This window comes from Spirillospora sp. NPDC000708, assembly GCF_040299565.1.
Taxonomy (GTDB): Bacteria; Actinomycetota; Actinomycetes; order Streptosporangiales; family Streptosporangiaceae; genus Spirillospora.
In genome coordinates, this window is sequence record NZ_JBEPCJ010000081.1 from 1 (window position 1) to 50,121 (window position 50,121).

The window sequence follows — 50,121 nt, forward strand, 5'->3', positions numbered from 1 at the left end:
CGGACGCCCGCGGGGTTCGTTCCGCGCATGTGGCGGTTCAGGGCACCGGCGCCGGGTCGGGTCCTCGCCCGTTCCCGATGATCCAGCCCATGCCGAAGGCGGAGAGCAGCCCGTTGCCGGACAGGTAGCCGTCGGAGTGCGGTCCGGCGAGGCCGCAGGCGGCGCCACCGCCCGCGAACAGGCCGGGGATCGGCTCGCCGGCCCCGTCCAGGACGCGGCCGGACGGGTCGATGACCAGGCCGCCCTGGGTGGTGAGCAGGCCGTGGGTGACCCAGGCGAGATGGTAGGGGGCGGTGAGCCCGCGGCGGTCGGGCAGCGGGGCCAGTGCGTGTTCGGTCTCCGCGGGCGTCCGCCCCAGGCAGGCGGCGAGGTCGTCGAGGGTGGCGCAGTCGCGGACGGCGCCGGCGGCGAGGCTCTCGCGCATCATCTCCGACTCGCGGGTGGCGGCCATGGCGGTGGCGTCCCAGATCATGGCGGCGCGCTCGCCGGGCTGCCGCTGCAGGACGCCCGCCATGGACGAGTAGCCCTTCGACTCCTCGTCCACGAAGCGCTCGCCGTCGGCGTTGACCAGGACGGCGCCGTTGAACGGCAGGGCCGGGGACACGCGGGTGCCGTGGTCCACGACGACGAGGCCTGAGCGCAGGCCGGCGCCCATGTTGCGCACCTGGGCGCCGAGGCGCCCCGCCCAGGCGAGCGCGTCGCCGGTCGAGGTGGAGACACCTCCGTAGAAGGGCGTGCCGAGGTGGGGCAGGTACCGCTTGACCAGGGTCTGGTCGGCGGCGAAGCCGTCGGTGGCGAGGACGACGGCGCCGGCCCGCACGCGCTGCAGCGAGCCGTTCTGCGCGATGACGACACCGGTGACCCCGCCGTCGTCCGAGACGAGGTCGACGGCGGGCGCCTCGTCGACGAAGGCGGCGTTGTCATGGGCTTCGAGGAGGGCGCGCAGGTGCCGCATGAGTCGGGCGCCGCCGAGGCGGCCGGTGTCGGTGTGCAGGCGCAGGGCGGTCATCCCGGCGCGGGGCATGTCGGTGCCGAGCTCGATCGGGTAGCCGGTGTCGGCGATCCACTCCACGATCCGCGGGGCGGCAGCGCAGAGCGCCTCCACCACCGGGCGCCATTCCTCGTCGCCGCTGGCGCGCAGGATGTCGTCGGCGTGCCGCCGCGGCGAGTCGTCGATGCCCGCGGCCGCCTGGAAGCGGGTGCCTCCGGCGGCGAGGGAGCCGGACGAGATCGCCGCGTTGCATCCCTCGCGCGCGGACTTCTCGAAGACGGCGACGACGCGGCCGGGGTCGCGGGCCGCCCGGAGCGCGGTCATCACGCCGCAGGCCCCGCCGCCGACCACGGCCACGTCGACCTCGGTGTCCCAGGTCATGACAGCGTCCCGCGCGTGCCGTAGAAGTCCCGCGCGGCGTCGATCAGCGGGCGGGGCGGGCGCGCCCCGTAGAAGCCGGTCCGTGCCGGGGCGAGGCCGGTGGCCCGGTACTGCGCGGCGCGCAGCTCCGCGACGCGGACGCAGGTGCCGAGGGAGTCGAGCACCGGCACGTCGTCGACGCGGGACACGCCCTGGTCGGCGAGGAACACGTTGAGCGGCCCCTCGCCGGGGACGATGACGTTCGCGCCGTCCGCGATCGCCTCGCGCGCGGCGCGGGTGAACGCGTCTAGCAGCGGTTCCGGGTCGCCGTACGCCCCCATGACGTCGGCGAACTCCGCCTCGACTTGGACGATGGGCCCGACGAGCCGGTCCAGCCTGTAGTCGCGCATGTTGCGGCGGAGCTGCGGTTCGAGGGCGGCGATGAAGTTGACGATTCCCACCCGGTCGCCCAGTGTCCCCGCCATGAGCACCGAGGTCTGCCCGAACGCGATGACGGGGATGTCGACGATCGTCCGGACCTCCTCGTATGCGGTGTCGGGGATGGTCGCGATCAGGAACGCGTCGTAGCCCTCGTCCTGAGCGCGCAGCGCCGCGTGCGCGAACTGCTCCTTGTGCAGCCCGGCGAGGTAGGCGTAGCCGATGTGCGTCCCGGGATAGTCGGACGGGTAGGTGCCGGGCCTCATCCCGTGGAAGTCGATCTCGGTCCCCGGGGCCGCCTGCGACCGCAGGTGGCGGGCGAGCGCGTCGCGGTAGTGCGGGACGTCGTCGAGGACGGTGAAGGACTGGTGCCAGATCCGCACGCTCACACCCCCGCCGCGGCGTGGGCGGCGGCGTTCGCGCCGGCGATCCGGCCGAACGTCGCGCCGCGCAGCACCGACGTGGAGCCGGTGTAGTTGGAGTAGTAGAGCCCGGTCAGCTCCCCCGCCGCGTACAGGCCGGTCATGGGGCGGCCGTCGCGGTCGACGACCTCGGCGGCGGAGGTCGTCTTGAGGCCGCCGAAGCTGAAGACGTTCGCCGCCATGACCGGGTACGCGGCGAACGGCCCCTGCTCGACGGGCCGGCTCCAGTTCGACTTCGGGACGTCCAGCCCGGTGGTCGCGAGGCCGTCGGGCGCGCTGTGGTCGAAGCCGTCCGAGGGAGGGCAGGCCGCGTTGTACGCCTCGACGGTCCGCTCGACGGTCGCGGCGGGTAGGCCGAGCGCCCGCGCCAGGTCGCCGATGGTCGGCGCGGTGACGGGTGGGACGTCGGTGCGGACGCCCGCCATCAGGTTCGGCACCGCCAGCCCCCGCTGGTCGAGGATCACCCAGGCGATCCCGTCGGTCTGGGCCTGGATGGCGCGGGTGGTCCGCTCGTACCAGGCGTCGACGGTGCCGCGCGCCTCGTCCACGAACCGCAGCCCTTCCTTGTTGACGAGGACGCCGTAGGGGAAGCAGAAGATCGCGGCCTCCGGCTCGCCGCTGCGCGGGTCGATCGGCTCGGCGTGGAAGAGGGCGAAGTTCCCGGCGGTGGCGGCGCCGAGCGCGAGCGCCATCTCCAGCCCCTCGCCCTTGTTGTAGTTGCCGCCCTTGGCGACGGGACGGCAGGTCAGCGCCTTGTCGCCGTGGTAGCGGGCCATCAGCTCGAAGTTGCCCTGGTAGCCGCCGCTGGCGAGGACGACCGCGCCCTCGAACACGGCGGGGCCGGCCGGGGTGTGCGCGAGCACGCCGGTGACGCCGCGGCCGGAGGAGGCGAGCCGCCGGGCCGTGGTCGCGAAGTGGAACTCCACGCCGAGCCCGCGCGCGGCCTTGCCTATCGTCTCGACGATGGCGAGGCCGCCGCCGACCGGCGCCATCCGGGTCGTCGAGCGGGTGAGGAACGGGGTCGGCACGAAGTCGAACCGGACGCCGTGGCCGGACATCCAGCGCAGCGTCGGCGGCGCGTTCTCGGCCAGCACGGCGACGTAGTCCGGGTCGACGGTGTGGGTGGCGCGGTACAGCGCGCCCTGCCGCCGGGGCGGGAGCGCCGCGTCGTTGACGATGGACGGGTCGGGGTGGCCCATGAAGTCGTCGACGAGGGCGTCCTCGAAGCCGTCGGCGACCTCGTCGAGCGACTTCATCCGCAGGAACGCCTCGGTGTAGCGGGTGTTGCCGCCGGTCTCGGCCTCCGGGGACCGCTCCAGCAGCGCGACGCGGGCGCCGTTCTCGGCGGCGGAGACCGCGGCCGACAGGCCCGCGACCCCGCCGCCGACCACGACGACGTCGTAGCGGTGGTTCTGTTCGGTCATGGCGTGGCGTCCCCTCAGAAGGCGAGCTCGGCGGAGCCGATCACGGAGCCGAACAGCGGCAGCATGTTCGTCACGGAGAACTCGTGGAAGTCGGGCCGGAAGGAGGCGCACATGTCCTCGACGACGGTCACCTGGAGGCCGGAGTCGGAGGCGTGCCGGGCGGCGGACTCGACGACCAGATTGGTGGCGACGCCGCCGAGGACGACCTCGGTGACGCCTTCGGCGGCCAGGACGTCCCGCAGCGCGGTACCGACGAACGGGTCGACGCAGCCCTTGTCGACGACGGGCTCCCCGTCGGCGGGCGCCAGCGCCTTGACGATCTGCGCCTCCGGCGAGTCCGCGAGCATCGCGCGCTGCTCCTCGTAGGGGTCGAAGCGCGGCAGCCGGTTGGTGCGGAGCCGGTAGGAGGGGTCGAACGCGAGCCGGACGTGCACGACGAGCGTCCCGGCCGCGCGGGCGGCGGCCAGCACCCGCTCGGCCGTGCCGAGGACGCCGCGCTCGGCGATCTGCGCGGCGAGCGGGGGCATCCGCAGGTGCGGCCCCTCCTCGCAGAGCGCGACCTGGTAGTCGAGCATGAGCAGGGCCTTCGTGGCGGTGGTCATCAGGGGTCTCCTTGGAGGGATCGGGCTACCAGGCGGACCAGCCGCCGTCGACGTACACGACCTGGCCGGTCATGTACGAGGCGGCGGGGCTCGCGAGCAGGAGCAGGGGGCCGGCGAAGTCGGTGGCGGGGTCGCCGAGGCGGCCGAGCATGGTGCGCTCGCCGAACCACGCCAGCCGGTCGGGGTCGGCGCCGAGCGCGGCGGTCATCTGGGTGGGGTAGAAGACGCCGGGGGCCAGGCAGTTGACGTTGACGCCGTGCGGGCCGAGTTCGGCGGCCAGCGCCCGCGTCACGTTCACGACGCCGGCCTTGGACGAGTAGTACGCCGACTCGGGGACGGGTCCGACGCGCTCGGCGTAGACGGTGGTGAGGTTGACGATGCGGCCGCCGCTCCCCTGCCGGGTGAGGGCCTTGCCGGCCTCGCGTCCGACCAGCCACGTGCCGGTCAGGTTGACCCGGACGACCCGCTCGAACTCCTCGACCGTGGTCTCGTCGTACGGCTTGCGCAGCATGACGCCCGCGGCGTTGACGACGATGTCGAGCCGCCCGTGCGCGGCGATCACGTTCTCGAAGAGGGCGGCGACGGACGCCTCGTCGGTGACGTCGACCTCATGCGCGCTCGTCCCGAGGTCGCGTGCCGTGGCGGCGAGGTCGGCGTCGCGCGCCGGCAGGTCGGCGACGGCGGTCCGCGCTCCCGCGTCCGCGAGCGCGTGCGCCGCGCGCTCACCGAGGCCGCCGGAGGCCACGCCGACGACCAGGGCGACCTGGCCGGTCAGATCGAAGGCGGACGTCACCATTGGAGCTCGCTCTCCTCGCCGGCCGCGTTCCGGCTGGCGATCCGACCGAAGACGCCGGACTTGCCGATGGAGGTGCCGGTCATGTAGCCGGCACCGTGGAATCCGCCGGTGATCTCGCCGGCGGCGTAGAGGCGCCCGATCGGCTCGCCCCACCAGTCGAGGACCCGCATCCGGGTGTCGACGGTGAGGCCGCAGTACGTCGCGAGCACGACGGTGCCGGAGGGGTGGGCGTAGAAGGGCGGCTGGTCGATCGGCGTCCGCTCCCCCACGCCGCCGGACAGGTGGACGCGCCCGAACGCGTCGTCCCGCCCGGACGCGATCGCGGCGTTGTAGTCCGCGACGGTGCGCCGCAAGGAGCCTTCGGGGAGGCCGATCTCGGCCTCCAGGCCCGCGATCGTGTCGGCCCTGAGCAGCATCCCGGCCCGCTCGCGTCCCGCGAACTCGTAGATCGGGACCTCGTCGTTGGCGAGGGCCATCGTCCGGGCGTCGAAGACCTGCCAGGTGGTCACGCCGGGCTGGGCGAGCGCGGCGTCGCCGATCTCCTTGTAGTTCCGCGACTCGTCCACGAAGCGGCGGCCTTCGCGGTTGACCGCGATCGCGCCCTTGTAGACGGCGAGGATGCCGGTGCCGTCCTCGTCGGGGTGCTCGACGTGGAAGTGCCCGTAGGTGCCCTTGATGTAGGGGGTGTCGCGGACGCCGGCGCCGAGCGCCATGGCCATCTTGAGGCCGTCGCCCTGGTTGCCCGCGCCGCCCTGGCGGAGCGCGTGCTCCATCTGCGGCGCGAAGGTGGCGAGCAGGTCCGGGTTCATCGAGAACCCGCCGGTGGCGAGGACGACCGCGTCGGCCGCCACCTCGCGGCCGTCGGCGAGCCGGACGCCGGTCACGCGGGCGCCGTCGTGCAGCAGCCGGTGGGCGGGCGCGTCGAGCATGACGCGCGCGCCGAGGTCGCCGGCCGCCTTGAGCAGCAGTTCCAGCATGCGGGTGGTGTCGGCGGGGTGGCTGCGCGGCACCGACTGGCCCGAGGCGGCGTGGATCTCCCCGTACCGGACGCCGTGGTCCTTCAGCCACCGGTACGTCTCCAGCTGGTGCTCGCAGTACAGGTCGACGAGCGCCGGGTCGTTGCGGTCCTTCCCGACGTCGAGGAGGTCCTTGCGGAGCAGGTCGGCGGAGTCGGCGATGCCCTGCTCGGCCTGCTCGTCGGTGCCGGCGAACGCGGACAGGCCCGCCGACTTCACGGTGGAGCCGCCGATGCCGCCGGTCTTCTCCAGCAGCAGCGCGTACCGTCCCGCCTCGGCCGCGGCGAGCAGCGCGGCGCAGCCGGCGAGTCCCGCGCCGAGGACGAGGACGCCGACGCGCTCGGGCAGCGCGGTCTCGACCGGCAGGCCGGGGACGGAGCTCACGAGCCGCTCCCGTACTCCCGGTCCAGCGCGCTCTCGGCGGCGCTGAAGCGCGGCAGGTTGAACAGGCTCTGCCGCTGCTCCCATCCGGCCATCCGCCCGGCGCGGGACGCGGTCTCGCCGTGCTCCTTCAGGTGCGCCAGCGCCTCCTGCCCGGCGAGGTGCATCGAGCGCATCAGGTAGTTGGCGAACAGCACGACGCCGAAGCCCAGTTCGGCGTACTCCGCCACGCCGAGCTGCGGGGTCCTGCCGCCCTCGACCACGTTGACGATCAGCGGGACGCCCGCCAGCTCGCGCCCGACCAGGGCGAGCTCGTCGACCGTCCGGGGCGCCTCGACGAACAGCACGTCGGCGCCGGCGTCGGCGTAGGCGCGGCCGCGCTCGATGGCCTCGTCGATCCCGTGCACGGACCGGGCGTCCGTGCGCGCGATGATCACGAGCGCGTCGTCGGTGCGCGCTTCGCACGCCGCCGCGATCTTGGTCTGCATGTGCCCGGACGGGATCAGCGCGTGCGAGTCGAAGTGGCCGCACCGCTTGGGCATCTCCTGGTCCTCCAGCTGGAGGCCCGCCACCCCGGCGCGCTCCAGCAGCCGGACGGTGCGCATCGCCGCGAGCGGGCCGCCGTACCCGGTGTCGGCGTCGCAGACGAGCGGGACGCGGGTCGCCTCGGTGAGCCGTCCGGCGTGGTCGGCGACCTCGGTCTGGGAGATCAGCCCGATGTCGGGCAGGCCGAAGCCGGCGTTCGCGAGCCCGGCGCCGGTGGCGTAGACGGCGGCGAAGCCGGCGTCCTCGACGAGCCGGGCGCCGAGGGCGTCGGTCGCGCCGGGCAGCACCAGCGGCTCGATCCCCGTGCCCGGCCCGTCCGCCTCCGGCCGGGGCACGGCCGCGGCGAGCGCGGCGCGCAGCGCGACCCGCTTGTCACGGGCGCTCGGTCCGGGGCCGACCCCGGTCAGCGACGCGAGCAACCCCGGCTCCCAGGGTGGGGTGTGCGGCACGGCAGCTCCTCCATGGAGTGATTACTACAGACCTTTACCGTGACACCAGTCACCAGCCGAGCGCAACCCCGGCCGGACCGGCCGAAGGTTCGCCCCGCCCCTCCCCCGGCCTGATCGCATCCGATTTCAGCAGCCCACACGCTCAACCGGCCGGCGGCATCGAACGACGGGGAGCTGTGCGCGCGGTCACAGAATCTTGCCGCCCCCTCTTGCCTTCCCCGGAGCGCTCGCTCTACGGTCCATGTAGTGACTGTTACAGAGATGCCGGTCACGCTCTCCCGCCCTCCCCACACCGAAGGAACGTCACCGATGACCGTCCTGGACGAGATCCGCCGGCTGGAGCCGGAGCTCCGCGCCGAGGAGGACCTCTCGGCCGAGCAGCGCGCGCTGACCGGCCGGGCCTTCACGTACATGCGCGAGACCGGGCTGATGCGCGGCCTCCAGCCGAAGCGCTGGGGCGGCGCCGAGCTCTCGCTGCGCGAGCACCTCGCGAGCGTCTACGAACTCGGCCGGATCGCGCCGTCCGCCGGCTGGGTGGCCGGGGTCATGGGGTCGCACCCCTGGCAGCTGGCCCTCTTCCCCGAGGAGACGCAGGCCGAGATCTGGGAGTCCGACCCGGACTGGAACGCCTCGTCCTCCTACGCGCCGACCGGGAGGATCGAGCCGGTCGACGGCGGGTACCGGGTGCACGGCCGCTGGTCGTTCTCCTCCGGCTGCGACCACGCCCAGGGCGTGATCCTCGGCGGGTTCGCCGGAAAGGTCGAGGTCGCGCCGGGCGTCGAGGTCCCGAACTACGGGTCCGCGCTGCTGTACCGCGACCAGTACTCCATCGACGACACCTGGCACGTCCGCGGCTCGCGCGGCACCGGCAGCAAGGACATCGTCGTCGCCGACGCCTTCATCCCCGAGCGCCGCTTCCTGTCCAGCCCGCTCTACGAGTACAACCCCGACCGTCCCGCGCCGGGCATGGAGACCAACCCGAGCGCCCTCTACAAGGTGCCGTGGGCGGTCATGTTCAACCTGGTGCTGGTCGCGCCGATGCTCGGGCTCGCCCGCCGCGTCCTCGACGACTGGACGGCCGACACCCGCGTCCGCAAGGCGAACTGGGGCGGCACCTACGCCGACGACCCGCTGATGCAGATGCACCTGGCCGAGGCCGAATGGGTGCACGACGCGGCCGTCATGAAGATGTACGACGCGATCGACACGATCACCGAGGCCGCCGAGGCCGGCGCGTTCCTGGACAAGCGGCAGCGCGCCCGGCTCCGGTGGAACGTCACCAAGGGCTGCCAGGAGACCGGCTTCGCGATCAACAAGCTGATGCGGGTCGCCTCGGGCCGCACCGTCTTCGTCGACCACCCGCTGCACCGCCTCTACCAGGACGTCATCGCCGAACTCGGCCACGCGTTCCTCGTCTCCGACGGCGTCGGCCAGTACTACGGCGCCGCGCTCCTCGACTCGTCCGCCCCGGAGGTCATGCTGTGATTTCGCAACTCGCCTATCTCGGGATCGCGTCGCCGAAGGCCGAGGAGTGGCGCGACTACGCCACCCGGCTGCTCGGCGCGGTCATCGCCGGCGACGGTCCCGACGGCGCGGTCCGCGTCAAGGTCGACGACAAGGGCTACCGGATCGCCGTCCACCCGGCGGAGCAGGACGAGCTCCGCTACATCGGCTGGGACTGCGGCAACGAGACCGAGCTGCGCGCCTACGTCGCCGAGCTGCGCGGCAAGGGCGTCGAACTGCACGCCGGGACCGCCGAGGAGCTCAAGGAGCGCCAGGTCAGCGAGCTGCACTGGTTCGCCGACCCGTTCGGCAACCGGCACGAGCTGGTGTGGGGGCAGTACTCGCACCCGAACTCGTTCTTCCCCGGACGCCCCATGCGCGGCCGGTTCGTCACCGGCGACCTCGGCCTCGGCCACGTCGTGCTGATCGTGCCGGACCTGGAGCGGGCCGACGCGTTCTACGCCGAGACGCTCGGCTTCCGGCTGTCGGACCGGGTGAAGAGCGACATCTTCAACCTGCGCTTCTACCACTGCAACGGCCGCCACCACTCCCTCGCGGTCGCCGAGATCCCCGGCATGACGGGGATCAACCACCTGATGCTGGAGGTCGAGTCGTTCGACGACCTCGGCACCGCGATCGACCTGTTCACCGCCGACCCGGAGCGGGAGATCCTGCTGTCGCTCGGCCGGCACACCAACGACCTGATGACCTCCATCTACGTGCAGACCCCGTCGTCGATGCAGATCGAGTACGGGCACGGCGGGATCACCGTCGACGACCTGACGTGGGTCGCGGGCAACCACGACCTGCCGTCGATCTGGGGCCACCACCGCTCCCAGGCGTACATCGACGGGCCGCCCGGCATCTTCCGCACCGTCGCCGGCGGGGAGGCGGGCGAATGACCGCCGCGATCCGCACCGAGGACGTCGCGATCGGCGGCGGCCGCCACCTGCGCGTCAACCAGACCGGCACGCCGGGCGCGCCCGCCCTGCTCTTCCTGCACGGGTCCGGGCCGGGCGTGACCGCCGCGTCCAACTGGCGGGAGGTCATCGAGGGGCTCGGCGACACCTACCACTGCGTCGCCCCCGACATCCTGGGCTTCGGCGACTCCAGCCATCCGGACCCGCAGCCGCAGGGGTTCACGGCGCAGGCCGAGGTCCGCATCGAGGCGCTGCTGGAACTCGTGGACGCGCTGGGCCTGGAGAAGGTCGTCCTCGTCGGCAACTCGATGGGCGGGATGTACTCGCTGCGCATCGCCCAGCTCCGGCCGGACCTCGTTTCCGGGCTCGTGCTGATGGGCTCGGGCGGCATGCCGGGCCTGGAGCCCACGCCCGAGCTGATCAAGCTCATCACCTACTTCGACGATCCCACCGTCGAGGCGATGGCGGACCTGCTCATCCAGTTCGTGCACGACAAGAGCGCCTTCGGCGACACGGTCGAGGCGGTCGCGGCGGAGCGGATGCCGATCGTGCGGCGGCCCTGGATCGAGGCCGGGCACCGGGCCATGTTCGGGCCGGAGATGCTCGCCTTCGAGCCGGACGACCTCGCGAAGATCGACGTCCCGGCCCTGGTGGTGCACGGCCGCCAGGACGTCATCGTGCCGCTCGAATGCGGCCGCTACCTCGCCGAGCACCTGCCTCAGGCGGACCTCTACGTGATCAACAAGTGCGGCCACTGGACGCAGATCGAGCAGGCCGCGCGCTTCCAGGCGATCGTGCGGGCCTTCGTCGGGAACGGGACGGAATGACCATGAGCATGATCGAGAAGGCGCGGGCCGCCGCGCCCGCGCTCGCCGCGGCCGACGCGGCGAGCGTGGAGCAGGGGCGGCTCACCGAGGAGGCCGTCGCGGCGCTGGAGTCGACGGGCGTGCTGCGCGCGCTGCAGCCGGCCCGCTGGGGCGGCGGCGAGGCCCACCTCGCCGAGTACGCCGACACGGTGATCGAGATCGGCCGCGCGTCGGCGTCCGCGGGCTGGGTGGCGTCCGTCGTCGGCGTCCACCCGTGGCAGATCGCCCTGTTCCCCGAGGAGACGCAGAAGGAGGTCTGGGGCGACGACCCGGGCCGCAGGATCGCCTCGTCGTACACGCCGACCGGCAGGATCGAGAAGGTCCCCGGCGGCTACCGGGTGTCGGGGCGGTGGAGCTTCTCCTCCGGCAGCGGGATCTGCTCCGGCGTCATCCTCGGCGGCATCGCCGGGCGCCGCGAGGTGAACGGCACCGAGTACCCCGACTTCACCTCCGTGATCCTCGACGAGGCCGACTACCGGATCGAGGAGACCTGGAACGTCGCGGGCCTGCGCGGCACCGGCTCCAACGACATCGTCGTGGACGGCGTGTTCGTGCCCGAGCACCGCGGCCAGTCGCACGTGTACTACACGCACGGCCTCGGCACCCCGCTGCCCGGCCAGGAGCTCAACGACGGGCCGCTGTACCGGACGCCGTGGGCGGTCACGTTCAACCTGATCATCGCCGCCGGAGCGCTCGGCGCCTGCCTCGGCTTCTACGACCAGTGGGTCACCGAGACCCGCGCCCGCCGCACCAACTACGGCCAGTTGCTCCGCGAGGAGCCCGTCGTGCAGGACCATCTCGCCGAGGCGGCCTGGCAGCTCGACGCCGCCGTCCTGAAGGTCAGGCGGACGGCCTCCGAGCTGATGGAGCACGCGGAGCGCGGCGAGATCCCGTCGCCGGAACAGCGCGCCTTCTGGCGCTGGGACGTCGCCCGGTCGGCGAACGCGGCGGTCGACACCGTCCAGGCGCTGATGCGGGTCTCGTCGGGCCGCTCCGCCTTCGTCGACCACCCGCTGCAGACGAGGTTCCAGGACGCCATCGCGGCCGGGAGCCACGCCTTCCTCTTCGGCGACCCGCTCGCCAAGGCGTGGGGCGGCCGGCACCTCGGCGCCGAGAGGCTCGCGGAGGTGCACCTGTGATCACCTCGTCCGACGTCGCGGTCGAGGTCCGCGGCGGCGAGCTGACGTTCCGGCTGCACGAGGCGGGCGAGCGGGGCTCGGAGGCCGTGCTGTTCCTGCACGGCTCCGGGCCGGGCGCGACCGGGCTGTCCAACTGGGAGCGGATCATCACCGATCTCGGGCCCCGGTTCTGGTGCCTGGCGCCCGACCAGATCGGGTTCGGGGACTCCTCGCACCCCGTCGACGCGCCGCGCGGCATGGGCCCGTTCAACGAGCTGCGGGCCGAGGCGCTGCTCGCGCTGGTGGACGGGCTCGGCCTGGAGAAGGTCCACCTGGTCGGCAACTCGATGGGCGGCCAGCTCGCGCTGCTGATGACGCTGGCCCGGCCCGATCTGATCGGCAAGGTCCTGCTGATGGGCAGCGGCGGCGCACCGGACATGCCGGTCAGCCCCGGCCTCGCGCACCTGCGCGAGTTCTACGCGAGCCCGAGCGCCGAGTCCCTCAAGGGGCTGCTCAGCGAGTTCGTGTACGACCTCGACCCCCTGCGCGCCACCGTCGACCGGGTCGTGGCCGAGCGGATGGCCTACGTGAACCGCGAGGACGTCCGCCGCTCCCACGAGGCGTCGTTCGACCCGAACGGCGCCCGGCGCTTCTTCACGCGCGAGGAACTCGCGACCATCACCCACGAGGTGCTCTGCGTCCACGGCCGCGACGACCGGATCATCCCGGTCGCCGCGAGCGAGTACTTCGCCGCCGCGATCCCGAACGCGGACCTGTACGTCCTCGGGCGGTGCGGCCACTGGACGCAGATCGAGCACCCCGAGACCTTCGAGCGGCTCCTGACGGGCCTCATCGACGGCCACCTGTAAGGAAGACATGCGCATCGCCAACCACGCGGGCCGGGCCGTACTGGTCGTCTCCGACGGCAAGGCCGCGGACATCGCGACCGCCTCGGACGGCCGCTTCGGCCCCGACCCGCAGAGCGTCTACGACCACTGGGACGCCTTCACCGCATGGGCGGCCACCGCCGCCCCCGTGCCCGACGTCGAGATCGACGCGGCCCGGCTGGGCTCGCCGTCGCCCGCGCCGTCCCAGGTCGTCGCGATCGGGCTGAACTACGCCGACCACGCCGCGGAGACCGGCTTCGAGCCGCCGAAGGACCTGCCGCCGGTCTTCACCAAGTTCGCCTCGTCCATCACCGGCCCCTACGGCGAGATCGCCCTGCCCGACGGCGGCCACACCGACTGGGAGGTCGAGGTCGTCGCGGTCATCGGCCGGACGGCCCACCGCGTCACGGCCGAAGCGGCCTGGGACCACGTGGCCGGCCTCTCGGTCGGGCAGGACCTCTCGGAACGGATCCTCCAGTTCACCGGCGAGGCCCCGCAGTTCGGCTTCGCCAAGTCCTACCCGGGGTTCGCGCCGATCGGCCCCTGGCTCGTCACCCTCGACGAGCTCCCCGACCGCGACGACCTCGCGCTCGGCTGCGCGATCGACGGCGAGACGGTGCAGGACGGCCGCACGTCCAGGCTGATCTTCTCGATCCCCCGCACGATCGCGAAGCTGTCGCAGGTCATCACCCTGCGCCCCGGCGACGTGATCTTCACCGGCACCCCGGACGGCGTCGGCCTCGGCAGGAGCCCCCAGCGCTTCCTTCGCCCCGGCGAGACGCTGCGCACCTGGGTGGAGGGCATCGGCGAGATGGAGCACACCTTCCGCTGAACCGGCCCCACCGGAGCCCGGGCCCCACAAAGGCCGGGGCTCCCTTCCCGACCCGAGGTCCCTCAGGAAGGGCGCCGGGCGGGCGGGAAGATCGCGGTGACGGCGCGGATGACGACGGCGCGGCGCACGGCCGGCGCCGTGTCCGCGGCGGCGCGGCGGGCGACGGCGGCCATCTCGGCCTGGTCGAGCCAGGTGTGCGCGATCTGGGAGACCAGGGCCAGGACGTCGACGGGATCCCACGCGGGGTCGAGGTCGCCCGCCTCCTGGGCGCGGCGGACGGTCTCGATCTTGGCGAGGATCGCGTCGCGGTACGGGCCGCGGTCGCCGTCGGGTGCGACGGCCGGTTCCAGGCGGCCCCAGGCGACGAACCGGTACCGGTCGGGATTCGCGGTGAAGTAGTCGAACAGCTGCCCGGCGTAGGCGGGCAGATCGGCGGGGTCCAGATGGACGGCACCGGCCGCCGCCGCGAGTTCGGCGGCGGCGACGTGTTCGTACAGTTTCTCCTTGCTGCGGAAGTAGGCGTAGACGCGTTCCTTGCTGGTCCGGGCGGCCTTGGCGATCCGGTCGACCCGGGCGCCGGCGATTCCGTGCCGGGCGAACTCGTCGCGGGCGGCGGCGGCGATCCGGTCCCGGGTGGAGTCGGCGCGGGCGGGCTCGGTGCTGGCCATGGCCCCACCCTAGCCAACCGAACCGTTCGGTTTGACGCGCTCGCGGAGGTGGGTACGGTGGAGCCGGACCATACCGAACGGTTTGGTTCGTTCCTTGCGATTCCTTCACGGAGGGTTGGTCATGCAGCAGCGCACTCTGGGGCGCCAGGGCCTGGTCACCTCGGCCATCGGCTACGGCACGATGGGGCTGACGATGGCCTACGGCCCCGGCGACGAGCGGGAGGGCATCGCCGCCATCCGCCGCGCCTTCGACCTGGGCGTCACGTTCTTCGACACCGCCGAGCTCTACGGCCTCGGCACCGGCTCCAACGAGATCCTCGTCGGCAGGGCGCTCAAGAGCGTCCGCGACGAGGTGGTCATCGCCACCAAGTTCGGCTTCGACCTGACCAACGGGTTCACGCGCGCCCTCAACAGCCGCCCCGACAACATCCGCAAGGTCGCCGACAACAGCCTGCGCTACCTGGGCGTCGACCACCTCGACGTGCTCTACCAGCACCGCGTCGACCCCGACGTGCCGATCGAGGACGTCGCCGGCACGGTCAAGGAACTGATCGACGCGGGCAAGGTGAAGTACTTCGGCCTGTCGGAGGCCGGCCCGCAGACCATCCGCAAGGCCCACGCCGTCCAGCCCGTCTCGGTGCTGCAGACCGAGTACTCGCTGTTCGAACGCGACGTGGAGCAGCTGTTCCCGGTGCTGCGCGAACTCGGCATCGGGTTCGTCGCCTACTCACCGCTGGGCCGCGGCTTCATCACCGGCACCGCCAAGCCCGCCGGGTCCTACGACGCCACCGACATGCGCAACCACGATCCCCGCTGGCAGCCCGGCAACTTCGAAAAGAACCTGAAGGCCGTTCAGCAGCTCACCGAACTCGCCGCCACCAAGAACGCGACCGTCTCGCAGCTGGCGCTGGCCTGGATCCTGGCGCAGGGCGACGACATCGTCCCGATCCCGGGCACCCGCAGCCCCCAGCGAGTCGAGGAGAACACCACCGCCGCCGACCTCGCCCTCACTGGCGACGACCTGGACGCCATCGCCCAGATCCTGCCGACCGGCGGCTTCGGCGCCCGCTACGCCGAGAACGCCCTTCCCACCTGGATCTGACCGCCCGTGCTCCCCATTGAGTCGTGGCGTGGCGCCCTTATGAGAATAAGGACACCACGCCACACCTCAACGGCTCGTTGGCCGGAGAGTGTCAGTGCTTCAGCGCCGCCATCAGGGTGGCGAACTCGTCGCGGCGTACGACGAGCTTGGGGCCGTCCGGGTCCTTCGAGTCGCGGACGGCGACGACACCGGCCAAGTCCGCGACCTCGACGCACTCGCCCCCGGTGCCGCCGCTGCGACTGCTCTTACGCCAAGTGGCCGTAGTCAGGTCCATCCGTCCTTCACCATCCTTAGAACCAGGTCGACAGACCAGCCAGCGAGAGTGTCAGTGCTTCAAGGCCGCCATCAGGGTGGCGAACTGCTCGCGGCCCACGACGAGCTTGGGGCCGTCCGGGTCCTTCGAGTCACGGACGGCGACGACACCGGCAGCGGACGCCAGTTCGACGCACTCCCCGCCGTTCGAAGCGCTGCGTGACGCCTTGCGCCAGCGAAGATCGTTCAAGTCCATCTGTCCTTCACCGTTCTTGAAATCAAGTCGGCCGACTGGCCGACGGGTAGTGCAAGAGAGCGTATCTCCCTGAGCGCACGACGCACCTCGATGATGTCCTCGATCTCGCCCATCGTGAAACCGCGCGCCACGGTCTCCACATACGCCACCTCGGTTAGGTCTTCCAACGTCGCGCATGTGAACGACCCGACGTTGCCGATGTGCTCGCCGTGGGACGGGACCACCTGCACCGTGATCCGGTCGGACGGCGGGTTCAGCAGGTTTTCCAGCTGGTCTCTCATCACCTCCGGCCCGCCGACCTCGCGATACAGGACGCCTTCGTCCAGCAAGAAGGTGCAGTCCGGCGGGTCCTCTCGGGCGAGGATCTCCTGCCGCTTGAGACGGGCCTCGATCGCTTCGGCATTACCGTGCAGCAACGCGGCCACGTACGCGGGTGTCTGCAACAAGCCGTGGACGAGCATGGTCTGCCAGCTCTCCAGCGCTCCCGCCGATTCCTCGATGCTCACCCAGTCGAACCACACGGGAAAGGCCGCGTCCTTCACCAGATCTTCCCAGAGCGCGACCAATTCGCCGTTCGCCTTGAGAACCTCGTCCATCTCCTTGGCGAATTCCAGCGTGCAGCGGGTTCGGCCCGTCTCGATCGCGCCGATGTACTGGGGGGTGACGCCTTGACCGCCGCGCGCTCGCGCGGCGAGGTTCTCCTGACTCCACCCCATCGCCTCCCGGAACCGCCGGAACCGCCGCCCGAACGGCAGGAGGGACGGGCTGACCTTGCCCTTGTTGCGCCGTGGCGTCATGCCGTCATCGTCCCTCAAGCAAGCCCAACCGGGGAGCAAGTCCGGCGAACTTGCCAGCGGAACTTGTCCAGCTTCACCTGCGCTTCGTGACGCTCCGCGAGCGCATGGTGGCTAACTGGGCGGTGACCAGTGGCCAACGTTCCAAGGGTGTACCGATGACTTCACCAGCGGCATCCGAGCCCCCCACGCTCGTTCTCGACTCGACCGATGCGGCGCCTCGGCTCGCGCGCGAGTTCCTTGCCAAGCAGTTCGCGGACTGGGGCATCGCGGACGACTACCTGGGCCGGTTGATCGTCTGCGAGCTGGTCACCAACGCCTACAGGCACGGTGAGGGGCCGATCGTCGTCCGTCTCCGGCGCGACGAGCACGACGGGCGGCCCGTGATCGAGGTGTGGGACGCGGGTGAGGGCCGTCCGGTCGTCCGGCCGGAGGACCACGCGGCGGTCTCGGGCCGGGGGCTCCGCCTCGTCGCCGAGTTCGTCCAGGACCGCTGGGGCGTCCGCCCGCTCGTCGAGGGCGGTAAGGCCGTCTGGGCGAAGCTGCCGACGCCTTGAAGCGTCATTCGTTCGCCTTGAGGAGGTCGAGGTCGCGGAGGCTTTCGGCGGACTCCACGATCGTCGTCTCGGCCGGACGCGGCCGCCAGCCGAGTTCCGTCCGGGCCCGGTCGTTGCGGATGATCGGCCGCGGCGGCCCGTCACCCGGCTCCTCCTCCGTGGGCACCCGTGCGGCGAGCGGGCCGAGCCGCCGGCGCAGGACGGCGGCGATGTCCAGGAGGCTGAGCGCCGGGCCGTCGCCGACGGCCAGGAAGCGACGGCCCGCGGCGCCGGGCGCCGCCATCGCGCGGATGTGCAGGTCGGCCACATCGCGGACGTCGACGATGCCGAAGCGCAGCCGCGGCGCGCGTTTCATCGCGCCGTCGAGCATGGCCTTGATCAGCTGGATCGAGGAGCCCGGGACGGATGTGAGGGCGGGCCCGAAGATGCCGGTCGGGTTCACGGCGACCAGTTCGGTGCCGCCGTCCCCGTCGCCCATCAGGTCCCACGCAGCGCGCTCGGCGATCGTCTTGGAGCGCGGGTAGGGCGCCAGCCCCGGCGTGCCGGGATCGGTCCAGTCGTCCTCGGTGTACTCGGCGCCCGGCTTCGGCGTATACCCCACCGCGGCGAAGGACGAGGTCAGCACCACGCGGCGGGCGCCCGCCGCGCGCGCGGCGCGCAGCACCCGCAGCGTGCCCTCGCGGGCGGGGACGATCAGCTCGTCCGGGTCGTCGGGCCGGGCGGCCGGGATCGGCGAGGCGACGTGGTGGACCTCGGCGCAGCCGGCCACCGCGGCGGCCCAGCCGTCGTCGGCCGTCAGGTCCGCCGCGACGACCTCCAGGCCGGAGTCGTCCGCGCCGCCGCGTCGCACGGCCGCGCGCACGTCGGCCTCGCGGGCCGTCGAGCGCACCGTGGCGCGCACCTCCCTGCCGTCCCGCAGCAGCGCGGCGACAAGGTGCGTGCCGAGGTAGCCCGACCCGCCGGTGACCAGGACCCGGCTCATCGCAGGAGCTCCAGCCGGTCGACCGACTCCACGAGGCGCCGCGTCACCTCGGCCTCTTCGGCGGCGTCACCGCGGTCGCGGGCGTCCCACAGCGCCGCCTTGTCGCGCAGGTAGCCGAGCCGCGCCCGCCGGGCGGCGATCTCCGCCTCGACGCGCTCGGCGTGCCGCAGCAGCAGGTCGCGCTGCTCCCCCGCCGCGGCCCGGCCGCGGGCACGGTTGGCCTGGTAGGCGCGCATGTCGTCGATCCCCACCCCGGCGGCGCGGAGGCAGGCCAGCGCCTCCAGCACGTCGAGGTCCTCGACGCCGTAGCGGCGGTGCCCGCTGCTCTCGTCCCGCCGGATCGGCCCGACGAGCCCGACGTCCTCGTAATAGCGCAGCGTCGGCTCGCTGAGCCCCGTGCGCCGGGAGACGTCCTGGATGGTGAAGGTGCTCATGTCCAGCAGGACAGCACACCTCAAGCGCTTGAGGTCAAAGCTGGCCGAAGGTCCAGCCGATCGCCTGCCGCTGGAGTTCCTCCATGACGACGGAATCGCCGGACGACGCGGTGGCGGGCTGCTGCGGGACGGCGCTCGCATACGACACCGTCGGGTCGGTGGGGTCGGCCGGGTGAGCGAGCGCGCCGCCGAACCTCAGATCTCCGGCGAACCACAGCACGCCGTAGCCGTCGGTCATGGCATTCCAGATGGCGCGCTGGAGCCGGGTCTTCATCACCCCCGCCACGTTCTGGTCCGGGTCCAGAAGGAACACGTGAACCAGCGTCGAGGGGTTCACATAGTCGCGGACGAGTTCCACGCGGCAGGGCCAGACCTGCCAGGGCTGCTCGGCCAGGACCCTTCTGAGGCGGTGTGCCTCCGGTCCCGTCAGACCCTCGCCACCGGGGCCGCGCACCCGCTCCTGGCTCCTCGCCGCCAGCCATATGACCAGCAAGGCCGCCTCCCCGGCGAGCACCCCGCCCACGAGGCCGGCGAAGGACAGTTCGTCCCTGAGCGCGATGATCATGCCCACGGCCATCGCCGCGCCGCACACCGAGACGCCGATGAAGAGCACCCGGTCCAGGCGTGCGGCCTTGTCGAGCTGGCCGAGGACGGACGGGGTGGCGGTCGCCGCCGGCTCGGGAGAGACCGCGTAGCCGAACCGCCTGGCGAGCATTCCCACCTCCGATGACCAGCGGCTTCCGAGATGCTTCTGATCATCATCCACGCACCGTGCGCACCCCAACAAGCGAGGCAGGATGACAGGAACCGGTCACCGGGGAGGGAACCTTTCCGGCGTCCCCGGTCGGGGCGGTCAGGATCGGGGCGGTCAGAAGAGGTCCCAGAAGTCGGTGCGGCCGCGCAGCTCGTCCGCGGTCTCTTCGAGGATCACGCTGCCGGAGCGCATCGCGTAGGCGCGGTCGGCGATCTTCAGGGCCTGCTTGACGTTCTGTTCGAGGAGCAGGACGCCGATCCCCTCGTCGTCGGCGAGGGAGCGCAGGCGGCCGAAGATGGTCTCGACGACCGAGGGCGCGAGGCCGAGGGACGGTTCGTCCAGCAGCAGCAGGCGGGGCCGGGCCATCAGCGCCATGCCCAGGCTGACCATCCGCTGCTGCCCGCCCGACATCGAGCCGGCCGGCTGCCTCCAGCGCTCGCCGAGGATCGGGAAGAGCTCCTTCACCGTCGCGAGGCGCTGCGCGGTGCTGGAGCCGGACGGGGCGTTGGCGGCGCCCAGCAGGAGGTTGTCGTGCACCGACAGGTCGGGGAACACGAACCGCTCGGACGGGATCATGGCGACGCCCGCCGCGACGGCCTTGCGGACGGGCCGGCGGGTGGTGTCGCGCCCGGCGATCCGGACGGTGCCGGCGCGCGGGCGGACGGCCCCGAGCACCGCCCGGATCGTGGTCGTCTTGCCCGCGCCGTTGTGGCCCATCAGGGTCACGATCTCGCCCGCCTCGACGCGGAGGCCGACGCCGTGGAGCACCTCCTTGCGGCCATAGCCGGCGACCAGGCCGCTCACGTCGAGCAGCGGCGCGCTGTTCTGGGACATCGGGTCCTCCTCGTCACTGGGCGCCGAAGTACGCCTCGGCGAGGCGGGCGGAACCGGTCAGCTCGTCGAGCGTGCCGGACGCGGTGATCTCGCCGAGTTCCATGAAGCAGGTGTGGTCGGCGAGCCGGCGGACGACGTCGAGGTTGTGCTCGACCAGGCAGACGGTCCGGCCCTCGTCCCGGACCGCCGCGACCATGGCGAGCATGGTCTCCACCCAGGCCGCGTCGACGCCGGAGGCCGGTTCGTCGAGCAGCAGCACCTCGGCCCGGGTCGCCAGCGCCCGCGCCAGCGAGACCAGCTTCGACTGGCCGTAGGACAGCGCGTCGGCCGGTGCCGCGGCCTGGTCCGCCATGCCGACGAACTCCAGCCACCGCATCGCCTCCGCGGCGGCCTCCCGGTCCGCGCGGGAGACGGCCCGGCCGGGCGCGAACAGCCGGCCGAGCCGCTCGCCCGGCTGGCCGGGGACGGCGAGCATGACGTTCTCCAGGCACGTCAGCCGGTTGAGCAGCCGCACGTCCTGGAAGGTGCGCGCCAGCCCGGCGCGGACGATCAGGTCCGGGCGCATCCCGACCAGCTCGGCGCCGTTCAGCGTCACCGAGCCGGTGTCGGGGACGACGGTGCCGGTGAGCAGGTTGAACGCGGTGGTCTTGCCGGCGCCGTTCGGGCCGACGAGCGCCGTGACGGTGCCGCGGCGCAGTTCGAGGTCGATGTTCTTGGCGGCGGTGATGCCGCCGAAGCGCTTGGACAGCCCCTCGGCGCGGAGCACGACGTCGGCCTCGGCGTAGGGCGTCCGGTCGGCGGGCGCGGGACGCGGCGAGGTCCGCGCCCGCGGCTCGAAACCGGACGAGGCGCGCACTGCGGGCGCGGCGGGCGCGTCGGGTATCGCGATCTTCCGGGGGCGCTCACGGAACAGGCCCTGCGGCCGGACGAGCATGACGAGCAGCAGCAGGGCGCCGTACAGCACCACCTGCACGAGCGCGGCCTGGGTGCTCTGCACGGCGAGGACCTGGCGGAGCACCGGCTCGATCATCGTGAGGACGACGCCGGCCGCGATCGAGCCGGCGAGGTTGGCGTTGCCGCCGACGATGACCATCGCGAACACCGCCATGGCGAGCGGGAACCCGTACGCCGACGGGGTCGCCTGGCCGAGCCAGCCGGAGTAGAGGCCGCCGACCAGCCCGGTCAGCCCGCTGGTGATCGCGAAGATGCCGATCTTGTAGCCGAAGGTGTTCTTGCCGAGCGCGCGGGTCGCCACGGCGTCCTCGCGGATGCCCTTGAGCACCTGCCCGTAGGGGGACTCGCCGAGGCGGCGGCAGACGGCGAAGACGAGGGCGAGCACCACCGCCGACGGGACCAGCCAGTCGGCCGGGGTGTCCAGCTCCATCCCGAACAGCCGCAGGCCGTCGACGCCGGTGATGCCCGTGACGCCGCCGAGGGCGTCGAAGGTGGCGAGGACGCCGATGATCCCGAGCGAGAACGCCAGCGTCATCAGGATGAGGAACTCCTCGGCGAGCCCGAGCGCGATCAGCCCGATCAGCACCCCGAGGACGGTGGTGACCAGCACGGCGACGGCGAGGGAGGCGAGGTAGGGCCAGCCGTGCTGGCCGGCGAGGAAGCAGACGGCGTAGCCGCCGACGCCCGCGAAGGCCGCGTGCGCGACGGAGACCTGCCCGGCGTAGCCGACGAGGAGGTTGACGCCGACGGCGAGGGCCGCGAGCAGCAGCGCCTGGTCCAGATAGTTGATCCACATGGCGTCAGACCTTCTCCAGCGGCACGGGACGGGCGGGGCGCGGGCGCGGCAGGCGGTCCTTCACCGCCAGGAACGCGAGGTAGGCGGTGAGGACGATGAAGACGGCGGTCTGCGTCCACTGCAGCGGCAGCCAGTTCGACGCCCACTGCTCCAGCAGGCCGAGCCCGATCCCGACGGGCAGCGCGCGCAGCGGCGACGAGCGGGTGCCCGCGAGGAAGGCCACCACGAACCCGTAGATGACCGTCGAGTCGCCCATGGTCGGCTGGACCGTGTAGAGCAGGCCGTACCAGAGCGCGCAGGCGCCGGAGATGAGACCGGCGACGGCGAAGCAGGCGAGGTTGACGCGGCGGACCCCGATCCCCAGCACGGCGGCGAGGCCCGGGTTGCTGCGGACGGCCTTGATCGAGCGGCCGATCGGCGTGCACGCCAGGAACGCGGTGAGGGCGAGGACGAGGACGAGGCAGGTGGCCGCCTGGTCGACGTCGAAGTTGGAGATCCGCGCCGAGCCGAGGTGGTGCTGCACCTGGTCCGGTCCGTAGAACGGCAGGCTGCTGGTGCCGAACTTGAGCTGGAGCAGGGCGATGCCCGCGGTGCTGACGCCGATCGAGGTCACCAGCACGGCGAGCATGGCGCGGTCGGCGGCGCGTCGGGCGACGGGCTCGTAGACGCCGAGTTCCAGCAGCATGCTGGCGGCGACCGCGACGGCGAGGCCGGCGAGCGCCGACGGCCAGAACGGCGCGCCGAGACCGTCCATCACCCAGTAGGCGGCGTAGGGGGCGGCGGTGTAGGTGAGCGCGTAGGCGAAGTGGAAGCGGTTGGTGACCCCGATGACGAGCGCCAGCCCGGCGCCGAGCGCGGCGTAGAGGGCGCCCCGCACGAGGCCGTTGACGGTCAGCTGCCAGAGTTCGCCGTCCAGCAGGTCGTGCATGGATCCTCCCGGATCGAGGGTCCCGGTGGACGGCCGCTGCGGGCCGTCCCCCGGGAGGCGAAGCGGGTCAGCCCGCGAGCCGGAAGCCCCGGCCGTCGACGTCGTAGGTGGCGAGCGCCTTGACCTTGCCGTCCTTGTACTCGAAGACGCCCATGGGGCGGCTCGCGACGCCGTGCGTCTTCAGGTCGATCTCCAGGGTGCCGACGGTGGCGGCGTCGCCGCCGTAGACCGAGGCGAACCGCGGGTCCTTCTCCAGCGCGGCCTTCAGCTGGGCGCTGTCGCCGGGGTCGCCGCCGGCCGCCTTCACGCGGCGGATGAGGTCCCAGACCATCAGCGTCTCCTCGTAGGCGTTGGCGGCGTAGAAGTCGGCCGGCTGCCCGTACGCCTTCTTGTAGGCGTCGGCGAAGAGCCTGGCCAGCGGGTTCGTCGGGGCGGACGGGTCGAAGTAGTCCATCGCGAACTTGAGGCCGTCGGAGTCGAGGACGCCCTTGGACGCCTTGACGGCCTCCTGCGTGAACTCGATGCCGAGGAGTTCGCTCTTGATGCCGGCGGCCTTGGCCTGGGCGGCGAACGCGCCGGGCGAGGCGCCGCTGAAGGCGACCCAGAGCAGGTCCGGCGGGTTCTTCTTGATCTTGGCGATCATGCTCGCGAAGTCCTGGGAGCTCGGCGCGGCGGTCTCCCACAGGCCGTTGAAGGTCAGGCCCGCGGCGGCGAACTTCCCGGTCATGTCGGCCTTGATGGCGGCGTTCGCGGCGCCGAGGTCCACGCCGGCGAGGCCGACCGTCCGGCCCTGCGGGTGGGTGCGCTTGAACCACTCCAGCGCGCCGGGGACGGCGTCGGAGGGCGCGACCTCGCGGGTGCCGTAGAAGTACTTCGTGCCCCGGGTGAAGACCTGGGCGCCGCCGACGCCGTCGAGGCTGAGGATCTTGTTCTTGTCGGTGTCGGCGAGCATCGCGCCGAGGCCGTCGCCCATCGAGGTGATCTTGGCCGGGACGCCCTCGGAGGCGAGTTCGGACGCGGCCTGCTTGGCGGCGACGGGGTCGGGGCCCTTGATGTCCTTGACGCTCGGGTGGATCGCGGGCCCGCCGGCCGCCTTGATCTGCTTCACCGCCAGCTCGATGGCGTTGCGCATCGACTGGCCGTTGCCGGCGGACGGGCCGGAGAGCGTGAGGGCGGCGCCGAGCTTGAAGGTGACGTCGCCGCCGAGCGCGGCGCCGTCCTGGAGCTTCAGGACCTTGACGAGGTCGGCGGCCTGGGTCTTGGCGTCCGCGGCGCTGACGCCGGTGTCGCCGGAGCCGCAGGCGGTCAGGCTCGCGGCCGCCGCCAGCGTCGCCATGAGGGGGGCGATCAGCCGCCGGCGGCGGCGATCGCTGCGAAGGGTGGGCATGGGTGTTCTCCGTTTCGCCGGCCAACGCCGGTGGCGTCGCCAGGAAGCCATACGCGCCACAATGGATCCGTATTGACCGCTACACGGACTGGAGCGATCACTACAGGGACGCGGTGTGACCGTACCCATGATGTGATGGTCGACACAACCCCCCGCCGGGGCGGAGTTCTCCGAGGTCCAGAGGAGCAGAGTGCAGATGCGGAAGACGGCACGGCGCCATCAGCAAGGCGAGGAGTCGAGGCTGCGGATCCTCGAGGCGACCCTCGCCATCGCCGCCGAGCGCGGCTACGACGGCACCTCGATCGCCTTGGTGACGGAGGCCACCGGGCTGCCGCCGAGCTCCGTCTACTGGCATTTCCGCAACAAGGACCAGCTGCTCGCCGAGACCCTGGAGTTCAGCTACCGGCGCTGGCGGGAGACCGCGCCGACCTGGCAGGAGCGGGTCGAGATCGGCGACCCCGCCGAGGAGGTCCGCGACCGGCTGCAGCGCGCCTCGCGCGCCATCGTCGACCGGCCCGAGTTCTGGCGGCTGGGCCTCATGCTCGGGCTGGCGAACCGGCCCAAGGAGCCCGCCGCGCGGCGCCGCTACATCGAGGTCCGGACCGAGACCCGCGCCGCCATCCGGGCCTGGTGGGAGCAGGTGCTCGCCGCCGGCGACCCGGAGCGCGGGCGGGAGGTCGCCGACCGGATGGCCCGCTTCCACCTCGCCGTCATGGACGGGCTGTACCTCGGCGTCCGCTCCGACCGGGGCTGGGACCTGGAACGCCTGGTCGACCTGATCGCCGACGGCGTCTACGCCCAGGCCGGCGCCTGGCTCGGCGAGGCGGCGTGAGCACCGTGCCGCCCCCCTCCCCCCGGCCCGGCGACGACCGGGAGATGTCCCGCGTCCGCATCCTGACGGCGGCCGCCGAGATCGCCGCCGAGAACGGCTACGAGGGCACCACGATCTCGAAGGTCACCAAGCGGTCCGGCCTGCCGGCCAGCTCCGTCTACTGGTTCTTCCGGGACAAGGACCACCTGCTCGCCGAGGTCGTCCGGCACAGCTTCGAGCAGTGGATCGCCGCCGAGCCGCGCTGGGAGCGCGATCCGCGCGACGAGCGGACGCTGGCGGAGGGGCTGCGCGACATCCTGTCCCGCTCGACGCGCGGCCTGCCCGGCGCGCCGGACTTCCTGCGCATCGGGCACATGCTGCTGCTGGAGTCCCGCGAGGTCGAGGCGGAGGCCCGCCAGTACTTCCTGGCCGCCCGGGACGCGGTGGCCAGCAGCATCGCGGCCTGGTTCACCTCGTATTTCAGCACCGAGCTGCGGGCCCGCCGGCCCGAGCTCGCGATGGACCTGGCCCGCGTCGTGATGGCCTCGACCGACGGGCTCTTCCTGGCCCACCAGATCGACGAGACCGCGGACGCGGACGACTTCATCACGATCATCGTGGCCGTCGTCGAGCAGGCCGTCGCGGGCGCCGGGCGGGCCTGAGCGCGGCCCCGGCGGGACGACCGGACGGCGACGCACGGTTGTCACGCCGGGGTCCGGCATGGCAATCTCTGTAGCGATCGCTACAGGGAGGAGTTCCCGCCATGCCCCTCACCGCCCACGGGACCGGCGCTCCGGTCATCGACCCCGCCCGCTTCCGCGACGTGCTCGGCCACTACCCCACCGGCGTCGTCGTGGTGACGGCCCTCGACCGGTCCGGTGCCGCCATCGGCATGACGGTCGGCTCGTTCACGTCCGTCTCGCTCGACCCTCCGCTGGTGGCCTTCCTGCCGGACAAGAACTCCAGCTCGTGGCGCGCGCTGCGGGAGTCGGGCGAGCGGTTCTGCGTCAACGTGCTGTCCGCCGACCAGGAGGACGTCTGCCGCGCCGTCGCCATGCGCAAGACGGACAAGTTCCACGACATCGAGTGGCGGCCGTCCCCCGCCGGCAACCCGATCATCAACGGCGCCGTCGCCTGGATCGACTGCGTCACCGAGCAGCTCCACGACGCCGGCGACCACCACATCGTCGTCGGCCGCGTCCTGCACCTGCAGGAGGGCGACGGCGAGACGCCGCTGCTGTTCCACCAGGGCGCCTACGGCACGTTCTCCCCGCACTAGCCCCCGGCCCCAGCGGCCGGCGAGACGCCGGCCGCCGCTACGACGACACCGGGCGGGACGTTCTCACCGCGCCCGGATGCCGTCGAGAACGAGCGAGACGACCGCCTCGGCCTCCGCCTCGGCCTCCGGGGAGGACCACTCCGCGGCGTGCAGCGGATCGTGGAAGCGGCTGGTCGCGTTGAGGACGGCCCGCGCGACCGCCTCCGGCTCGCCGTCCGCGAAGTCGCCACTGGCGATGCCGTCGACGACGATGGCGCGGATCTGGTCGATCAGGAACGCGACATGGCCGGACGAGACGCTGCTGTGCTCCGCCGCCAGCACCCGGAACGTGGCGAACAGCTCCGGGTCCTCCTTCGCCTTGGCCCACTTCGCGGCGAACATCGCGGTGAGCAGGCCGCGCAGCCGCTCGGGCGGGGACGACCCGGGAGTCCGGGCCGCGGCGGCGAAGTCCGCGCGCACCCGGTCGAGCCAGCGCCGGATCACGGCCTCGCGCAGGGCCGCCTTGGACGGGAAATGCCGGTAGACGCTCCCGTGGCTCACTCCCAGCAGCCGCGCGACGTCGAGCACCGTGGTCTTCTCCGGACCGTGGCGGCGCAGCACCTCTTCGGTGGCGGACACGATCGTCTCCGCGTCGAGCGGCTCTCCGCGCACCCGTCCTCCTCTTCGCACTGACGGCCATCAAACCATGCCGGAAGCCCGTCGGCATCTGGCTGACAAATATTGAAATCTGTCATTCACCACTTGTACCGTGGAGCCGCCAGCGCGCCACCACGGCCGTCCAGGGCGGCTCCGCCGGTCCTGCCGGGCGCGGTGTGCGCGATCACCGACCGACGCGATCACCGCCCGAGGAGACCTCCCATCAGCGCCCTCACCGCCGCGTTCGCCGGCCGCACCGTGTCCCGGATCGGGTACGGCGCGGCCCAGCTCGACCGCCTGCACGACCGCCCCCGCGAGGCCGCCGCGCTCCTGCGCCGCGCGATCGAGCTGGGCGCGGACCACGTGGACACCGCCACGTTCTACGGCTTCGGCTTCGCCAACGCGGTGATCCGCGAGGCCCTGCGCCCCGATGACGACGTCCTCGTCGTCACCAAGGTCGGCGCCGATCCGGACCCCGGCGGGCGGCTGCCGCTGCGGACCGCGCAGCGGCCGGAGCAGCTGCGGGCCAGCGTCGAGGACAACCTGCGCGGCCTCGGCCTCGACCGGCTGCCCGTCGTCAACCTCCGCCGCCTCGACACCGGCCCCGGCCTGCGCCCCGAAGGCGACCAGGCGGTCGACCTCGACGACCAGCTCGCGGTGATGACCGCCCTGCGCGACGAAGGCAAGATCGGAGCGATCGGGCTGAGCAGCGTCACCCTGGACGGCCTGCGCCGCGCCCTGCCCGCCGGGATCGTCTGCGTGCAGAACGCCTACAGCCTCGTCTCCCGCGATGACGAGGACATGCTGCGGCTGTGCGCCGCGGAGGGCATCGCCTGGGTGCCGTTCTTCCCGCTCGGCGGGGCCTTCCCCGGCCTGCCGAAGGTCACCGGGGAGCCGGCGGTCCGCGCCGTGGCCGAGTCGCTCGGCGTCACGCCCTCCCAGGTCGGCCTCGCCTGGCTGCTGCACCACGCCCCGAACATCCTGCTCATCCCCGGCACCGCCGACGCCGCCCATCTGGAGGCCAACCTGGCGGTCGGCGGGATCGCGTTCGACGACGACGCCCGCGCCGCCCTCGACGCCGTCGAGTCCCGCTCCAACGACGTCCCGATCGGCCGGGAGCGGGCATGAGGGCGATCGTCCACCGCGACAACGGCGGACCCGACGTCCTCCGGCTCGTCGACCGCGACCTGCCCGCGCCCGGCCCCGGCGAGGTCCGCGTCCGGATCGCCGTCTCCGGCGTCAACCCGGCCGACCTGCAGGCCCGCTCCGGCGGTCCGCTCGGGTTCCCCGAGGTCACTCCGCACCTGGACGGGGCCGGCGTGATCGACGCGGTCGGCGACGGCGTCGATCCGGACCGGGCCGGGCAGCGGGTCTGGCTGTTCCTGGCCGCCGCCGGGCGCCCCACCGGCACCGCCGCCGAGTTCACCGTCGTGCCCGCCGAGCAGGCCGTGCCGCTGCCCGACGAGGCCGGGTTCGAGGCCGGCGCCTCGCTCGGCGTCCCCGCGCTCACCGCGCACCGCGCGCTCACCGTCGCCGAGGACGGGCCGCGCCGGCTGCGGCCCGGCGCGCTCGACGGCCGGGTGGTGCTCGCCGCGGGCGGCGCCGGGGCGGTCGGGCACGCGGTGATCCAGCTCGCCCGATGGGCCGGCGCCACCGTGATCGGCACGGTCAGCGGCCCGGAGAAGGCGCGGCTGGCCACCGCCGCCGGCGCCCACCACGTGGTGAACTACCGCGAGGGCGACCCCGCGGCCGCGATCCGCGAGATCGCCCCGGACGGCGTCGACCTCGTCGCCGAGGTGGCGCTCGGCGCGAACCTCTCGCTGGACCTGGCCGTGCTCCGGACGCGCGGAACGATCTCGACCTACGCCAACGACGGCGGCAGGCCGGTCGAACTGGACGTCCTGCGGAACATGGTGCTGAACACGCGCCTCCAGTTCCTGGTGCTCTACACGGCCGGCCCGGAGGTGCGCGCCGCGGCCGCCGAGGACGTCGCCGCCGCCGTCCGCGCCGGCGCCCTCCCGGTCGGTGAGGAGCACGGCCTGCCGCTGGTCCGCTTCCCGCTCGACCGCACCGCCGACGCGCACCAGGCGCTGGAGAGCGGCGCGGTCGTCGGCAAGGTGCTGGTGGACGTCCCGTGGTGACCTCGGGCCCGCCGCCGTCCGGACCGCCTACCTGAGGACGGAGTGGTTGGCGCGCAAGACGCCGTGCGGGTCGCGGGAGCGCTTCAACTCGCGCAACCGGGCGAGGACCGGTCCGGTGAAGGCGTCGGCCGCGGTCTCCTCGGGTGTCAGCAGCGTGTACGGCTTGCGCCCGGCGACGACGGCCTCGAACCGCTCGACGAGCCGGGCCTGCTTCGCGCGGACGGCGCGCGCGAGGCCCGGGTCGGGTCCGGCGCCGACCATCTGGAGCAGGTACGGCTCGTCCAGGGTTCCGCTCGCGCCGGTGCCCGGACCGGCCAGCGCGCCGGACAGGTGCCGGATCTGGAGGGAGATCAGCGGGTCGATCGGCTCCGTGGCGAGCCCCTCGTCCAGGCCGGTCAGAAGTTCCGCCCGGGGCAGCGACGCGGACGGCGCGGTCGGCTCGGCGGCGATCCCGCCCAGGCCGGCCACCGCCACGGGCCCGCGGCCGTCGCTGATCGCACCCTCGATGCCGTCGATGCCGCGCACCAGTGCCGCGCCCTCGCGCGGGTCGCCGAGATAGGTGAGGTCCAGCGCCGCCATCGGCGGAGCGCCGGGGAACGCGAACCGGTCGAACCACACGGTCAGCTCGGGCGGGGCCTCCTGAGTGATCTTCTGGAAGGTCTCGAACACCTCGGCGGCGCGCGCGTCCGGCCAGATCACCCGTCCGCCGTACACCGACGGCGCCGGATGCAGATCGAATTCCAGCGACGTCACCAGCGCGAAGTCACCGCCGCCGCCCTTCAGCGCCCAGAACAGCTCCGGGTCGGACGCGGCGGTCACCCTCGTCCGCTCCCCGTCCGCGTCGACGGCGTCGAACGCGCGCACGCCGTCGGAGGCCCAGCCGTACCGGCGGCCGAACCAGGACAGGCCCCCGCCCAGCGTGTATCCGGCGACGTTCACCGCCGGCGAGCTGCCCGCCAGTCCCGTCAGCCCGTGGGGGCCGGCCGCCGACAGCACCCGCCCCCAGCTCACCCCGGCTCCCACCCGGGCCAGCCGCTCCTCCGCCCGGACCTGCACGCCGTCCAGGCGCCCGGTGCGCAGGAGGATCACCCCTTCCACGTCCCCCGAGGCGTCGTGGCCGCCGGCCTGCGCGGTCACCGCCAGGCCGGAGCGCCGCGCGTAGCGGACCAATGCGGCCACGTCCTCGGCGTCCTCGGCCGCCACCACGGCCGCCACCGGCTGGTCGACCGTCAGGTTCCAGGCCCTGCGCGCCGCGTCGAAGCCGTCGTCCCCGGGCTCCCAGACCCGTCCTCTGACGGCCCTCCGCAGGTCGGCGTTTGCCATCTCGCCCCCTCATCACCACGCTGGCTAACTTGACAGGATGCTAGCATCCTCGCCTCTTGAGGGGCGGCCGGAGCCGCCTTGCCGTTCCCGGAGGTACGCCGGATTCCCCTCCTGCCTACAACCGATGGTTGTGCTCGTAGGGTGTCCGGATGGATCTCGACACCGTCCGGACGTTCGTCGCCGCCGCCGACGCGGGGCAGTTCCAGGAGGCCGCCGCCGAGCTCGCGGTCACCCAGCAGGCCGTCTCCAAGCGCATCGCCTCGCTGGAGCGCTCCCTCGACGTCCGGTTGTTCACCCGCACCGCGCGCGGCGCCAAGCTCACCATCGACGGGCAGGCGTTCCTGCCCCACGCGCGGGAGCTGCTGCGCGCCGCCGACCGGGCCGTGGCGTCCGTGCGCACCGACCGCCGTCCGCTGCGCGTCGACATCCTCGCCTCGCGCGGCGCGGCCTCGGGCCTGATGCGCGCCTTCCACCGCGCGCACCCCGAGATCGAGCTCGACGTGGTGATGCTGTTCGAGATCGAGACGGCCCTGTCCGCCATCCGGTCCGGCGCGATCGACGCGTCCTTCCGCGCCGTCGGCATGCCCGGACGCCCCCTTCCCCCGGACGTCGAATCCGTCCGGGTGCTCGACGAGCCGCTCCAGCTCCTCACCGGCCCGGCGCACGCGCTGGCGTCCGCCCGGTCGGTGCCCCTCGCCGGGCTCGCCGGGCACCGCATCTGGATGCCCGGCATCGTCCCCGGAACCGAGTGGGCCGCCTACTACGAGGACCTCGTCGCCGAGTTCGGGCTCACCATCGAGGCGACCGGCCCGAACTTCGGCTCCGACGCGCTCCTCGACACCGTCGCCGACACCCCGGCCCTGGCCACGCTCATGGGCGGGCGGACCCGTCTCGTCTGGCCCGCCGACCACGGACTGCGCCGCATCCCGGTGACCGACCCGATGCCCGTCTACCCGCACTCGCTCCTGTGGCACCGCGACAACGCGCACCCCGCGCTGGCCGCTCTCCGCGCCTACCTCGCCGCCACCGCGGCCGACCATGACGCGCCGGGGACCTGGGTTCCGGGCTGGGCCGCGCTGGCGGGCGGTGCTCCTAGCCGACGGTGACGGTCAGGCGTCGCGGGTTGCCGTCGCCGGCGGCGCCGGACACGTCCGGCTGCCCGTCGGGGCAGACGTCGTCGTACGGGAAGGCGTACCCGATCGGGGTGTGGGCGTGCACGATCCGCGCCCAGTGGTCGGTGGTCGGGTCCTTGTAGTAGTCGGACTCCAGGGTGCCGTTCGGCTGGTCGGCGCTGCTCAGGATCGTGCTGCGGTTGAACGCCGCGGCGATGCGCGCGAGCAGGCCCTTCTTGATGTCGGAGTCGCTCGGGTCGTTGGCGAACGGCCCGTCGTTGCAGGTGAAGACGTCCTTGGACGCCGGGCGCGTGAACGTGCTGCCGTCGTTGAACGCGAGCACGCCATCGGTGACGCGCCCGGTGAAGACACCGCGCCCGCCTTGGAGGTCCACGTTGAGGTCGGTGCCGGCGTACTTGTCCCACACCCGGCCGACGTAGCCGTCCCAGTACGACGAGAACGCGCCGGGGTTGTTCGCCATGTAGCCCTGCGGTGCGATCACCCGCAGGACGCCGCCGCCGTCGCGGATGACGAGCCGGTCCCAGGGCTGCCCGTCCGTGTTCTTCTGCGCGACGAGGGCGTCCGCGACCGCGTCGGCCGCTCCGGCGGGCGCGGGCGCGACCGTGTGCGCGGAGTCGCCCGCGAGGTCGAGCCCGATCGGCAGCGCGGTGAGCAGGTCGACGTAGGAGATGTTCGCGAACAGCTGCGCCGGATTGAACGTGAACTCGCAGAACGACCAGGTCTTCAGGTAATTCGAGTCGGCCGGGTTGGCGAACGCCGGTTCCACGAGCGCGGGCCCGGGGTTGACGTAGAAGTCGAGCTTGTCGTTCTTCACGAAGTAGATGCGGGCGGCGTACATCTGCCCGAGGGTGAGGTCCGCGGCGCCGCCGGCGCCGACCGGGATCGAGCAGTCCACGGGCAACGGCGTCTGCGGCGCCGAGGGCGACGGAGGGTAGTACGGCGTGCTGTCGGCACGGAGCAGCATCAACCGGCCGGTGCCCTGCTCGCGGCCGGTGATGTAGGCGCTCACGGGAGCGGAGCCGTGGTTGGCGAGCGTGAGCCCGCACGTCGAGGGGGCCGCGAACGCGGGGCCGCCGAGCAGGCCGCGTCCGAACGGGACGGCGAGCGCGGCCGTTCCGGCCGCGGCGAGGAACGATCTGCGGGTGACCAACGGAAACCCTCCTGCGGGGTGGGGCCGGTTCGCCGTTGCCGTGACCAGCGCACCAGGACTTCCACCGGTTTTCTACGACAAAGTTCGCCAGGCTTCGGCGGTGCCGGTGGGCAGGGACGGACAGACTTGGGATCCGACGCGAATTGGACCTGTCCCGCCGGAAGAGCGGCCCTTAGCGTCCGCACATGCGCAGGAAACAACGTTTCGCATTGGCGGCCGTCATGGCGTTTCCCCTGGTGGGATCGCTCTCCGCCGTCTCGGCCGCCGCCGACTCGGGTGGCACCGCCACGGGGACCGTCTTCTTCCCCAACCCCGTCCAGCAGCTCGGTGACGAGTCGCTCACCGACGCCAAGGACGCCGACTACGCCGCCCTGGCACCGGCCTACCGGAACGTCACGCTCACCGACCTCGACGGGTCGGGGTCGCTGACCGGACGATACGTGGCGGTCAAGAGCGAGACCGGCAAGGCGGCCCGGATCACCGGCGGCGCCCTGCCCGCCTACCACCGCGACGTCGACCAGTTCGAGCAGGTGATGGGCTACTACTGGGTGACGACCGCGCAGCACTACCTGCAGCACCTGGGCTTCGGGTCCGCGCTGCGGCCGGTCAACCAGCGCCAGATCGAGCTGCGCATCGACCAGTACGGCGGCGACAACTCCTTCTTCAAGGGCGACAAGGCGAACATCACGCTCGGCAAGGGCGGCGTGGACGACGCCGAGGACGCCGAGGTGATCATCCACGAGTACGGCCACTCCGTGCAGGATGGGCAGGTCCCCGGGTTCGGCACCAACGCCGAGTCGGGCGCGATCGGCGAGGCGTTCGGGGACTACCTGGCCGTCGCGGTCACCAGCTGGGCGACCGGCACGCCCACCAAGACCCCCGAGGCGTGCGTCGCCGACTGGGACTCGGTGGCCTACACCTCCGGTCCCACGCACTGCCTCCGGAGGCTGGACGGCACCAAGCACTACCCCGAGGACGTCGTCGGGGAGGTCCATGCCGACGGCGAGATCTGGTCGCGGGCACTGTGGGACATCCGGCAGGCCCTCGGCAGCGCGAAGGCCGACACCCTGATCGTCGAGGCGCAGTTCGCGTTCTCGCCCGACACCTCGTTCAAGGCGGCCGCGCAGGCCACGGTCGCGGCGGCGCAGCGCCTGTACGGGCCGCAGGCCGCGCAGGCCGCGCAGTCGGCGTTCTCCGCCCGCGGCATCCTCTGACACCGCCCGCCTGGTGGAGGACCCTTCGGACCTCCACCAGGCGGGCCCGACCCCGGACCCGTGCCGCGCCGGCGGTTACGTCCGGCGAAGTTGGTGTATGAGTCCAACGCCGAGCCGTGCGAGCTCGCGAGCGGGGGACGCCATGAATCCGGGAGCGGAGACGCCGGGACCCTACGCGGCCCGGCCGCTGATCCGGCCGTGAACTCGGACGAGATCATCGAGAACGTCGGCCAGGCGGTCGACCTGGCCGGCGTCGCGCTCATCGTCTGCGGCGCGGTGGCCGCCACCGCGGCCTTCGCGTACCGGCTGGGCCGGCGCCGCGGTCCCTTCCCCGGCCTCTACCGGCTCTACCGGCAGGATCTCGGGCGGGCGATCCTGCTGGGGCTGGAGGTGCTGGTCGCCGGCGACATCATCCGCACCGTCGCCGTCTCGCCGACGCTCGGCAGCGTCGCGGTCCTCGCCGCGATCGTCGGCGTCCGGACGTTCCTGAGCTTCTCGCTGGAGGTCGAGCTGGAAGGCCGCTGGCCATGGCAGCAGGCCGGGACCAGGACGGGCCGCGGCCCCGGCTAGCACGGCGGGTCGCGGCGCGGTGGGCGCGGTCAGCGGGCGGGCGCGGCCGGCTCTCGGAGGCCGTCGAGGAGGGCGAGGAGGGTCTGCTCGGTCTCGGCTCGGGGGTGCCCGGCGGCGATCAGGAGCGCCGCCTCGATGCACGAGCTGAGGATCAGGTGGGCCAGGGTGCGGACGGGCTGGCGGCGGATGACACCGGCGTCCATGGCCAGGGCGAGGCCGGCCTCGATGAGGGAGAGGTTGTGGCGGGCCTCGATCTCGCGCCACGCCTGCCAGCCGAGGACCGCCGGGGCGTCGCGGAGCGCGATCTGGACCAGCTCGGGCTCCTCGCAGGCGTCGAGGAACCGGGCGAGGCCGCCGGTGAGCAGCTCCCAGGGGTCGTCGGTGGCGACGAAGATGCGCTCGGAGAGCTCGATCTCCATCCGGTCGAGGACCTCGGCGAACAGGGCCTTCTTGTCGCCGAAGTGGTGCTGGAGGGCGCCCCGGGTGACCCCCGCGGCCGCCACGATCTGCTCGGCGGAGACGGCCGCGTAGCCGTGCTCGGCGAACAGCTTCCTGGCGGCGGCGACGAGGGCCGCGCGGGTGGCGCGCGTGCGGTCCTCCTGGGTACGTCTCACCGCGTCATTATCGCGAACTCCCTGACCTTGCCGGCGAGCAGCCCGGGGCGGTCCTCGGAGATGAAGGTGTAGGAGTCCTCGACCAGCTCGAGCCGCGCGTCGGGGAGCCTGCCGGCGAGGCGTTCGGCGAGCGGCAGCGGGAACAGCCGCTCCTCCTTCGCCCAGAGCAGGAGCACGGGCCGGTCGTAGTCGCCGTTCGCCTCGAAGGCGTCCAGGGTGTGGCGCTCGTCGAAGCCGCGCAGGAGCTTGCCGAGGTCGCGCCGGACGGCGCGGCTGGTCTGGATCGGGGCCAGGTAGGAGTCGGCGACCTCGCGCGGGATCGGGCGCTTGGCGACCCAGCCGAGGGCGATCGGCAGGCGGAGCAGGGGGCGGATCCGGAACAGCTGCGCGGTGACCCACAGCGAGCCCGGCAGCCGGGACATGGGCGCCAGGAACCCGAAGGGGGGCGGCGGGAAGCGGTCCAGCACGTCGCAGGAGGCCAGCACGACCCGGGCGACCCGCTCGGGGCGCCGGGTCATGAGGATCTGGACGAGCGCTCCCCCGGTGTCGTTGCCGACGAGGGTGACGTCCTTCAGATCGAGGGCCTCGAGGAACTCCTCGATGAGCCCGGCGAGGCCGTCCGGGGTGAGGTCGGCGTCGGGGCGCATGGGCTGGGAGTGGGCGCCGAGCGGCCAGGTCGGCACCAGGCACCGGTGGCCGGCGTCCACCAGCGGCCCCGTCTCGTGCCGCCAGATCTCGCCGTTGACGAGCAGGCCGTGCACGAAGACGACCGGTGGCCCGTCGCCGAGGTCGCGGTAGGCGATGGGTCCTGCGGAGAGGTTCACGGTTCGCATTCCCCCAGACTTACATACATTCGGAATGAATGTAAGAGGGAGGGCGGTGCCCCGTCAGCGCCGGGACACCACGCGCAGCGCGTCGAGCGCCTCGGACACGGACGCCGCGAAGGCGACGTCGGGCGGGAGCCGGTCGAGGTCCCAGCCGGGTCCGCCGATCACGATCCGCAGCGGGGGGCGCGCGGCGGGCAGTTCGGCGAGCCAGGACGGGTCACCGGTCTCGGCGGTCTGCGACCAGACGAACACCGAGTGCGCCCGGGCCCGCTCGACCGCGGCGGACAGCGCCGATGGCGGTACCCGCGCACCCAGCATGAGCCTTGCCGCGCCGGCCTCCGACAGCGCGGCGGCCAGCGCGAGGAGCGGCAGGCTGTGCTGCTCTTCCGGAGCGCACGCCAGCAGGACGGGGCCGCGGCCCTGCCAGCCCGGGAAGTCGGCCTCGGGCGGTACCACCTCCACCAGGCAGCGCGACACCACCGCCGACAGCAGATGCTCCACCTCCACGTACCGGCCGGTCGCCGCGTGCTTGAGCCCGATGCCGACCAGCACCGGCACCAGCACCTGGTCCCACGCCGCCGCGACGCCGTCCTGCCGCAGAGCCGATCGCACGGCCTCGTTCATCGCGAACTCGTCGAGCGCCATCGCCGCGCGCGCCAGGTCCTCGACCTGCGCGGCACGCGCCGGGTCATGCTCGGCGGCCGGCGCGTCGATAGGGATGCGGTCGTCGCCCGCATCGTGCGCGTGCGGCGCCGCGTCCGCGTCGAACCCGTCGTCCCCGCCTGTCGCGTCCCCCATGCTTCCCCAATACCCCGGCCCCGCAGGTCCATGAGCAGGCGCGACGGCGAGGGAGCCGGGTCAGGTGATCAGGCAGATCCGGGTGCCGGTGGCCACCGGGCGGCCGGGCCGGACGTCGAGAGCGGAGACCGTGCCCGATTTGTGGGCGGTGAGGGGTTGCTCCATCTTCATCGCCTCGACCACGGCGACAGTGTCGCCTGCGGCGACCGTGTCGCCCTCTTCGGCGAGGACCTTGACCACGGTTGCCTGCAGGGGGCAGATCAGGGCGTCGCCGTCGTCCTCCTTGGGCTTGGCCCTGCGGGGCCTGGACCGGGACGGCGCCGGCGCCGTCCCGGAGGGTTCGGTGGACGAATGCAGGACGACCTCGACGCGCTTGCCGTCCACCTCGACGGTGACGGCCCGGCGGTCCGAGGACGCGGCGTCGGCCGAGGGGTCCGATTGAGGCGGGATCGAGGGGGCGCCGTCGGACTCGATCCAGGCCGTGTGGACGTCGAAGGGCTCGCCGGTGAAGGCCCTCTCCTCGACGACCGCGCGGTGGAACGGCAGGACGGTCGGGACCCCGGCGACCTCGAACTCCGCCAGGGCGCGGCGGGCCCGCTGCAGGGCGATGCCACGGGTGGCGCCGGTGACCACGAGCTTGCCCAGCATGGAGTCGAACTGGCCCGGGACCTCCTGGCCTTCGGCGTAGCCGCCGTCCATCCGCACTCCCGGGCCGGAGGGAGGACGCCAGGCCGTGAGCCTGCCGGTCGCGGGCATGAAGCCGCGGCCCGGGTCCTCGGCGTTGATCCGGAACTCGATCGCGTGGCCGCGCGGTTCCGGGTCGCCGTAGCCGAGCGGTTCGCCGTCGGCGATGCGGAACATCTCCCTGACCAGGTCGATGCCGGTCACCTCCTCGGTGACGGGGTGCTCGACCTGCAGCCGGGTGTTGACCTCCAGGAACGACACCGTGCCGTCGGCGGCGATGAGGAACTCGCAGGTGCCCGCGCCCGCGTACCCGGCGGCCCGCAGGATCTTCTTCGACGACTCGTACAGCGTCCGCCGCTGGTCCTCGGTGAGGAAGGGCGCGGGGGCCTCCTCCACGAGCTTCTGGTGGCGGCGTTGCAGGGTGCAGTCGCGGGTCGACACCACGACGACGCCGCCGTGCCGGTCCGCCAGGCACTGCGTCTCGACGTGCCGGGGGCGGTCGAGGTAGCGCTCGACGAAGCACTCGCCGCGCCCGAACGCCGCCTCGGCCTCCCGGACGGCCGACTCGAACCGCTCGGGGATCTCGTCGAGGGAGCGGGCCACCTTGAGGCCCCGGCCCCCGCCGCCGAACGCGGCCTTGATCGCCACCGGCAGGCCGTGCTCGCGTCCGAACGCCACGGCCTCGTCGGCGCCGGACACCGGCTCCGCGGTGCCGGGGGCCAGCGGGGCGCCCTGCTCGCGGGCGACGTGGCGGGCCCGCACCTTGTCGCCGAGCAGCTCGATCGCGGACGGGGGCGGGCCGATCCACGTCAGGCCCTCGTCGATGACCGCCTGCGCGAACTCGGCGCTCTCGGAGAGGAACCCGTAGCCGGGGTGCACCGCGTCGGCGCCCGCGTCCGCCGCCGCCTTGAGCAGCTTGCCGATGTCCAGGTAGGTCTCCGCGGGGGCGGCGCCGCCGAGCGCGTACGCCTCGTCGGCCATCCGCGCGTGCGGCGCGTCCACGTCGGGGTCGGCGTACACCGCGACGCCGACCAGCCCGGCGTCGCGGCACGCCCGCACGACGCGGACCGCGATCTCGCCCCGGTTCGCGATCAGGATCTTGCGCACGGTCTCCTCCGGATCAGGCCCGGCAGGGCAGCGGCCCGCCGTGGTAGGTGATCATTTCGCCGAACATCGCCGCGACGTCCATCCGCTCGCCCGGCGGGGCGCCGCGCTCCTCGGCGCAGGCGCGCCGCAGGTTCGGGACGAGCCGTTCCGGGTCGAGGAGCCGGCCGTCCGGCTCGGCGCGGCGCGCGATCTCCAGGGGCTGCAGCCCTTCGGCGAGGCCCTGCCGGGCCTCGTCGCGCACCCAGCGCAGGTAGCGCTCCGCCTCGTCCAGCAGCTCGGGTCCGCCGACGGGCCCGTGCCCGGGGACGATGACGGCCGGGTCCAGCTCGCGCAGCCGCCCGATCGCGCGGAGGGAGCCCTCGACCGAGCCCATCATGCAGAACGGCGTGACGCCGGACATGACGAGGTCCCCGGCGAACAGGATCCGCTGGTCCGGCAGCCAGACGACGGTGTCGTCCCGTGTGTGCGCGGGACCGAGCCGGAACAGCTCGGCGCGCAGGTCGCCGGCGTGCAGCGTCATCCGCCGCTCGTAGGTGAGCGCAGGCGGTTCGAGCCGGATGTCGCCCCAGTCGACGTCCGGCCACAGGCCGCTCAGGTGCAGGTCCGCGAGGATCGCCTCCTCGCGCGTCCCCTCGTGCGCCACCACGACGGCCTCCGGGGCGAAGACGCAGTTGCCGAACGTGTGGTCGCCGTGGAAGTGGGTGTTCACGACGAGGCGCGGCGGCGCGGGCGCGACCTCGCGGACCGCGTCCTTCAGGGCCAGCGCGCGCTTCATGGTCGCGGCGGTGTCCACCACGATCGTGGTGTCGCCGGACGCGATGACGCCGGCGTTGTTCAGGCACCATCCGCCGTCGGGCTGCACGTAGGCGTGCACGCCGTCGGCCAGCCGTTGCAGGTGCGGCTCGGTCATCGTGGTCTCCCGAAGATCTGGTCGAGGAAGAACGCGCGGAGGTCGGCGGCCAGCGGGTCCGGGGCCTCCAGCGCGGGGAAGTGGCCGCCCCGCTCGAACTCCGTCCACCGGGCGATCGTGTTCGCGCGCTCGGCGAACGGGCGGATGGCGTGGTCGGTGGGGAAGACGGCCACCGCCGTGGGCACCGGGGAGCGGCCGTCGTGCTCCCATCGCGCCTCGTCGTGGAAGCGCTCGTAGTAGCTGTGCGCCGCCGAGCCCGCCGTGCCGGTGAACCAGTAGACGCTGACGTCGGTGAGGACGGCGTCCCTGCCGACGGCGTCGTCCGGCAGGTCGGCGGTCCCGGTCAGGTCGCGGTACCGCTCGGCGAACCAGGCGAGCAGCCCGGCGGGCGAGTCGTGGTGGGCGTGCGCGAGCGTCTGCGGGCTGGTGCCCTGGACGCGCAGGTAGGCACCCTCGTTGCGCTGCCACCGCTGGAGCGCCTCGAACCTCTCGCGGTCCGCGTCGTCCAGCGCATCGATGTCCTCGTCCTCGCCGGGCACCGTGACCAGGGCGTTGACGTGGACGCCGCGGACGCGGTCCGGGGCGTCCCGGCCCATCAGCGGAGCCACGAACGCGCCGACGTCGCCCCCGTGCGCCCCGTACTCGGGGTATCCGAGCCGGCTCATCAGCACGTTCAGCGCCTTGGCGGTCCGGCCGTCGGTCCATCCCGGTCCCGGCGGCGGGCCGGAGAACCCGAAGCCGGGCAGGGACGGCACCACCAGGTGGAAGTCGTCCCGGAGGGCGCCGATCAGATCGTGGAAGTCGGCGACCGACCCCGGCCACCCGTGCAGCAGCACCAGCGGGACGGCGCCGGGGTTCGCGGAGCGCTCGTGCAGGAAGTGCACGCGCGTCCCGTCGATCTCGGTGACGAACTGCGGGTGGGCGTTCAGCTCCGCCTCGTGCCGCCGCCAGTCGTACCCGTCGGCCCAGTACCCGGCGAGGCTCCGCAGGTAGGAGGTGGGGACGCCGCGCGACCAGCCGGTGCCGGGCGGGTCGGGCGCCCACCGGGTGGCGCGCAGCCGGCGGCGCAGGTCGTCGACCTCGGACTCGAGGATCGCGACCCGGTACGGGCTGATGTCGGACATGCGGGCTCCTCGGCTGGGAAGGCGGCGGCTACGGCGCGGTGAGCACGGCCGCCGACGCGAACCCGCCGCGGCCGCGGGCGAGGACGAGCGCCGTGCCGATCGCGGCGGGCCTCGGCTCGTCCACGACCAGGTCGAGGCGGTCGTCGGCGCGGTCCGGACGGGTGCCGACGGTCGGCGGGACCACCCCGTCGCGCAGCGCCAGCAGCGCGGTCGCCAGGTCCAGGGCCGCGCCGCCGGACAGCAGCCGTCCCGTCATCGACTTCGGCGCCGTGACCGGGACGGCGCGCGGCCCGAACAGCCGGGTCAGCGCCACCGCCTCGCCGTCGTCGAGGTCGCGGCGGCCCGCCGCGTCGGCGAACACCACGTCGACCGCCGAGGCGGGCAGCCCCGCGTCGTCGAGCGCGACCCGCGCCGCCCGGTACAGGCCGTCGGCGCAGCCGGGCTCCGGGTCGAACGCGGCGCCGTGCCCGGCGACCACGCCGTAGATCTGCGGGGCGCCGCGCTCCTCGGCGTCGGCGCGGTCCTCGACGGTGAGGACGGCGCCGCCCTCGCCGGGGACGCAGCCGTCGGCGTCGGCGTCGAACGGCAGGTAGGCCGTCGCGGGGTCGGCGCGCGAGCTGAGCTCCCGGCTCGCGGTCTGGATCGCGACGCCGTACGGGCAGAGCGTCCCGTCGACGCCGCCCGCCACCATCATCGCCGTGCCGCTGCGGATCTTCCGGCGGGCGAACGCGAGCGTGTCGAGCCCGCCGGACTGCTCGGAGGCGAGCACCCCGCCGGGGCCGCGCATGCCGTTGTGGATGGAGATCTGGCCGGTGTGCACCGCGTAGTACCAGGCGAACGACATGTACGCGCTCACGTCCCGCCAGCCGCTCCCCCACAGCTTCTGCAGCTCGCGCTGCCCGAACTCCAGGCCGCCGGACGTGCTCGCCGTGACGACGCCCATCTTGTACTCGGGCATGTCGCCCGGCTTGATCGCCGCGTCCCGCAGCGCCTCGCCGGCGGCGACGAGCGCGAGCCGGGTCACCCGGTCGCTCTGCGGCAGGAGCCGTTCCGGCAGGTCCTGTTCGGCGGGGCACTCGGGGATCTCCCCCGCCACCGCCACCGGGTAGCCGGACGCGTCGAACCTGGTGATCGCGCCGATGCCGCTCCGGCCGTCCCGGACGGCCTCCCAGTACTCGTGGGCGCCGATCCCGTTCGGCGCGGTCACGCCGAGGCCGGTCACCACCGCCTGGCCGCTCATGCGCTCCTCCCTTCCGAGGCGCTCTCCGGATCGCGGAACACCATCGCGCTCTGGAACCCGCCGAACCCGCTGCCGACGGTCAGCGCCCCGCGCACGCGGTGCTCGCGCGCGTCGAGCGGGACGTAGTCCAGGTCGCATTCGGGGTCGGACTCGCGCAGGTTGGCGGTGGGCGGCACCACGCCGTGCTCCATCGCGAGCGCGCACGCGGCGATCTCGATGGACCCGATCGCGCCGAGCGAGTGCCCGACCGCCGCCTTGATGCCGCTGACGGGCACGCCGCGGGCGCGCTCGCCGAGCGCGCGCTTGAACGCCGCGGTCTCGTGCCGGTCGTTCTGCTTGGTGCCCGAGCCGTGCGCGTTCACGTAGTCGACGTCCTCAGGGTCCATCCGCGCCTCGGCCAGCGCGGTGGTGATCGCCTCCGCCATCTCGCGGCCGTCCGGCTTGAGACCGGTCATGTGGTAGGCGTTGCAGCGGGACGCGGCGCCCGCGAGCTCGGCGTAGATCCGCGCGCCGCGGCGCCGCGCGTGCTCGTACTCCTCCAGCACGAGCACGGCCGAGCCCTCACCGAGGATCAGCCCGCGGCGGGTGCGGTCGAACGGGCGGCAGGCGTGCTCCGGGTCGTCGTTGTAGACCGACTGCGCCTTGATCACGTCGAAGCAGGTCACGGTGATCGGGGAGATCGGGGCGTCGCTGCCGCCGGTGACGACCACGTCGGCCGCCCCGTCCCGGATCACCTCGGCGGCGTGCGCCACCGCGTCGATGCCGGAGGTGCAGCCCGTCGAGACGACCGTGGCCGGCCCGCGCGCGCCCGTGGTCAGCGCGACCTCCGCGGCGACCGAGCTGGGCAGGAAGTAGTCGTACATGTGCGGGCTGACGTAGGCCGGGTCGACCTTCCAGTGCGCGCCGCCGTCGCTGAGCACGACGTACTCGGCCTCCATGCTCTTGGTCCCGGCGACGGCGCTGCCCATCGCGACGCCGGTGCGCTCGGCGAGTTCCCCGTCCACGCGGAGGCCGCTGTCGTCCATGGCCTCCCGCGCGGCCACCTTGGCGAGCTGGACGAACCGGTCGTTGCGCCGGATCTCCTGCGGGGCGAGCCCGGCGGCCGCCGGGTCGAAGTCGCACTCGGCGGCGACCTGGCAGCGGTGCTCGGACGGGTCGAACTGGGTGATCCGGCGGGTCGCGGTCCGGCCGGAGGTGACCAGCTCCCAGAACGGGCCGGTGCCGATCCCGCCGGGGGCGACCACGCCGATCCCGGTGATGACGGTCCTTCTGCGGGACATCAGGCGGCCTCCTCGAGCGTCTCGGCCAGCAGGTCCAGCTGCTCAGGCCCGGACGCGCAGGGCACCAGCACGAGCTCGTCGCAGCCGGCCTCGGCGAAGGCGCCGGCGGTCTCGCGCAGCCGCTCCGGGGTGGTCGGCGCCCCCTTGATCATCATGTCGGCGAGCCTCCCGGCGAAGGAGTAGTAGTCGCCGAGGTGCTCGCGGACGGCGGCGTCCGCGCCGGGGCCGAGGGCGTAGTACGCCTGCGCGACCACGCGCGGGCTCCCGGGTCGTCCGGCCTCCTGCCAGCGCCGGCGGACCTCGGCGGCCCGTTCGGCGAACGTCCGCGGCGGCCCCGCGGCGGCGAAGTAGCCGTCGCCGTGCGCGACGGCGCGCCGCAGCGCGGCCGGGGCCCGGCCGCCGACGAGGATCTCGGGGTCGCCGCCGGGCGGCTCGGGGCCGATGTCGCCGCCCGCCCAGATCTTGCGCATCTCGGCGAGCATCGCGTCGAGGCGGCGGCCGCGGTCGCCGAACTCGGCGCCGGACGCGGCGTAGTCGTCCGGCCGCGCGCCCGCCGCGACGCCGAGCGAGAGCCGGCCGTCCGACAGGTGGTGGACGGACGCGGCCTGCTTGGCGACCAGCGCGGTGTTGCCCCGGTACGGGGCGATGAGGATCCCGGTCGTCAGCCTGATCCGTTCGGTCACGGCCGCCGCCGCGGCCAGCACGACCAGCGGCTCGTCGTTGCCGTACACCAGCCGGTCGAGCACCGCGAGGTCGGCGAACCCGGCGGCCTCGGCGCGGTGCGCCCAGGCCGGCAGGTCGCGGCCCTCGACCCCGCGGACCATGGTGGGCAGTGCCACTCCGTATTCCATCGTCGTCTCCTTTCCGGTCGGTTCCGCCCGCGGGGGCGGTCGCGCCCCCGGGAGCGGGTCAGGTCCGCGCCGCGAGCGCCTCGACGAAGCCGGGCGCGGCGCGCTCGGGGCGCAGCGCGGCGTGCGAGCAGCCGACGGTGACGTCCCGCCAGCACCGCTGCAGCGGGTCGCTCCGGTCCTGCGCGGCGGTGCCCGCCGACCTCATGAGCGCGTTGACCGCCTCCACCAGCAGGGACGCCGCGTAGGAGGCGCGGTTGGCGTTCTCGAACGCGCGCGGGCGGCCCTCTCCGGCGTCCAGCGCGGACACCACCTGGTCGATCAGCAGCTCGGCCGCCTCGATCCGGGCGGCGGAGGTCGCGACGGCCAGGGACGCCGCGTCGCCGGCCGGCGGCGGGCCGCCGGTGCGCGGCGCGCCCGAGGGCGGCGCCGCCGCCCGCTTGGCGGCGGCCGTGCGGGTCGCGGACGCGAGGGCGCCGCGCGCCGCGCCGATCAGCGCGGAGATGCAGGTCAGGCCGCCGACGGCGGGGAGCGGGACGTTGTGCTGCGGCGCCTGCGAGGTGTGGTTCAGCCCGCCCATCACCTCCTTGAACAGCGCCGTCCGGTGCGCGGGCACGAACGCCTCCTCCACCGCGAGGGTGTGGCTGCCGGTGGCCCGCATCCCGACGGCGTCCCAGGTCGGCTCGCAGGTGTAGTCGGCGCGGGGCACCGCGAAGAAGCGCGGTTCGACGCCGCCGGACGCGGGCCCGGCGATGAGCGCCCAGTCGGCGAACTCGACGCCGCTGACGTAGCGCCAGCGCCCGCGCAGCAGGAAGCCGCCCTCGGTCTCCTCGGCGGACCCGGCGGGCACGAGGCCGGGGACGAGCAGCGCGCCCGGCGTGCCGTCCCACAGGTCGCGCTGGCCGTCGATCGGCAGGTGGGCGGCGAACCGACCGGTGTAGGCGAACATCGCGGCGCACCAGGCGGTCGACGCGCACGCCTCGCCGAGCTCGACGACCGCTTCGGTGAGCTCGCGGAACGTGGACTCGGCGCCGCCCCAGCGGGCGGGCACGAAGTGCCGGGGCAGCGCGGTGGCGGTCACGGCGGCGACCGCCTCGCCGGACAGCCGGCCGGTGCGGTCGGCCTCGTCCGCGTGCGCGGCCGCGGCCCGCACCGCCGCGTCGAGGGCCGCGCGCTCGTCGGTCATGGTCGTGGTCACGGTCATCACTCCAGACGGGTCACCAGGTCACGGGCAGCGCCTCGACGCCGTACACGAGCCCGCCGTCCTTGAAGGACAGCTCCTCGAACGGGACGGCGAGCCGCAGGTCGGGCAGCCGGCGGTAGAGCGTGCGGAAGACGACCTCCAGCTCCAGCCGCGCCAGCTCGGACCCGAGGCACAGGTGGCGGCCGTGGCCGAAGGCCAGGTGCTTGCGGGACCCGCGGGTGATGTCGAGCTCGTCGGGGCGCTCGAACGCCTCGGGGTCCCGGTTGGCGGCGGCGGTGAGCGGGAAGACGCCCTCGCCCTCCCGCACCTCGGTGCCGGAGATCGTCAGGTCGGTGCGCGCGACCCGCGCCGTGGTGAGGTCGGTGACGCTGAGGTAGCGCAGCAGCTCCTCGACGGCGGCCGGCGCGAGGTCGGGGTCCTCGCGCAGCAGGTCGAGCTGGCCGGGGTGGCGCAGCAGCGCCAGCGTGCCGAGCGCGATCATGCTGGCGGTGCTCTCGTGGCCGCCGTTGAACAGCAGCCGGGTGAGGTGGACCAGCTCGTCGAAGTCGTCCTCGCGCGGGAAGGCGCCGGTGAGCTTGGCGACCAGGTCGTCCCCGGGCTCGTCGTACTTGGCGGCGACCAGGTCGCGGAAGTAGGCGTCGAGCTGGTTGACCGCCTCCTTGCGCTCGGCGGCCGAGGCGGTCCCGCCGAACATCGTCCGGGTGCGGACGTGCAGGAAGTCCTTGTCCTTCGCCGGGATCCCGAGCAGCTCCATGATCACCGAGATGGTGACGGGCAGCGCGAAGCCGGCGAGCAGGTCGGCCGGGGGTCCCGCGTCCAGCAGCGCGTCCACCTGCCCGTCCACGATCTCCTCGACGCGGGGGCGGAGCAGCTTGACGCGCCGGACGGTGAAGTCCTTGGCGACCCGCTTGCGGTACTCGGTGTGCCGCGGCGGGTCCATGCCGAGCAGGGACGAGTTGAGCGTGAAGTCCTTCGGGATCGGGAACGGGGCGGGGAAGCCCGGATGGCCGCGGTCGTTGCCGAGCCGCTCGTCGTTCAGGGCCTCCCGGACCTCCGCGTACCGGGTGACGACCCAGGTCGGCTCGCCCGCGGAGCGGGGGACCCGGGTGAGGCCCGGCCGCTCGCGGCACTCGCGGTGCCGGTCGGGCGGGGCGAACGGGCCGGGGCGCCGCCAGGGGAAGGGGGCGCCGCGCGGCTCCTCTTCCTGCGGGAGGGCGTCGTGCGGGCATTCGCGGTCAGGCATGGTCGCCTCCTGGAGTGAGGGTGGCGGCGAACGTCGCGAGCGTCTCGCCGGGGCTCGGGCCGTCGATGGCCGCGCGGATGCGCCCGGCGGCCCGGCCGTGCCGGGCCAGCTCGACATGGGCCAGTTCCACGCGGGTCGCGTCCGGCCCGCGCCGGGTGAAGGTCACCTCGACGCGGCTGGCCCGCTCGTCGTCGTCGATGGGGCGGAAGTCGCCGTCGATGCGCCACGTCAGCACGAGGCGGTGCGGCGGCTCCCAGACCAGCACGCGGCCCCAGTCGAGCTCGGAGCCGTCGGTGGAGCGCTCGTACCAGCGGCCGCCCGCGCGCGGTTCGAAGACCACCCGCTCCCGCGCGGCGACCAGCACGTGGCTCTCCGGCCACCATTCGGTGGGCCGCCCGGTGAAGTGCGCGAAGGCGCGCTCCGGCGGGACGGGGACGTCGACGGACTTGCGGACGGGAGGGACCGTGGTCGCGGTCGCGGGCTGGCTCGCATCCATGGCCCCAATCTCGCCCGTGTCCGTCGACGTCCTGTCGGGATGCTGTCGAGGGCCGTGCCCCGGCAGGTCCCGCGCCGGGGGCTCAGCCGCGCGCGGCCTGCTCCTCGTCGCGGCGGACCTTCGGGACGGCCAGGGCGGCGGCCGCGCCGATCAGCGGGAACAGCGCGGAGACCAGCAGGGCCCGGTCGAAGCCCGCGGCGAGGTCCCGCGCGGTGGCGTGCGCGCCGTGCGCCACGTCGGAGGTGTGCGCGGCCGCGACGACCGCCAGGATGCCGAGGCCGAGCGCGCCGCCGACCTGGCGGCTGGTGTTGAGCAGCCCGGAGACCAGGCCCTGCTCGCGGTAGCCGACCTCGGAGGTGCCCGCGACGGTCATGGACGCCGACACCAGGCCCTGGCCGATGCCGAGGACCAGCGTCGGGCCGAACAGGTCGGCGAGGAAACCGGCGCCCGCTCCGGCGCCCGACAGCCAGGCCAGCCCGGCCGCGGACAGCAGCAGCCCGGCGACCAGCAGCGGCCGCGGGCCGACCTTCGGCACCAGCGGGGCGATGCCGCGCGCGGCCACGACGATGCCGAGGGACAGCGGCAGGTACGCGAACCCGGTCTCCAGCGGGCTGTACCCGAGGACGAGCTGGAGCAGCAGCGTGAACAGGAAGAACGTGCCCCACAGGGCGGCGGTGCTGGTGAACGCGACCAGGTTGGCCGCCGTGACGGAGCGGTTGCGGAAGATGCCGAGCGGCACCAGCGGGTGCGTCCTGCGGCGGACCTCGTTCACCGCGAACAGGGCCAGCAGGACGACCGCGACGCCGAGGCTCACGATGATCTGCGGCGAGTCCCAGCCCTCCTTCTCGGACCGGACGATGCCGTACACGAGCAGGATCAGCCCGGCCGTGATGGCGAGGGCGCCGGGCAGGTCCATCCGGCGGTCGTCGTCCTCCTTGCGGGACTCGGTGACCGCGTACGCCGCGCCGACCGTCAGCAGGACGCCGACGGGGACGTTGACGAGCAGGATCCAGCGCCAGGAGAGCCATTCGGTGATGGCGCCGCCGACCAGCGCGCCGATCGCGCCGCCGCCCGCGGCGACCGCGCCCCAGAGCCCGAACGCCCGGGCGCGCCGCTCCTTGTCGGTGAAGGTGGTGCCGAGGACGGTCAGCGTCGCCGGGGCCATGACGGCGGCCCCGAGCCCCTGGACGCCCCGCGCGGCCAGCAGCGAGGCCGGGTTCCAGGCCAGGCCGCCGGCCAGGCTCGCGAGCGTGAAGACGGCGATGCCGCCGAGGAAGACCCGGCGCCGCCCGTAGATGTCCGCGAGCCGCCCGCCGAGCAGCAGGAATCCCGCGAACACGATCGTGTACGCGTTGATGATCCATTGCAGCGAGTCGGTCCGGAAATGCAGGGCGGATCTGATGGAGGGAAGCGCGACGTTCATCACCGAGGCGTCCAGCACCACCAGGAACTGCCCGGCGCAGCAGATGGCGAGGACGAGCCCGAGCCGCTCTGACGTGCCCCTCTCGGCAACCGTCGTATCGGTCGTCACCGAGGATCACTCCTCTTCGGTCGACGGGGCGTTCTCTGACGCCGCGCTTGATAACCGAAGGCGGGCGGGAGGAAACGCGTTCGCGCGGACCGCGGAGTACTCCTTTCGATACCCCCGGGCGCGCCGGAAGGCGTACGCGGCGATGGGCGTTCGGGAGCATCCGGCTCACCGAACGACGATCGGGCGCTTAACGGCCGCCTTCTCGGCAAAAAGCGGCGAATGTCATGAAAGGACCGCGACAGAACGACGGAGGTCGAAACTCGGATGCTGCGCTTCAAGCTGCTCGGCCCGCTGGAGGTCGCGGGCGGCGGATCGGCGTTCGCACCGACCGCGCCGCGCGTGCTGAACACGCTCGCGCTGCTGCTGGTGCGCACGGGCCGCGTCGTGCCGCTCGACACGATCATCGAGGAGCTGTGGGGTGAGGACCCGCCGCGCAGCGCGGCGCGCACCGCGCAGACGTACGTGTACCAGATCCGGCGCTGGCTGACCGCCGGCGACGGCCCGGCGCCGGGCAGGGAGGTGCTCGTCACCCGCCCGCCCGGCTACATGCTGCGGGTCGCGCCCGAGCAACTGGACCTCAGCCGGTTCGACCGGCTGCTCGCCGAGGGCCGCGCGCTGCTCCAGGACGGCCGCTCCGCCGACGCGGTGGAGCCGCTGTGCCGCGCGCTCGACCTGTGGACCGGTCCCCCGATGGCGAACGTCGAGCTGGGCCGGGTGCTGGAAGGCCACGCGGCGGCGCTGGACGAGCACCGCGCCCACGCGCTGAACCTGCGCATCGAGGCCGACCTGCGCCTCGGCCGGCACCGCGAGCTCATCGGCGAGCTGCGGTCGCTCGTCGCGCTGAAACCGTACGACGAGTGGTACCACACGCTCCTGGTGTGCGCGCTGGCACGTTCCGGCCGCCGCTACGACGCCCTGGAGGCCTTCCACACGGCCCGCCACATCCTCGCCGAGGACCTGGGGCTCAGCCCGTCGCCCGAGCTCAGCGAGGTGCACGCCGCCGTCCTGCAAGGCGAGCAGCCCCGGACGCCGCTCGCCTGCACGGCGGCCGCGGACGCCGGCCCCGCCCGGGCCGCGGCGGCCGTGCCGAGGCCCCGGGCCCCCCGCAACGCCGGGCTGCCGTCCGCGCAGCCCGTCCACTGACCGGACAACCCACTCACCGAAGGGACGCACCAGTGCCGACCACCATCGCGCCCGCCGAGCTGCGGGCCGACATCGACGCCTTCTACGCCTGGCACATGCAGCTCCTCGACGCCGGAGAGGTCGAGGAGTGGGCGGAGGCCTTCACCCCCGACGGCGTCTTCGACGCCCAGGGCCACCCCGAGCCCGTCCGCGGCCGCGACGCGATCCGGTCGGCGTCCCGGGCCGTCGCCGACAAGCTCGCCGAGGCGGGCATCGTCCGGCGCCACTGGCTCGGCATGAGCCACATCGTCCCGGAGGACGGGAACGTCCGGGTGCGCAGCTACGCGCTGGTGTTCCAGTCGAGCCGGGAGAAGGGGACCGTCCTGCACGCGAGCACCACCTGCGAGGACGTGCTGGTCCCCGACGGCGGTTCCTGGCTGATCCGGGAACGGGTCGTCCGGGTCGACGGGATGTCCTGACCGGGGAATTCCCGAACGCCGGAAAAGGCGCACGCGAAAGAGCCGGGGGGCCGCCCGGGCCCCCCGCGGGTTTTAGCCCTTGCGGGTGCGAAAACGGGTCCCCCGACC

At 73.4% G+C, this 50,121-nt stretch carries 52 protein-coding genes; 18 read left to right on the forward strand and 34 right to left on the reverse strand.

The annotated features are described in order from the left end of the window. Positions 1-37: 37 nt before the first annotated feature. Genes ABT299_RS39630 through ABT299_RS39660 form a run of 7 tightly spaced genes read right to left on the reverse strand, consistent with a single transcriptional unit; the run spans position 38 to position 7,425 of the window. Entirely contained in the window at positions 38-1,372 is a 1,335-nt protein-coding gene (locus ABT299_RS39630) for an FAD-dependent oxidoreductase (protein ID WP_500253882.1), read from the reverse strand. Continuing rightward, positions 1,369-2,172 (reverse strand): aspartate/glutamate racemase family protein, encoded by an 804-nt coding sequence (locus tag ABT299_RS39635; RefSeq protein ID WP_500253883.1) that lies wholly within the window; start codon positions 2,170-2,172, stop codon positions 1,369-1,371. The genes ABT299_RS39630 and ABT299_RS39635 overlap by 4 nt, the downstream gene beginning before the upstream one ends. A 2-nt stretch (positions 2,173-2,174) precedes the next feature. Beyond that, complete coding sequence (locus tag ABT299_RS39640) at positions 2,175-3,635, reverse strand: FAD-dependent oxidoreductase (protein WP_500253884.1); 1,461 nt, start codon at positions 3,633-3,635, stop codon at positions 2,175-2,177. Between the two features lie 14 nt (positions 3,636-3,649). Further along, positions 3,650-4,237: a cysteine hydrolase family protein gene (locus ABT299_RS39645; protein WP_500253885.1), complete on the reverse strand. Its 588-nt coding sequence runs from the start codon at positions 4,235-4,237 to the stop codon at positions 3,650-3,652. 25 nt (positions 4,238-4,262) lie between these two features. Further along, on the reverse strand, positions 4,263-5,033 hold the full coding sequence (locus tag ABT299_RS39650; protein ID WP_500253886.1) for an SDR family NAD(P)-dependent oxidoreductase: 771 nt from the start codon (positions 5,031-5,033) through the stop codon (positions 4,263-4,265). Beyond that, positions 5,027-6,433: an FAD-dependent oxidoreductase gene (locus ABT299_RS39655; RefSeq protein ID WP_500253887.1), complete on the reverse strand. Its 1,407-nt coding sequence runs from the start codon at positions 6,431-6,433 to the stop codon at positions 5,027-5,029. Before ABT299_RS39655 ends, ABT299_RS39650 begins: the two co-directional genes overlap by 7 nt. Next, positions 6,430-7,425 (reverse strand): isocitrate lyase/PEP mutase family protein, encoded by a 996-nt coding sequence (locus ABT299_RS39660; RefSeq protein WP_387026616.1) that lies wholly within the window; start codon positions 7,423-7,425, stop codon positions 6,430-6,432. Before ABT299_RS39660 ends, ABT299_RS39655 begins: the two co-directional genes overlap by 4 nt. Positions 7,426-7,734: 309 nt before the next feature. Here ABT299_RS39660 and ABT299_RS39665 point away from each other — a divergent pair, with 309 nt between their 5' ends. From ABT299_RS39665 to ABT299_RS39690, 6 genes are read left to right on the forward strand one after another with little or no spacing between them, the layout of a single operon-like run. After that, positions 7,735-8,910, forward strand: a complete 1,176-nt coding sequence (locus ABT299_RS39665) for an acyl-CoA dehydrogenase family protein (protein ID WP_190855218.1) — start codon at positions 7,735-7,737, stop codon at positions 8,908-8,910. After that, entirely contained in the window at positions 8,907-9,830 is a 924-nt protein-coding gene (locus ABT299_RS39670) for a VOC family protein (protein ID WP_190855217.1), read from the forward strand. The genes ABT299_RS39665 and ABT299_RS39670 overlap by 4 nt, the downstream gene beginning before the upstream one ends. Further along, positions 9,827-10,675, forward strand: coding sequence for an alpha/beta fold hydrolase (locus tag ABT299_RS39675; RefSeq protein ID WP_500253888.1), 849 nt, complete (start codon positions 9,827-9,829; stop codon positions 10,673-10,675). The genes ABT299_RS39670 and ABT299_RS39675 overlap by 4 nt, the downstream gene beginning before the upstream one ends. 2 nt (positions 10,676-10,677) lie before the next feature. Continuing rightward, positions 10,678-11,853, forward strand: coding sequence for an acyl-CoA dehydrogenase family protein (locus tag ABT299_RS39680; protein ID WP_500253889.1), 1,176 nt, complete (start codon positions 10,678-10,680; stop codon positions 11,851-11,853). Beyond that, positions 11,850-12,701: an alpha/beta fold hydrolase gene (locus tag ABT299_RS39685; protein WP_500253890.1), complete on the forward strand. Its 852-nt coding sequence runs from the start codon at positions 11,850-11,852 to the stop codon at positions 12,699-12,701. The genes ABT299_RS39680 and ABT299_RS39685 overlap by 4 nt, the downstream gene beginning before the upstream one ends. Before the next feature lie 7 nt (positions 12,702-12,708). Continuing rightward, positions 12,709-13,551, forward strand: coding sequence for a fumarylacetoacetate hydrolase family protein (locus ABT299_RS39690; protein ID WP_500253891.1), 843 nt, complete (start codon positions 12,709-12,711; stop codon positions 13,549-13,551). A gap of 62 nt (positions 13,552-13,613) precedes the next feature. Here the strand turns inward: ABT299_RS39690 and ABT299_RS39695 are convergent, their stop codons facing one another. Beyond that, positions 13,614-14,219: a TetR/AcrR family transcriptional regulator gene (locus ABT299_RS39695; protein ID WP_500253892.1), complete on the reverse strand. Its 606-nt coding sequence runs from the start codon at positions 14,217-14,219 to the stop codon at positions 13,614-13,616. A 121-nt stretch (positions 14,220-14,340) separates the two neighbouring features. Between ABT299_RS39695 and ABT299_RS39700 the strand changes: the two genes are divergently transcribed. Next, positions 14,341-15,321, forward strand: a complete 981-nt coding sequence (locus ABT299_RS39700) for an aldo/keto reductase (RefSeq protein WP_500253893.1) — start codon at positions 14,341-14,343, stop codon at positions 15,319-15,321. A 91-nt stretch (positions 15,322-15,412) separates the two neighbouring features. Here the strand turns inward: ABT299_RS39700 and ABT299_RS39705 are convergent, their stop codons facing one another. From ABT299_RS39705 to ABT299_RS39715, 3 genes are read right to left on the reverse strand one after another with little or no spacing between them, the layout of a single operon-like run. After that, positions 15,413-15,595: a DUF397 domain-containing protein gene (locus ABT299_RS39705; RefSeq protein WP_500253894.1), complete on the reverse strand. Its 183-nt coding sequence runs from the start codon at positions 15,593-15,595 to the stop codon at positions 15,413-15,415. Positions 15,596-15,646: 51 nt separating this feature from the next. Beyond that, the gene (locus ABT299_RS39710; protein WP_500253895.1) at positions 15,647-15,829 is read right to left on the reverse strand and encodes a DUF397 domain-containing protein; all 183 of its coding nucleotides are present in this window, start codon (positions 15,827-15,829) and stop codon (positions 15,647-15,649) included. Then, positions 15,820-16,626 (reverse strand): helix-turn-helix domain-containing protein, encoded by an 807-nt coding sequence (locus ABT299_RS39715; RefSeq protein ID WP_500253896.1) that lies wholly within the window; start codon positions 16,624-16,626, stop codon positions 15,820-15,822. Before ABT299_RS39715 ends, ABT299_RS39710 begins: the two co-directional genes overlap by 10 nt. A gap of 155 nt (positions 16,627-16,781) precedes the next feature. Between ABT299_RS39715 and ABT299_RS39720 the strand changes: the two genes are divergently transcribed. Then, entirely contained in the window at positions 16,782-17,180 is a 399-nt protein-coding gene (locus tag ABT299_RS39720; protein ID WP_500253897.1) for an ATP-binding protein, read from the forward strand. Between the two features lie 4 nt (positions 17,181-17,184). On the opposite strand, the gene ABT299_RS39725 is transcribed toward ABT299_RS39720, so the two are convergent. The 7 genes from ABT299_RS39725 to ABT299_RS39755 form a co-directional block, all read right to left on the reverse strand. Beyond that, complete coding sequence (locus ABT299_RS39725; protein ID WP_500253898.1) at positions 17,185-18,162, reverse strand: NAD-dependent epimerase/dehydratase family protein; 978 nt, start codon at positions 18,160-18,162, stop codon at positions 17,185-17,187. Continuing rightward, positions 18,159-18,596 carry a MerR family transcriptional regulator gene (locus tag ABT299_RS39730; RefSeq protein WP_500253899.1) on the reverse strand — a complete coding sequence of 146 codons (438 nt, stop codon included), beginning with the start codon at positions 18,594-18,596 and terminating at the stop codon, positions 18,159-18,161. The genes ABT299_RS39725 and ABT299_RS39730 overlap by 4 nt, the downstream gene beginning before the upstream one ends. A gap of 34 nt (positions 18,597-18,630) precedes the next feature. Beyond that, entirely contained in the window at positions 18,631-19,311 is a 681-nt protein-coding gene (locus ABT299_RS39735) for a hypothetical protein (RefSeq protein WP_500253900.1), read from the reverse strand. Between the two features lie 153 nt (positions 19,312-19,464). Next, the gene (locus ABT299_RS39740) at positions 19,465-20,184 is read right to left on the reverse strand and encodes an ABC transporter ATP-binding protein (RefSeq protein ID WP_500253901.1); all 720 of its coding nucleotides are present in this window, start codon (positions 20,182-20,184) and stop codon (positions 19,465-19,467) included. Positions 20,185-20,197: 13 nt separating this feature from the next. Beyond that, positions 20,198-21,934 carry a branched-chain amino acid ABC transporter ATP-binding protein/permease gene (locus ABT299_RS39745; protein WP_500253902.1) on the reverse strand — a complete coding sequence of 579 codons (1,737 nt, stop codon included), beginning with the start codon at positions 21,932-21,934 and terminating at the stop codon, positions 20,198-20,200. Positions 21,935-21,938: 4 nt separating this feature from the next. Next, on the reverse strand, positions 21,939-22,862 hold the full coding sequence (locus ABT299_RS39750) for a branched-chain amino acid ABC transporter permease (protein WP_500253903.1): 924 nt from the start codon (positions 22,860-22,862) through the stop codon (positions 21,939-21,941). A gap of 67 nt (positions 22,863-22,929) precedes the next feature. Next, a complete protein-coding gene (locus ABT299_RS39755) occupies positions 22,930-24,249 on the reverse strand; it encodes an ABC transporter substrate-binding protein (protein ID WP_500253904.1) in 1,320 nt (439 codons plus the stop codon). A gap of 196 nt (positions 24,250-24,445) precedes the next feature. On the opposite strand from ABT299_RS39755, the gene ABT299_RS39760 reads away from it, so the two are divergent. The 3 genes from ABT299_RS39760 to ABT299_RS39770 all read left to right on the forward strand — a co-directional run bounded on the left by ABT299_RS39760 (position 24,446) and on the right by ABT299_RS39770 (position 26,339). After that, positions 24,446-25,081 (forward strand): TetR/AcrR family transcriptional regulator, encoded by a 636-nt coding sequence (locus tag ABT299_RS39760; protein WP_500253905.1) that lies wholly within the window; start codon positions 24,446-24,448, stop codon positions 25,079-25,081. Beyond that, positions 25,078-25,722, forward strand: coding sequence for a TetR/AcrR family transcriptional regulator (locus tag ABT299_RS39765; RefSeq protein WP_500253906.1), 645 nt, complete (start codon positions 25,078-25,080; stop codon positions 25,720-25,722). The genes ABT299_RS39760 and ABT299_RS39765 overlap by 4 nt, the downstream gene beginning before the upstream one ends. A gap of 101 nt (positions 25,723-25,823) precedes the next feature. Then, complete coding sequence (locus ABT299_RS39770; RefSeq protein WP_190855166.1) at positions 25,824-26,339, forward strand: flavin reductase family protein; 516 nt, start codon at positions 25,824-25,826, stop codon at positions 26,337-26,339. A gap of 63 nt (positions 26,340-26,402) precedes the next feature. Here ABT299_RS39770 and ABT299_RS39775 read toward each other — a convergent pair whose 3' ends face one another. Further along, on the reverse strand, positions 26,403-26,990 hold the full coding sequence (locus tag ABT299_RS39775; protein WP_500253907.1) for a TetR/AcrR family transcriptional regulator: 588 nt from the start codon (positions 26,988-26,990) through the stop codon (positions 26,403-26,405). A gap of 90 nt (positions 26,991-27,080) precedes the next feature. Between ABT299_RS39775 and ABT299_RS39780 the strand changes: the two genes are divergently transcribed. Together ABT299_RS39780 and ABT299_RS39785 are read left to right on the forward strand one after the other, a co-directional pair. Next, positions 27,081-28,103, forward strand: a complete 1,023-nt coding sequence (locus ABT299_RS39780) for an aldo/keto reductase (protein ID WP_500253908.1) — start codon at positions 27,081-27,083, stop codon at positions 28,101-28,103. Beyond that, positions 28,100-29,116: an NADPH:quinone reductase gene (locus tag ABT299_RS39785; RefSeq protein WP_500253909.1), complete on the forward strand. Its 1,017-nt coding sequence runs from the start codon at positions 28,100-28,102 to the stop codon at positions 29,114-29,116. Before ABT299_RS39780 ends, ABT299_RS39785 begins: the two co-directional genes overlap by 4 nt. Before the next feature lie 27 nt (positions 29,117-29,143). Here the strand turns inward: ABT299_RS39785 and ABT299_RS39790 are convergent, their stop codons facing one another. Continuing rightward, a complete protein-coding gene (locus tag ABT299_RS39790) occupies positions 29,144-30,439 on the reverse strand; it encodes an FAD-binding oxidoreductase (RefSeq protein ID WP_500253910.1) in 1,296 nt (431 codons plus the stop codon). Positions 30,440-30,588: 149 nt separating this feature from the next. Between ABT299_RS39790 and ABT299_RS39795 the strand changes: the two genes are divergently transcribed. Continuing rightward, the gene (locus ABT299_RS39795) at positions 30,589-31,545 is read left to right on the forward strand and encodes a LysR family transcriptional regulator (protein WP_190855155.1); all 957 of its coding nucleotides are present in this window, start codon (positions 30,589-30,591) and stop codon (positions 31,543-31,545) included. Here the strand turns inward: ABT299_RS39795 and ABT299_RS39800 are convergent. Beyond that, positions 31,532-32,722, reverse strand: a complete 1,191-nt coding sequence (locus ABT299_RS39800) for a beta-1,3-glucanase family protein (RefSeq protein WP_500253911.1) — start codon at positions 32,720-32,722, stop codon at positions 31,532-31,534. The two genes, ABT299_RS39795 and ABT299_RS39800, sit on opposite strands and share 14 nt — an antisense overlap. Before the next feature lie 185 nt (positions 32,723-32,907). On the opposite strand from ABT299_RS39800, the gene ABT299_RS39805 reads away from it, so the two are divergent. Together ABT299_RS39805 and ABT299_RS39810 are read left to right on the forward strand one after the other, a co-directional pair. Then, complete coding sequence (locus tag ABT299_RS39805; protein ID WP_190855151.1) at positions 32,908-33,936, forward strand: M4 family metallopeptidase; 1,029 nt, start codon at positions 32,908-32,910, stop codon at positions 33,934-33,936. Positions 33,937-34,134: 198 nt separating this feature from the next. Further along, positions 34,135-34,506: a DUF1622 domain-containing protein gene (locus ABT299_RS39810; RefSeq protein WP_500253912.1), complete on the forward strand. Its 372-nt coding sequence runs from the start codon at positions 34,135-34,137 to the stop codon at positions 34,504-34,506. A gap of 29 nt (positions 34,507-34,535) precedes the next feature. Here the strand turns inward: ABT299_RS39810 and ABT299_RS39815 are convergent, their stop codons facing one another. From ABT299_RS39815 to ABT299_RS39875, 13 genes are all read right to left on the reverse strand, one after another. Next, a complete protein-coding gene (locus tag ABT299_RS39815) occupies positions 34,536-35,120 on the reverse strand; it encodes a TetR/AcrR family transcriptional regulator (RefSeq protein ID WP_500253913.1) in 585 nt (194 codons plus the stop codon). Next, positions 35,117-35,953 carry an alpha/beta fold hydrolase gene (locus ABT299_RS39820; RefSeq protein ID WP_500253914.1) on the reverse strand — a complete coding sequence of 279 codons (837 nt, stop codon included), beginning with the start codon at positions 35,951-35,953 and terminating at the stop codon, positions 35,117-35,119. Before ABT299_RS39820 ends, ABT299_RS39815 begins: the two co-directional genes overlap by 4 nt. Before the next feature lie 54 nt (positions 35,954-36,007). Further along, the gene (locus tag ABT299_RS39825; RefSeq protein ID WP_500253915.1) at positions 36,008-36,745 is read right to left on the reverse strand and encodes a B12-binding domain-containing protein; all 738 of its coding nucleotides are present in this window, start codon (positions 36,743-36,745) and stop codon (positions 36,008-36,010) included. Between the two features lie 60 nt (positions 36,746-36,805). After that, positions 36,806-38,536, reverse strand: a complete 1,731-nt coding sequence (locus tag ABT299_RS39830) for an acetyl/propionyl/methylcrotonyl-CoA carboxylase subunit alpha (protein ID WP_500253916.1) — start codon at positions 38,534-38,536, stop codon at positions 36,806-36,808. A gap of 13 nt (positions 38,537-38,549) precedes the next feature. Next, positions 38,550-39,446 carry an MBL fold metallo-hydrolase gene (locus ABT299_RS39835; protein WP_190855138.1) on the reverse strand — a complete coding sequence of 299 codons (897 nt, stop codon included), beginning with the start codon at positions 39,444-39,446 and terminating at the stop codon, positions 38,550-38,552. After that, positions 39,443-40,570, reverse strand: a complete 1,128-nt coding sequence (locus tag ABT299_RS39840) for an epoxide hydrolase family protein (protein ID WP_500253917.1) — start codon at positions 40,568-40,570, stop codon at positions 39,443-39,445. Before ABT299_RS39840 ends, ABT299_RS39835 begins: the two co-directional genes overlap by 4 nt. A gap of 28 nt (positions 40,571-40,598) precedes the next feature. Further along, entirely contained in the window at positions 40,599-41,810 is a 1,212-nt protein-coding gene (locus tag ABT299_RS39845) for a beta-ketoacyl synthase N-terminal-like domain-containing protein (RefSeq protein ID WP_500253918.1), read from the reverse strand. Continuing rightward, positions 41,807-43,090, reverse strand: coding sequence for a beta-ketoacyl-[acyl-carrier-protein] synthase family protein (locus ABT299_RS39850; RefSeq protein WP_190855132.1), 1,284 nt, complete (start codon positions 43,088-43,090; stop codon positions 41,807-41,809). The genes ABT299_RS39845 and ABT299_RS39850 overlap by 4 nt, the downstream gene beginning before the upstream one ends. Further along, on the reverse strand, positions 43,090-43,941 hold the full coding sequence (locus tag ABT299_RS39855) for an LLM class flavin-dependent oxidoreductase (RefSeq protein ID WP_500253919.1): 852 nt from the start codon (positions 43,939-43,941) through the stop codon (positions 43,090-43,092). The genes ABT299_RS39850 and ABT299_RS39855 overlap by 1 nt, the downstream gene beginning before the upstream one ends. A gap of 58 nt (positions 43,942-43,999) precedes the next feature. Continuing rightward, entirely contained in the window at positions 44,000-45,136 is a 1,137-nt protein-coding gene (locus ABT299_RS39860; protein WP_433135947.1) for an acyl-CoA dehydrogenase family protein, read from the reverse strand. A gap of 19 nt (positions 45,137-45,155) precedes the next feature. Beyond that, positions 45,156-46,385, reverse strand: coding sequence for a cytochrome P450 (locus ABT299_RS39865; protein ID WP_190855125.1), 1,230 nt, complete (start codon positions 46,383-46,385; stop codon positions 45,156-45,158). Next, positions 46,378-46,881 carry an SRPBCC family protein gene (locus ABT299_RS39870; protein ID WP_190855122.1) on the reverse strand — a complete coding sequence of 168 codons (504 nt, stop codon included), beginning with the start codon at positions 46,879-46,881 and terminating at the stop codon, positions 46,378-46,380. The genes ABT299_RS39865 and ABT299_RS39870 overlap by 8 nt, the downstream gene beginning before the upstream one ends. An 82-nt stretch (positions 46,882-46,963) precedes the next feature. Beyond that, entirely contained in the window at positions 46,964-48,412 is a 1,449-nt protein-coding gene (locus ABT299_RS39875) for an MFS transporter (protein WP_387026682.1), read from the reverse strand. Positions 48,413-48,676: 264 nt separating this feature from the next. Here ABT299_RS39875 and ABT299_RS39880 point away from each other — a divergent pair, with 264 nt between their 5' ends. After that, positions 48,677-49,555 (forward strand): AfsR/SARP family transcriptional regulator, encoded by an 879-nt coding sequence (locus ABT299_RS39880; RefSeq protein WP_190855116.1) that lies wholly within the window; start codon positions 48,677-48,679, stop codon positions 49,553-49,555. Between the two features lie 32 nt (positions 49,556-49,587). Further along, positions 49,588-50,013: a nuclear transport factor 2 family protein gene (locus tag ABT299_RS39885; protein WP_206699888.1), complete on the forward strand. Its 426-nt coding sequence runs from the start codon at positions 49,588-49,590 to the stop codon at positions 50,011-50,013. The last annotated feature ends 108 nt before the right edge of the window (positions 50,014-50,121 follow it).

Excerpts from the sequence above, each read along its gene's own strand:
- ABT299_RS39850 (WP_190855132.1), bottom strand. The coding sequence starts at position 43,090 with ATGTCCCGCAGAAGGACCGTCATCACCGGGATCGGCGTGGTCGCCCCC.
- ABT299_RS39755 (WP_500253904.1), bottom strand. The coding sequence starts at position 24,249 with ATGCCCACCCTTCGCAGCGATCGCCGCCGCCGGCGGCTGATCGCCCCC.
- ABT299_RS39790 (WP_500253910.1), bottom strand. The coding sequence starts at position 30,439 with ATGGCAAACGCCGACCTGCGGAGGGCCGTCAGAGGACGGGTCTGGGAG.
- ABT299_RS39675 (WP_500253888.1), top strand. The coding sequence starts at position 9,827 with ATGACCGCCGCGATCCGCACCGAGGACGTCGCGATCGGCGGCGGCCGC.
- ABT299_RS39740 (WP_500253901.1), bottom strand. The coding sequence starts at position 20,184 with ATGTCCCAGAACAGCGCGCCGCTGCTCGACGTGAGCGGCCTGGTCGCC.
- ABT299_RS39745 (WP_500253902.1), bottom strand. The coding sequence starts at position 21,934 with ATGTGGATCAACTATCTGGACCAGGCGCTGCTGCTCGCGGCCCTCGCC.
- ABT299_RS39760 (WP_500253905.1), top strand. The coding sequence starts at position 24,446 with ATGCGGAAGACGGCACGGCGCCATCAGCAAGGCGAGGAGTCGAGGCTG.
- ABT299_RS39630 (WP_500253882.1), bottom strand. The coding sequence starts at position 1,372 with ATGACCTGGGACACCGAGGTCGACGTGGCCGTGGTCGGCGGCGGGGCC.
- ABT299_RS39825 (WP_500253915.1), bottom strand. The coding sequence starts at position 36,745 with ATGGGGGACGCGACAGGCGGGGACGACGGGTTCGACGCGGACGCGGCG.
- ABT299_RS39730 (WP_500253899.1), bottom strand. The coding sequence starts at position 18,596 with ATGAGCACCTTCACCATCCAGGACGTCTCCCGGCGCACGGGGCTCAGC.
- ABT299_RS39715 (WP_500253896.1), bottom strand. The coding sequence starts at position 16,626 with ATGACGCCACGGCGCAACAAGGGCAAGGTCAGCCCGTCCCTCCTGCCG.
- ABT299_RS39680 (WP_500253889.1), top strand. The coding sequence starts at position 10,678 with ATGAGCATGATCGAGAAGGCGCGGGCCGCCGCGCCCGCGCTCGCCGCG.
- ABT299_RS39870 (WP_190855122.1), bottom strand. The coding sequence starts at position 46,881 with ATGGATGCGAGCCAGCCCGCGACCGCGACCACGGTCCCTCCCGTCCGC.
- ABT299_RS39720 (WP_500253897.1), top strand. The coding sequence starts at position 16,782 with ATGACTTCACCAGCGGCATCCGAGCCCCCCACGCTCGTTCTCGACTCG.
- ABT299_RS39710 (WP_500253895.1), bottom strand. The coding sequence starts at position 15,829 with ATGGACTTGAACGATCTTCGCTGGCGCAAGGCGTCACGCAGCGCTTCG.
- ABT299_RS39820 (WP_500253914.1), bottom strand. The coding sequence starts at position 35,953 with ATGCGAACCGTGAACCTCTCCGCAGGACCCATCGCCTACCGCGACCTC.
- ABT299_RS39770 (WP_190855166.1), top strand. The coding sequence starts at position 25,824 with ATGCCCCTCACCGCCCACGGGACCGGCGCTCCGGTCATCGACCCCGCC.
- ABT299_RS39705 (WP_500253894.1), bottom strand. The coding sequence starts at position 15,595 with ATGGACCTGACTACGGCCACTTGGCGTAAGAGCAGTCGCAGCGGCGGC.
- ABT299_RS39880 (WP_190855116.1), top strand. The coding sequence starts at position 48,677 with ATGCTGCGCTTCAAGCTGCTCGGCCCGCTGGAGGTCGCGGGCGGCGGA.
- ABT299_RS39835 (WP_190855138.1), bottom strand. The coding sequence starts at position 39,446 with ATGACCGAGCCGCACCTGCAACGGCTGGCCGACGGCGTGCACGCCTAC.
- ABT299_RS39805 (WP_190855151.1), top strand. The coding sequence starts at position 32,908 with ATGCGCAGGAAACAACGTTTCGCATTGGCGGCCGTCATGGCGTTTCCC.
- ABT299_RS39785 (WP_500253909.1), top strand. The coding sequence starts at position 28,100 with ATGAGGGCGATCGTCCACCGCGACAACGGCGGACCCGACGTCCTCCGG.
- ABT299_RS39690 (WP_500253891.1), top strand. The coding sequence starts at position 12,709 with ATGCGCATCGCCAACCACGCGGGCCGGGCCGTACTGGTCGTCTCCGAC.
- ABT299_RS39640 (WP_500253884.1), bottom strand. The coding sequence starts at position 3,635 with ATGACCGAACAGAACCACCGCTACGACGTCGTCGTGGTCGGCGGCGGG.
- ABT299_RS39725 (WP_500253898.1), bottom strand. The coding sequence starts at position 18,162 with ATGAGCCGGGTCCTGGTCACCGGCGGGTCGGGCTACCTCGGCACGCAC.
- ABT299_RS39855 (WP_500253919.1), bottom strand. The coding sequence starts at position 43,941 with ATGGAATACGGAGTGGCACTGCCCACCATGGTCCGCGGGGTCGAGGGC.
- ABT299_RS39865 (WP_190855125.1), bottom strand. The coding sequence starts at position 46,385 with ATGCCTGACCGCGAATGCCCGCACGACGCCCTCCCGCAGGAAGAGGAG.
- ABT299_RS39735 (WP_500253900.1), bottom strand. The coding sequence starts at position 19,311 with ATGCTCGCCAGGCGGTTCGGCTACGCGGTCTCTCCCGAGCCGGCGGCG.
- ABT299_RS39845 (WP_500253918.1), bottom strand. The coding sequence starts at position 41,810 with ATGAGCGGCCAGGCGGTGGTGACCGGCCTCGGCGTGACCGCGCCGAAC.
- ABT299_RS39695 (WP_500253892.1), bottom strand. The coding sequence starts at position 14,219 with ATGGCCAGCACCGAGCCCGCCCGCGCCGACTCCACCCGGGACCGGATC.
- ABT299_RS39700 (WP_500253893.1), top strand. The coding sequence starts at position 14,341 with ATGCAGCAGCGCACTCTGGGGCGCCAGGGCCTGGTCACCTCGGCCATC.
- ABT299_RS39840 (WP_500253917.1), bottom strand. The coding sequence starts at position 40,570 with ATGTCCGACATCAGCCCGTACCGGGTCGCGATCCTCGAGTCCGAGGTC.
- ABT299_RS39750 (WP_500253903.1), bottom strand. The coding sequence starts at position 22,862 with ATGCACGACCTGCTGGACGGCGAACTCTGGCAGCTGACCGTCAACGGC.
- ABT299_RS39795 (WP_190855155.1), top strand. The coding sequence starts at position 30,589 with ATGGATCTCGACACCGTCCGGACGTTCGTCGCCGCCGCCGACGCGGGG.
- ABT299_RS39650 (WP_500253886.1), bottom strand. The coding sequence starts at position 5,033 with ATGGTGACGTCCGCCTTCGATCTGACCGGCCAGGTCGCCCTGGTCGTC.
- ABT299_RS39665 (WP_190855218.1), top strand. The coding sequence starts at position 7,735 with ATGACCGTCCTGGACGAGATCCGCCGGCTGGAGCCGGAGCTCCGCGCC.
- ABT299_RS39645 (WP_500253885.1), bottom strand. The coding sequence starts at position 4,237 with ATGACCACCGCCACGAAGGCCCTGCTCATGCTCGACTACCAGGTCGCG.